The 48,679-nt window shown below is 65.4% G+C and carries 46 protein-coding genes (2 of these 46 only partly in view); 18 read left to right on the forward strand and 28 right to left on the reverse strand.

Features of this window, described 5'->3' with window-relative positions; genetic code table 11:
* Window positions 1-1,617: the 3' portion of a catalase HPII gene (gene katE, locus P0Y43_RS22785; protein WP_275639520.1), read on the forward strand. It extends 519 nt beyond the left edge of the window; only the last 1,617 of its 2,136 coding nucleotides appear in the window; its start codon lies off the left edge, out of view; its stop codon occupies window positions 1,615-1,617.
* A gap of 107 nt (window positions 1,618-1,724) precedes the next feature.
* On the opposite strand, the gene P0Y43_RS22790 is transcribed toward katE, so the two are convergent.
* The 4 genes from P0Y43_RS22790 to zur form a co-directional block, all read right to left on the reverse strand.
* The gene (locus P0Y43_RS22790) at window positions 1,725-2,432 is read right to left on the reverse strand and encodes a PA5502 family lipoprotein (RefSeq protein WP_275639521.1); all 708 of its coding nucleotides are present in this window, start codon (window positions 2,430-2,432) and stop codon (window positions 1,725-1,727) included.
* A gap of 128 nt (window positions 2,433-2,560) precedes the next feature.
* Window positions 2,561-3,343 (reverse strand): zinc ABC transporter permease subunit ZnuB, encoded by a 783-nt coding sequence (gene znuB, locus P0Y43_RS22795; RefSeq protein WP_275639522.1) that lies wholly within the window; start codon window positions 3,341-3,343, stop codon window positions 2,561-2,563.
* A complete protein-coding gene (gene znuC, locus P0Y43_RS22800; protein WP_275639523.1) occupies window positions 3,336-4,109 on the reverse strand; it encodes a zinc ABC transporter ATP-binding protein ZnuC in 774 nt (257 codons plus the stop codon). The genes znuB and znuC overlap by 8 nt, the downstream gene beginning before the upstream one ends.
* Window positions 4,106-4,591 (reverse strand): zinc uptake transcriptional repressor Zur, encoded by a 486-nt coding sequence (zur, locus tag P0Y43_RS22805; protein ID WP_275639524.1) that lies wholly within the window; start codon window positions 4,589-4,591, stop codon window positions 4,106-4,108. The genes znuC and zur overlap by 4 nt, the downstream gene beginning before the upstream one ends.
* Window positions 4,592-4,609: 18 nt before the next feature.
* On the opposite strand from zur, the gene P0Y43_RS22810 reads away from it, so the two are divergent.
* Window positions 4,610-5,563 carry a zinc ABC transporter substrate-binding protein gene (locus tag P0Y43_RS22810; protein ID WP_275639525.1) on the forward strand — a complete coding sequence of 318 codons (954 nt, stop codon included), beginning with the start codon at window positions 4,610-4,612 and terminating at the stop codon, window positions 5,561-5,563.
* Between the two features lie 51 nt (window positions 5,564-5,614).
* On the opposite strand, the gene P0Y43_RS22815 is transcribed toward P0Y43_RS22810, so the two are convergent.
* A complete protein-coding gene (locus tag P0Y43_RS22815; RefSeq protein ID WP_275639526.1) occupies window positions 5,615-6,565 on the reverse strand; it encodes a homoserine kinase in 951 nt (316 codons plus the stop codon).
* Window positions 6,566-6,636: 71 nt separating this feature from the next.
* Entirely contained in the window at window positions 6,637-6,924 is a 288-nt protein-coding gene (locus P0Y43_RS22820) for a DUF2782 domain-containing protein (protein WP_275639527.1), read from the reverse strand.
* A 75-nt stretch (window positions 6,925-6,999) separates the two neighbouring features.
* Here P0Y43_RS22820 and polA point away from each other — a divergent pair, with 75 nt between their 5' ends.
* The gene (gene polA / locus P0Y43_RS22825) at window positions 7,000-9,747 is read left to right on the forward strand and encodes a DNA polymerase I (protein WP_275639528.1); all 2,748 of its coding nucleotides are present in this window, start codon (window positions 7,000-7,002) and stop codon (window positions 9,745-9,747) included.
* A gap of 362 nt (window positions 9,748-10,109) precedes the next feature.
* Here polA and yihA read toward each other — a convergent pair whose 3' ends face one another.
* A complete protein-coding gene (yihA, locus tag P0Y43_RS22830) occupies window positions 10,110-10,739 on the reverse strand; it encodes a ribosome biogenesis GTP-binding protein YihA/YsxC (RefSeq protein WP_275639529.1) in 630 nt (209 codons plus the stop codon).
* Between the two features lie 115 nt (window positions 10,740-10,854).
* Here yihA and P0Y43_RS22835 point away from each other — a divergent pair, with 115 nt between their 5' ends.
* The 7 genes from P0Y43_RS22835 to P0Y43_RS22865 all read left to right on the forward strand — a co-directional run bounded on the left by P0Y43_RS22835 (window position 10,855) and on the right by P0Y43_RS22865 (window position 18,259).
* The gene (locus tag P0Y43_RS22835; RefSeq protein ID WP_275639530.1) at window positions 10,855-11,226 is read left to right on the forward strand and encodes a c-type cytochrome; all 372 of its coding nucleotides are present in this window, start codon (window positions 10,855-10,857) and stop codon (window positions 11,224-11,226) included.
* A gap of 31 nt (window positions 11,227-11,257) precedes the next feature.
* Complete coding sequence (locus P0Y43_RS22840; RefSeq protein WP_275639531.1) at window positions 11,258-11,875, forward strand: c-type cytochrome; 618 nt, start codon at window positions 11,258-11,260, stop codon at window positions 11,873-11,875.
* Window positions 11,876-12,071: 196 nt separating this feature from the next.
* Entirely contained in the window at window positions 12,072-12,704 is a 633-nt protein-coding gene (gene dsbA / locus P0Y43_RS22845; protein ID WP_275639532.1) for a thiol:disulfide interchange protein DsbA, read from the forward strand.
* 12 nt (window positions 12,705-12,716) lie between these two features.
* Window positions 12,717-13,571 carry an endonuclease/exonuclease/phosphatase family protein gene (locus P0Y43_RS22850; RefSeq protein ID WP_275639533.1) on the forward strand — a complete coding sequence of 285 codons (855 nt, stop codon included), beginning with the start codon at window positions 12,717-12,719 and terminating at the stop codon, window positions 13,569-13,571.
* Window positions 13,572-13,648: 77 nt separating this feature from the next.
* Entirely contained in the window at window positions 13,649-15,640 is a 1,992-nt protein-coding gene (locus tag P0Y43_RS22855; RefSeq protein ID WP_275639534.1) for a diguanylate cyclase, read from the forward strand.
* Window positions 15,641-15,736: 96 nt separating this feature from the next.
* Window positions 15,737-16,516: an N-acetylmuramoyl-L-alanine amidase gene (locus tag P0Y43_RS22860; protein WP_275639535.1), complete on the forward strand. Its 780-nt coding sequence runs from the start codon at window positions 15,737-15,739 to the stop codon at window positions 16,514-16,516.
* Between the two features lie 123 nt (window positions 16,517-16,639).
* Window positions 16,640-18,259, forward strand: coding sequence for an EAL domain-containing protein (locus P0Y43_RS22865; RefSeq protein ID WP_275639536.1), 1,620 nt, complete (start codon window positions 16,640-16,642; stop codon window positions 18,257-18,259).
* A 118-nt stretch (window positions 18,260-18,377) separates the two neighbouring features.
* On the opposite strand, the gene P0Y43_RS22870 is transcribed toward P0Y43_RS22865, so the two are convergent.
* Both P0Y43_RS22870 and algB read right to left on the reverse strand, forming a co-directional pair.
* On the reverse strand, window positions 18,378-20,159 hold the full coding sequence (locus P0Y43_RS22870; RefSeq protein ID WP_275639537.1) for a KinB sensor domain-containing domain: 1,782 nt from the start codon (window positions 20,157-20,159) through the stop codon (window positions 18,378-18,380).
* Entirely contained in the window at window positions 20,156-21,502 is a 1,347-nt protein-coding gene (gene algB / locus P0Y43_RS22875) for a sigma-54-dependent response regulator transcription factor AlgB (RefSeq protein ID WP_275639538.1), read from the reverse strand. Before algB ends, P0Y43_RS22870 begins: the two co-directional genes overlap by 4 nt.
* A gap of 212 nt (window positions 21,503-21,714) precedes the next feature.
* Between algB and P0Y43_RS22880 the strand changes: the two genes are divergently transcribed.
* From P0Y43_RS22880 to P0Y43_RS22905, 6 genes are all read left to right on the forward strand, one after another.
* Window positions 21,715-22,536 (forward strand): BON domain-containing protein, encoded by an 822-nt coding sequence (locus tag P0Y43_RS22880; RefSeq protein WP_275639539.1) that lies wholly within the window; start codon window positions 21,715-21,717, stop codon window positions 22,534-22,536.
* Window positions 22,537-22,711: 175 nt separating this feature from the next.
* The gene (locus tag P0Y43_RS22885; RefSeq protein WP_275639540.1) at window positions 22,712-22,996 is read left to right on the forward strand and encodes a hypothetical protein; all 285 of its coding nucleotides are present in this window, start codon (window positions 22,712-22,714) and stop codon (window positions 22,994-22,996) included.
* A gap of 57 nt (window positions 22,997-23,053) precedes the next feature.
* Window positions 23,054-23,215, forward strand: coding sequence for a DUF1328 domain-containing protein (locus tag P0Y43_RS22890; RefSeq protein ID WP_008092060.1), 162 nt, complete (start codon window positions 23,054-23,056; stop codon window positions 23,213-23,215).
* A gap of 2 nt (window positions 23,216-23,217) precedes the next feature.
* Window positions 23,218-23,688, forward strand: a complete 471-nt coding sequence (locus P0Y43_RS22895; RefSeq protein WP_275639541.1) for an inhibitor of vertebrate lysozyme family protein — start codon at window positions 23,218-23,220, stop codon at window positions 23,686-23,688.
* Window positions 23,689-24,418: 730 nt separating this feature from the next.
* Window positions 24,419-25,753, forward strand: coding sequence for a glutamate/aspartate:proton symporter GltP (gene gltP, locus P0Y43_RS22900; protein ID WP_275639542.1), 1,335 nt, complete (start codon window positions 24,419-24,421; stop codon window positions 25,751-25,753).
* Between the two features lie 149 nt (window positions 25,754-25,902).
* Window positions 25,903-27,132, forward strand: coding sequence for a nucleoside recognition domain-containing protein (locus P0Y43_RS22905; RefSeq protein ID WP_275639543.1), 1,230 nt, complete (start codon window positions 25,903-25,905; stop codon window positions 27,130-27,132).
* Here P0Y43_RS22905 and P0Y43_RS22910 read toward each other — a convergent pair.
* The 9 genes from P0Y43_RS22910 to P0Y43_RS22950 form a co-directional block, all read right to left on the reverse strand.
* The gene (locus P0Y43_RS22910; RefSeq protein ID WP_275639544.1) at window positions 27,114-27,731 is read right to left on the reverse strand and encodes an ABC-type transport auxiliary lipoprotein family protein; all 618 of its coding nucleotides are present in this window, start codon (window positions 27,729-27,731) and stop codon (window positions 27,114-27,116) included. The two genes, P0Y43_RS22905 and P0Y43_RS22910, sit on opposite strands and share 19 nt — an antisense overlap.
* Window positions 27,728-28,666: an MlaD family protein gene (locus tag P0Y43_RS22915; RefSeq protein ID WP_275639545.1), complete on the reverse strand. Its 939-nt coding sequence runs from the start codon at window positions 28,664-28,666 to the stop codon at window positions 27,728-27,730. Before P0Y43_RS22915 ends, P0Y43_RS22910 begins: the two co-directional genes overlap by 4 nt.
* A 2-nt stretch (window positions 28,667-28,668) precedes the next feature.
* Window positions 28,669-29,463, reverse strand: a complete 795-nt coding sequence (locus P0Y43_RS22920; RefSeq protein ID WP_275639546.1) for an ABC transporter ATP-binding protein — start codon at window positions 29,461-29,463, stop codon at window positions 28,669-28,671.
* Window positions 29,460-30,581, reverse strand: a complete 1,122-nt coding sequence (locus P0Y43_RS22925; protein WP_275639547.1) for an ABC transporter permease — start codon at window positions 30,579-30,581, stop codon at window positions 29,460-29,462. Before P0Y43_RS22925 ends, P0Y43_RS22920 begins: the two co-directional genes overlap by 4 nt.
* A gap of 107 nt (window positions 30,582-30,688) precedes the next feature.
* On the reverse strand, window positions 30,689-31,711 hold the full coding sequence (locus P0Y43_RS22930; RefSeq protein ID WP_275639548.1) for a DUF5924 family protein: 1,023 nt from the start codon (window positions 31,709-31,711) through the stop codon (window positions 30,689-30,691).
* Between the two features lie 71 nt (window positions 31,712-31,782).
* Complete coding sequence (locus P0Y43_RS22935; RefSeq protein WP_275639549.1) at window positions 31,783-33,174, reverse strand: M16 family metallopeptidase; 1,392 nt, start codon at window positions 33,172-33,174, stop codon at window positions 31,783-31,785.
* Window positions 33,175-33,209: 35 nt separating this feature from the next.
* Window positions 33,210-34,868, reverse strand: a complete 1,659-nt coding sequence (locus P0Y43_RS22940) for a Na/Pi cotransporter family protein (protein ID WP_275639550.1) — start codon at window positions 34,866-34,868, stop codon at window positions 33,210-33,212.
* Between the two features lie 258 nt (window positions 34,869-35,126).
* Window positions 35,127-35,897 (reverse strand): TerC family protein, encoded by a 771-nt coding sequence (locus tag P0Y43_RS22945; protein ID WP_275639551.1) that lies wholly within the window; start codon window positions 35,895-35,897, stop codon window positions 35,127-35,129.
* 69 nt (window positions 35,898-35,966) lie between these two features.
* Window positions 35,967-37,274: a CitMHS family transporter gene (locus tag P0Y43_RS22950; RefSeq protein WP_275639552.1), complete on the reverse strand. Its 1,308-nt coding sequence runs from the start codon at window positions 37,272-37,274 to the stop codon at window positions 35,967-35,969.
* A gap of 269 nt (window positions 37,275-37,543) precedes the next feature.
* Between P0Y43_RS22950 and P0Y43_RS22955 the strand changes: the two genes are divergently transcribed.
* Window positions 37,544-37,945 carry a GFA family protein gene (locus P0Y43_RS22955; protein WP_275639553.1) on the forward strand — a complete coding sequence of 134 codons (402 nt, stop codon included), beginning with the start codon at window positions 37,544-37,546 and terminating at the stop codon, window positions 37,943-37,945.
* 51 nt (window positions 37,946-37,996) lie between these two features.
* Here P0Y43_RS22955 and P0Y43_RS22960 read toward each other — a convergent pair whose 3' ends face one another.
* The 10 genes from P0Y43_RS22960 to P0Y43_RS23005 all read right to left on the reverse strand — a co-directional run bounded on the left by P0Y43_RS22960 (window position 37,997) and on the right by P0Y43_RS23005 (window position 47,840).
* Window positions 37,997-39,955, reverse strand: coding sequence for a DUF4105 domain-containing protein (locus tag P0Y43_RS22960; RefSeq protein ID WP_275639554.1), 1,959 nt, complete (start codon window positions 39,953-39,955; stop codon window positions 37,997-37,999).
* Window positions 39,952-40,272 carry a DUF2388 domain-containing protein gene (locus tag P0Y43_RS22965; protein ID WP_275639555.1) on the reverse strand — a complete coding sequence of 107 codons (321 nt, stop codon included), beginning with the start codon at window positions 40,270-40,272 and terminating at the stop codon, window positions 39,952-39,954. The genes P0Y43_RS22960 and P0Y43_RS22965 overlap by 4 nt, the downstream gene beginning before the upstream one ends.
* A 37-nt stretch (window positions 40,273-40,309) precedes the next feature.
* Window positions 40,310-40,603 (reverse strand): DUF2388 domain-containing protein, encoded by a 294-nt coding sequence (locus P0Y43_RS22970; RefSeq protein ID WP_275639556.1) that lies wholly within the window; start codon window positions 40,601-40,603, stop codon window positions 40,310-40,312.
* Between the two features lie 87 nt (window positions 40,604-40,690).
* Entirely contained in the window at window positions 40,691-41,008 is a 318-nt protein-coding gene (locus P0Y43_RS22975; RefSeq protein ID WP_275639557.1) for a DUF2388 domain-containing protein, read from the reverse strand.
* 288 nt (window positions 41,009-41,296) lie between these two features.
* A complete protein-coding gene (locus P0Y43_RS22980) occupies window positions 41,297-41,509 on the reverse strand; it encodes a DUF1127 domain-containing protein (RefSeq protein ID WP_275639558.1) in 213 nt (70 codons plus the stop codon).
* Between the two features lie 421 nt (window positions 41,510-41,930).
* Window positions 41,931-43,424, reverse strand: a complete 1,494-nt coding sequence (locus P0Y43_RS22985) for an acetyl-CoA hydrolase/transferase family protein (RefSeq protein WP_275639559.1) — start codon at window positions 43,422-43,424, stop codon at window positions 41,931-41,933.
* Between the two features lie 190 nt (window positions 43,425-43,614).
* Window positions 43,615-45,051 (reverse strand): NAD(P)(+) transhydrogenase (Re/Si-specific) subunit beta, encoded by a 1,437-nt coding sequence (locus tag P0Y43_RS22990; protein WP_275639560.1) that lies wholly within the window; start codon window positions 45,049-45,051, stop codon window positions 43,615-43,617.
* Between the two features lie 2 nt (window positions 45,052-45,053).
* Window positions 45,054-45,368: an NAD(P) transhydrogenase subunit alpha gene (locus tag P0Y43_RS22995; protein ID WP_275639561.1), complete on the reverse strand. Its 315-nt coding sequence runs from the start codon at window positions 45,366-45,368 to the stop codon at window positions 45,054-45,056.
* A 12-nt stretch (window positions 45,369-45,380) separates the two neighbouring features.
* Complete coding sequence (locus P0Y43_RS23000) at window positions 45,381-46,502, reverse strand: Re/Si-specific NAD(P)(+) transhydrogenase subunit alpha (RefSeq protein WP_275639562.1); 1,122 nt, start codon at window positions 46,500-46,502, stop codon at window positions 45,381-45,383.
* Window positions 46,503-46,940: 438 nt separating this feature from the next.
* The gene (locus P0Y43_RS23005) at window positions 46,941-47,840 is read right to left on the reverse strand and encodes a LysR family transcriptional regulator (RefSeq protein ID WP_275639563.1); all 900 of its coding nucleotides are present in this window, start codon (window positions 47,838-47,840) and stop codon (window positions 46,941-46,943) included.
* Window positions 47,841-47,999: 159 nt separating this feature from the next.
* On the opposite strand from P0Y43_RS23005, the gene P0Y43_RS23010 reads away from it, so the two are divergent.
* Window positions 48,000-48,679 carry the 5' portion of an acyl-CoA dehydrogenase gene (locus P0Y43_RS23010; protein ID WP_275639564.1) on the forward strand. 502 nt of this gene lie beyond the right edge of the window, so the window shows 680 of its 1,182 coding nt (coding positions 1-680); its start codon is at window positions 48,000-48,002; the stop codon falls past the right edge of the window.

Raw genomic sequence — 48,679 nt, forward strand, 5'->3', positions numbered from 1 at the left:
GATGCGATCAAGTTCCCCGACTTCGTCCACGCGGTGAAGCCCGAGCCGCACAACGAAATGCCCACCGGCGGCTCGGCCCATGACACCTTCTGGGACTTCGTCTCGCTGGTGCCGGAGTCGGCGCACATGGTCATGTGGGCGATGTCCGACCGCGCGATCCCGCGCAGCCTGCGGATGATGGAAGGCTTCGGCGTGCACACCTTCCGGCTGATCAATGCCCAAGGCGTGGCCAGCTTCGTCAAGTTCCACTGGAAGCCGCGCCAGGGCGTGCACTCGGTGCTGTGGGACGAGGCGCAGAAGCTCGCGGGCAAGGACACCGACTACCACCGCCGCGACCTGTGGGAAGCCATCGAGACCGGCGACTACCCGGAATGGGAGCTGGGTGTGCAGATCGTGCCCGAGGCCGACGAACACGCCTTCGACTTCGACCTGCTCGACCCGACCAAGATCATTCCCGAGGAACTGGTGCCGGTCACGCCGTTGGGCAAGATGGTACTCAACCGCAACCCCGACAACTTCTTCGCCGAGACCGAGCAGGTCGCCTTCTGCCCAGGGCATATCGTGCCCGGCATCGATTTCACCAACGACCCGCTGCTGCAGGGCCGGTTGTTCTCCTACACCGACACGCAGATCAGCCGCCTGGGCGGGCCGAACTTCCACGAGATCCCGATCAACCGGCCGCTCGCGCCGAACCACAACAGCCAGCGCGATGCCATGCACCGTATGACCCTCGACAAGGGGCGCGCCTCCTACGAGCCCAACTCCATCGATGGCGGTTGGCCGCAGGAAACCCCGCCGGCGGCCGAGGACGGTGGCTTCGAGAGTTACCAGGAGCGTATCGACGCGAACAAGATCCGCCAGCGCAGCCCGTCGTTCGCCGACCATTTCTCCCAGGCACGGCTGTTCTTCCAGAGCATGAGCGCCACCGAGCAGCAGCACATCGTCAAGGCCTACAGCTTCGAGTTGGGCAAGGTGGAGCGTGAGTACATCCGTGCGCGCGAGGTGAACGAGGTGCTGGCCAACATCGACCTGAAGCTGGCGGCGGCGGTGGCGGCCAACCTCGGGTTGCCGGCGCCGAAGGCCGGGACGGTCAAGGTCAAGGGCTCGAAGCCCGCGAAATCGGCGGCGCTGAGCCAGATGAACCTGCCCGGCAGTGTCGGCATCAAGGGGCGCAAGATTGCCTTGCTGGTGGCCGATGGCGTGGATGGCGCCAGTGTGGACCGGCTGGTCAAGGCCTTCGAGGCGCACAGCGCACGGGTGCTGCTGCTGGGGCCAACCAGCGCGCCGGTGCAGACCGCCGAGGGCAAGCCGTTGCCGGTGGATGCATCGATGGAGGGCATGCCGTCGGTGATGGTCGATGGGTTGTGGCTGCCAGCCGGCAAGATGGCGCTGGAAGGCAGCGGCCTGGCGCGGCATTACCTGCTGGAGGCCTACAAGCACCTCAAGCCTATGGGGGTGGCCAAGGAGGGCAAGGCGTTGTTGAGCGCGTTGGGCCTGAAGGAAGACAAGGGGATAGTGCTGGGGGATGACAAGCAGGCCGTGGAGGCCTTCGCCAAGGTGCTGGAGCGGCATCGGGTGTGGGAGCGGGAAGCGGCGGCGGAGGTGGTTCCGGCGTAGGGCTGCTGCGCAGCCCAATCGCGGGCAAGCCCGATCAGGTTCAGCGCAGTCCGTGAGAACGGCGCTGAACCTGGAGCGGGCTTGCACCGCGATGAGGCCCTTGAGCGCTACCGCTGATGCGGTACCAACACCACTTGCGCCGGTAACGAGCGCTGAATCTCATGCGTCTGTTTCAACTCGAACCCACTGTCGAGCTTGCGCACTCGTTTCTCCAGCAAGGCCTTGAGCCATGGCGCATCATCGGTGCGTGGCACCTGGAACACCACTTCGCAGCCATAACTCACCACATCGGCGGCGATGTCATCCAACTGCCGGCGCATGGCCCGGCTGTCGGTGGTCTTCAACGCGATCACGGTGCTCGGTGCGGTCGGGTCCAGCACGCGTGCCACTGGCTTGGATTCCGCGGCCTTCAGCGCCGCTTCGGCTTTTTCCAGTTCCGCCCGGCGTGCCTGGGCGACCGCATCGCCACCCACCAGCGCCGGCGCCTGCGGCATCAGGGCACGGGCGCGGGCCAGGGCGGTGGCGGCGGCGTTGACGTCACCCTTTTGCAAGGTGACCTGGCTGCGTTGCAAGTAGGCTTCGGCCAGTTGGCGTTGATACTGCTCCAAACGCCCGTCGCTGGGCGACTGGGCCTGCAGGCTGGCGAGCTGGTCCTCAGCGGTGGCCAGCTCGTTGCTGGCGATGCTTTGCTGCAACTGCTGCCAGGCATCGGGCTGGGCTGGCACGGCCGGCTGCTCCACCGGGGCGCTGGAACAAGCGGCCAGGATCAGGGAAAAAGCGGCAACAAGCAGATAACGGGAGGCGAACGGCTTCATTCCTGCGACTCTCTATTTGCGCAAAAAGCGAGCAAGTCTACACCCAGGTGCGCACGCTCGAAAACAAGTCTTACAGACCCTTTACGGGCGAAAAGGTTGCAAGATGCGCCAGCGCGCACCCTGCTATTTCAGCGTTTCGGCAGGGCCAGGCTCAGCAAGAATAGCACCGCCGCACAGACCACGATCGACGGGCCGGCCGGGGTGTCCTTGTACCAAGACATCGCCAGGCCGCCGCACACCGCCACCACCCCGACCAGGCTGGCGCCCACGGCCATCTGCTCCGGCGAGCGGGCATGGCGCTGCGCCGTGGCCGCCGGGATGATCAGCAGCGAGGTGATCAACAACACCCCGACGATCTTCATCGCCACGGCGATGACCACCGCGATCAACAGCATCAGCGCCAGGCGCAGGCCCGCCACCGGCAGGCCCTCGACCGTCGCCAGCTCCTCGTGCACGGTCACGGCGAGCAGTGGGCGCCATAGCGCGGCCAGCAACGCCACCACCAGCACGCTGCCGCCGAGAATCCACGTAAGGTCCGTCGGGCTGATCGCCAGCAGGTCGCCGAACAGGTAGGCCATCAGGTCGATGCGCACATCGCGCATGAAGCTCAGCACCACCAGGCCCAGCGACAAGGTGCTCGGCGCGAGGATACCGAGCAGGGTGTCGGAGGCCAGTGGCTGGCGCCGTTGCAGGGTCACCAGCAGGATCGCCAGCAGCAGGCAGCCGACGGTCACCGCCAGGGTCGGGCTGACGTCCAGCGCCAGGCCCAGGGCCACGCCGAGCAGGGCGGCGTGCGACAGCGTGTCGCCGAAATAGGCCATGCGCCGCCACACCACGAAGGACCCCAGGGGGCCGGCCACCAGCGCCAGGGAAAGACCGGCAAGCAGGGCGTAGAGAAGAAAATCAGCCATGCTTGCAGTGCTCTCCATGGACATGGGCGCCGGGGGCGATCACCGACCCGTGCAGGTCGTGGCTGTGATCGTGATGGTGGTGGTAGATGGCCAGGCTCGGGGCGTTCTGGCCGAACAGCTCGACGAAGGCTGGGTCGCCGCTGACCTGCTCGGGGTGGCCCGAGCAGCACACGTGGCGGTTCAGGCACACCACCTGGTCGGTGGTGCTCATCACCAGGTGCAGATCGTGGGAAACCATCAGCACGCCGCAGTTGTGGCGGTCGCGCAGGCGGGTGATCAGGCCGTACAGCTCGGCCTGGCCAGCCACGTCGACGCCCTGCACCGGCTCGTCCAGCACCAGCAGCTCAGGCTCGCGCAGCAGCGCCCTGGCCAGCAGCACGCGCTGCATCTCGCCCCCGGAAATGGTCTGGATGGGGCTGTCGATCACGTGTTCGGCGCCCACTTCGCCGAGCGCCGACAGCGCGGCGGCGCGGTCCACGCCCGGCACCAGGCGCAGGAAGCGCAGCACCGACAGCGGCAGGGTGGCGTCGACCTGGATCTTCTGCGGCATGTAGCCGATGCGCAGGCGCGGCTTGCGCCAGACCGTGCCGCGGTGCGGCTTGAGCAGGCCGAGCACGGCGCGCACCAGGGTGGTCTTGCCGGCGCCGTTGGGGCCGATCAGGGTGACGATCTGGCGCGGCGCCACTGCCAGGTCGATGCTGTCGAGCACCGCTTCGCCGGCGAAGGTGACGCCGACCTGCTCCAGGCGGATCAGCGCGTCGCTCATGCCGCGCTCCGGCAACTGGCGCACAGGCCGACCACTTCGACGGTCTGCGTTTCGACCTGGAAGCCCACGGCCTTGGCGCTGCTGACGATGGCGCCGCTGATGCTCTCTTGCTCCAGCTCGATGGCCACGTGGCACTGGCGGCAGATCAGGAACTGGCCCTGGTGCTTGTGCTCGGGGTGGCTGCAGCCGATGAAGGCGTTGAGCGAGGCGATGCGGTGCACCAGGCCGTTGTCGAGGAGGAAGTCCAGCGCGCGGTACACGGTGGGCGGCGCGGCGCGGCGGCCGTCCTGCTCGCTGAGCACGGCGAGGATGTCGTAGGCGCCCAGCGGCTTGTGGCTTTGCCACACCAGCTCCAGCACGCGGCGGCGCAGGGCGGTCAGGCGCAAGCCTTGGCGCGCGCACAGGGCATCGGCCTCGGCCAGGGCGCTGTGGACGCAATGGGAATGATCGTGGGGACGGTGGGCCAGCGGCGTGATGGACATGGGCGGCGACGGTTATCGATGGAGACGTTATTATGTTACCCGTTTCTGACAAGCCGAGTATTCACCGTGTCCCGATTCCTTGTCCTGTTTGTCGCTTTTATCACGTTCTCGGCCCAGGCCGAGGTGCGCGTGCTGACCAGCATCAAGCCGCTGCAACAGATTGCCGCCGCCGTCCAGGAAGGGGTCGGCAGCCCTGAAGTACTGCTGCCGCCGGGCGCTTCGCCGCACAACTACGCGCTGCGCCCTTCCGATGTGCGGCGGGTGGCCGACGCCGACCTGCTGTACTGGGTCGGGCCGGACATGGAAGGTTTCCTGCCGCGAGTGCTGGGTAGCCGCACCAAGCCGACGGTGGCCGTGCAGTCGCTGGCAGACATGAAGCTGCGCCGCTTCGGCGAAGACAGCCACTCCCATGAGGAAGACCACGACGACCATGATCACGACCACCGCCCGGGCACGCTCGATGCGCACCTGTGGCTGTCGTCGGTCAACGCCCGGGTGGTCGCGGCGAAGATGGCCAGCGACCTGGCGGCGGCCGACCCGGCCAATGCCGCGCGCTACCAGGCCAACCTCAAGGCCTTCGGCGAGCGCCTGGATGCCCTGGACCTGCGCATCAAGGCGCGCGTGGCGGGCATCGCCGGCAAGCCGTACTTCGTGTTCCACGAGGCGTTCGATTACTTCGAGGCCGAGTATGGTTTACGCCATACCGGGGTGTTCAGTGTCGCGTCGGAGGTGCAGCCGGGGGCGCAGCATGTCGCGGCGATGCGCAAGCGCTTGCAGGAGGTTGGCCCGACCTGCGTGTTCAGCGAACCGCCGCTGCGCCCGCGCCTGGCCGAGACGTTGACGGCGGGGCTGCCGGTGAAACTGGCGGAGCTGGATGCGCTGGGCGGGACGGACCCGGTGGATGGCAAAGGCTACGAGCGTTTGCTGGAGAAGCTGGGCAATGACCTGGTGGGTTGCCTGGAGCATCTCTAGCGCCTGACCCGGCCCTATCGCGGGGCGAGCCCCGCGATAGGGCCGCCGCGCTTACAGCGCGAACGGCAACTTCAACGCCACCTGCTGGCGCTGTGCCAAACGCAACTCGAACTCGCTCGGGTCATGGATCATCACATCCATCCCGGCGAACGCCTGGGCGGCGATCAAGCGCGACAGCCAGAAACGCACGCAACCCACCCGCAGCATCACCTGCCACAGCTCGGCCTCGGCGGCGGTGAACGGCCGCAGCGCGGCGTAGGCGCCCAACAGCGCCTGGGCGCGCGGCAGGTCGATGCCGCCCGCTTCGTTCAGGCACCAGTCGTTCACGGTGATGGCGATGTCGTACAGCATCGGCCCGGAACAGGCATTGTAGAAGTCGATCAACCCCGTCAGGTGAGTCCCTTCGAACATCACGTTGTCGCGGAACAGGTCGGCGTGCAGGTTGGCCCGTGGCAGGGCGAGGATCTGCGCCTTGTGCGCGGTGATCTCGTCCAGCGCCGGTTGCAGCAGCGCCACCTGGCGGGCGTCGAGCCCGGCCAGCAGCTCGGCGCCGGACGCCAGCATCCAGTCCAGGCCACGGTCGGTGCGGCGCTCGATGATGCGCTCGCGGGTGGCCAGGTGGATGTGCGCGAGCAACTCGCCGACCTGGGCGCAGTGCTGGTTGTTCGGTGCCTTGACGTGCTTGCCCGACAGCCGTGGCTGCAGCAGCGCCGGCTTGCCGCACAGTTCGCGCAGGCCATGGCCGTCGCGGTCGCGCACGGCGTAGGGCACGGGCATGTCGGCGTCGTGCAGCACGTCGAGCAGCTCGATGAAGAAGGGCATGTCTTCAACTGGCCCGCGCTCGATCAGCGTCAGGACGAACTCACCCTTTTCCAGGCTGACGAAGAAATTACTGTTTTCGGTACCGGCGGCGATGCCCTGGAAATCGAGCAGGCGGCCCAGCTCATACGGCGCCAGAAAGGTTTCCAGCTCAGGCCGGGTCACAGGGGTGAAGACTGACATGTTGAAAAGTTGCCCGTGCGGGCACTTCCACCCGGAAGTGCCGGTTGATAAGAACGATACGCGTTACTAGCTTACCATTCGAAAATCTTCCAGGACGGAATCAGCATGTCCGGCTGGTCGGATCGAATGAAATTGCCATCGGAGCCATCGGCGCGTACCAGGAAATACGGCTTGCCGTTCTTCGGCGTGATCTTGATCGCATACAGGAAACCGTTTTGACGGTACTCCTGGATGGTTCGGTCGCCTTCCGTGCGAATGGTTACCTCGGGATCGGCCGAGGGCGCGTCGTCCGCCGCCAGGGTGACGACCGGCATGGTTGCCAACAGGCCGAGCAGTAACAGGCGAATGGGTGTACGCATGATAACCTTGTCCCTTTGTCGTCAATGAGTCTGGCTATTCTAGCGCCGGACCCGCCGAAAAGGTTGATTCTCCTCATGAGCCAAGCGCCCCTCGTCCTGGTGGACGGTTCGTCCTACCTCTACCGCGCCTTCCACGCGCTGCCGCCGCTGACCACCTCCAAGGGCATGCCCACCGGTGCGGTCAAGGGCGTGCTGAACATGCTCAAGAGCCTGCGCAAGCAGTACCCGGACAGCCTCTTCGCGGTGGTCTTCGATGCCAAGGGCGGCACCTTCCGCGACGCCATGTTCGCCGAATACAAGGCCAACCGCCCAAGCATGCCGGATGACTTGCGCGTCCAGGTCGAGCCATTGCACGCCAGCGTCAAGGCCCTGGGCTACCCGCTGCTGTGCGTCGAAGGCGTCGAGGCCGACGACGTGATCGGCACCCTGGCACGCAGCAGCGCGGCCCTGGGGCGCCCGGTGATCATCTCGACCGGCGACAAGGACATGGCCCAGCTCGTGGACGGCCACATCACCCTGGTCAACACCATGACCGGCAGCGTGCTGGATATCGCCGGCGTGCACGAGAAGTTCGGCGTCGGCCCCGAGCACATCATCGATTTCCTCGCCCTGATGGGTGACAAGGTCGACAACATCCCTGGCGTACCGGGCGTCGGCGAGAAGACCGCGGTGGGCCTGCTGACCGGCATCGGCGGCGGCTTGCGCGAGCTGTACGAGAACCTCGACAAGGTCCCGGGCCTGGCCATCCGTGGCGCCAAGACCCTGCCGGCCAAGCTCGAGGAGCACCGCGACGCGGCGTTCCTGTCGTACGAGTTGGCGACCATCAAGGTCGATGTCGAGCTGGACATCACCGTCGATGCGCTGGTTTGCGGCGAACCCGACCGCGAGGCGCTGCTGGCGCTGTACACCGAGATGGAATTCAAGAGCTGGATCGCCGAGGTGCAGCGCGATGCCGCCAAGGCCGGTGATGCGTTTGAACCGACCGAGGCCCCGCAGGAGGCGGTCGAGGCGAAGTACGAAACCATCCTCGACCCGGTGCGCTTCGACGCCTGGCTGGCGAAACTGCGCCAGGCGCCGCTGTTCGCCTTCGACACCGAGACCACCAGCCTGGACGCCCAGCAGGCGCAACTGGTGGGCCTGTCGTTCGCCGTCGAACCCTTCGAGGCCGCCTACGTGCCACTGGCCCACGATTACGAAGGCGCGCCGGCGCAGCTTGACCGCGACACCGTGCTGCTGGCACTCAAGCCGCTGCTGGAGGACCCGGCCAAGGCCAAGGTTGGGCAGAACGCCAAGTACGACATCAACATCCTGGCCAATGGCACCCCGGCCATCCAGATGCGCGGCGTGGCCTACGACACCATGCTCGAATCCTACGTGCTGGATTCCACCGCCACCCGCCACGACATGGACAGCCTGGCGCAGAAGTACCTCGACCACACCACCATCGCCTTCGAGGACATCGCCGGCAAAGGCGCCAAGCAGCTGACCTTCAACCAGATCCACCTGGACAAGGCCGGCCCCTACGCCGCCGAGGACGCCGACATCACCCTGCGCCTGCACCATGCCTTGCAGGCGCGTTTGGCCAAGACGCCGAGCGTGCAGCCGGTGCTGATGGACATCGAGATGCCGCTGGTGCCGGTATTGGCGAAGATCGAGCGCCAGGGCGCCCTGGTCGATGCCGACCTGCTGAGGGTGCAGAGCGGTGAGCTGGGCGTGAAGATGGCCGAGCTCGAGCAGAAGGCCTTCGAGCTGGCCGGCGAGGTCTTCAACCTGGGCTCGCCCAAGCAGTTGGGCACGATTCTCTACGACAAGCTGGGCATGCCGGTGCTGAGCAAGACCGCCAAGGGCCAGGCCTCCACTGCCGAAGCGGTGCTCGCCGACCTCGCCGCCGAAGGCTACCCGCTGCCCACGGTGCTGATGGAATACCGCTCGCTGAGCAAGCTCAAGAGCACCTACACCGACAAGCTGCCGGAGCAGATCAACCCGCGCACCGGGCGCATCCACACCTCCTACCAGCAGGCCGTGGCCGCCACCGGGCGGTTGTCGTCCAGCGACCCGAACCTGCAGAACATCCCGATCCGCACCGCTGAGGGCCGGCGTATCCGCCAGGCCTTCGTCGCCAGTCCCGGCTATAAATTGCTGGCTGCCGACTATTCGCAGATCGAGCTGCGCATCATGGCCCACCTGGCCAAGGACGAAGGCTTGCTGCACGCCTTCCGTAACGACCTGGACGTGCACCGTGCCACCGCCGCCGAGGTGTTCGGCGTGGCCCTGGAGAACGTCACCCACGACCAGCGCCGCAGCGCCAAGGCCATCAACTTCGGCCTGATCTACGGCATGAGCGCGTTCGGCCTGGCCAAGCAGATCGGCGTCGACCGCAAGCAGTCGCAGGACTACATCGACCGCTACTTCGCCCGCTACCCTGGCGTGCTGGCCTACATGGAGCGCACCCGCGCCCAGGCCGCCGAGCAGGGCTTCGTCGAAACCCTGTTCGGCCGACGCCTGTACCTGCCGGACATCAACGCCAAGAACCCGGCCCTGCGCAAGGGCGCCGAGCGCACCGCGATCAACGCGCCGATGCAGGGCACCGCGGCCGACATCATCAAGCGCGCCATGGTAGCGGTGGACAACTGGCTCAGCGACAGCGGCCTGGATGCGCGGGTGATCTTGCAGGTGCACGACGAACTGGTGCTGGAAGTGCGCGAAGACCTGGTGGAGCAGGTCCAAGATGAAATTCGCCCTTACATGAGCAACGCTGCGCAGTTGGATGTGCCGCTGCTGGTGGAAGTGGGCATTGGTGCGAATTGGGACGAAGCTCACTGAATGAGCCGGGAAACAGGGGTAGGATCTGCGGCGTGGTGTCGCGGATCCGGGGCTGGCCCCCTGCCATTAGTTCCGGAGTTTCATGAAACTATCGCAAATAGTTTTCAGCGCCTCGGAACTAAACCGGTGAAGCGAAACTCAGAGTAACTGAATGGCTGGTGAAGCCTTTCGATGCTCCTATGTTGTGTTAAGTGTTGGCAGATATCTGGACCCCGCCCTAGCGGTCCGGACTTGGACCCCGAACTTCCCCCTCCCCATATGAAGTCCGGGGTTTTTTTTGCCCGCAATTCAAGGTCCGAACACGGGCTGCGCACCCCACGAGGGCGCGGCAAGCCCGCGCCCGCAGGGGAGATGCCGTTGCTTCAGGCCGGCTTGTCTTCCAGCTCCATCCACCCTGCCAGCACCTTGTACGCCTCCTCCAGCCCCAGGCGCTTGGGCGCCGAGAACAGCTGGATGGTCACGCCATCGCCCCAGCCTTTACGAATTTCCGACTGCACCTTGAGCAGGGTGTTCTTGCCCGCGCCGTGGGTCAGCTTGTCGGCCTTGGTCAGCAGGATGTGCATCGGCATGCCGGCGGCAGTGGACCAGTCGAGCATCATCTTGTCGAAATCGGTCATCGGGTGGCGCACGTCCATCAGCAGGATCACCCCGCGCAGGCACTCGCGGCCGCCGAGGTACGCTTCCAGGTGGTGCTGCCAGTGCTGCTTGAGCGGAATCGGCACTTTTGCATATCCGTACCCCGGCAGGTCGACCAAACGCCGTTCATCGTCCAGACTGAAGAAATTCAAAAGCTGGGTGCGGCCGGGTGTCTTGGAGGTGCGCGCCAGGCTGGCGTGGGTCAGGGTGTTGAGGGCGCTGGATTTACCAGCGTTGGAGCGGCCAGCGAAAGCCACCTCGTAACCCTGGTCTTCCGGGCATTGTTCGACCTTGGCGGCGCTAAGGGCGAATTTGGCTTTCTGGCAGAGGCCGAGGATGGGGTTCTTGACTTGCATGGGATATCCGATGTGGGTGTTGCCTGGTCCAGGCACCAACGTTTCCGTTTGGAGGGCGGAAGTATATAATGCCCCAGTTTTTGTGTGCGAATTCTCCCAGCGAAGGGGAAGTCGCATGGGGTGTCGAACAATAGCTCGCGCAACAGAACGCAGCGCGGCCCCCAACCCTGAAAGGTCGTTCCGCAAGGCGAAATGGCTGCTCGCTGTCGGTGTGTTCCTACCGTTTTTCAGCGCTCAGGCTACACAGGATCCCGAGGCGTTGTACAACCGCACGTGTGCGGCCTGTCACGCCGGGCAATTGCCGCAGGCCCCGAGGATGGGCGATGCGGCCGCATGGGAGCCACGGCTGGCGCAAGGTGTGGATGTACTGGTGGCGCATGTTACCCGGGGTTTCAAGGCTATGCCGCCGCGTGGATTGTGCATGGACTGCAGTACCGAGGACTACCGGTCGGTCATCCTCTGGATGAGCGGCAGTCCCGATACATAACATTTCACCCTTAGCCGTGTTGGATTAGCTGATGAACAAACTATTCGTGAGTCTGCTGTTGACCATGGGGGTTGCAGGTGCGGCGAGTGCTGCGCAGCCCATCGAAGGCGATGCCGCTGCCGGGCAGGCCAAGACCGCCGTCTGTGGCGCCTGCCACAACCCTGACGGCAACAGCCTGGCGCCGAACTTCCCGAAACTGGCCGGCCAGGGCCAGCGCTACCTTGAGAAACAACTGCACGACATCAAGTCCGGCAAGCGCACGGTGCTGGAGATGACCGGCATGCTGGCCAACTTCAGCGAGCAGGACCTGGCCGACATCGCCGCCTACTTCGCCAGCCAGAAAGGCAGCGTCGGCGCGGCCGATCCGAAGCTGGTCGAGCGGGGCCGGGCACTGTTCAACGGCGGTGACCTGGAGAAAGGCATGCCGGCCTGCACCGGTTGCCACTCACCCAATGGCGCGGGCATCGCCCTGGCCGGCTTCCCGCACCTGAGCGGGCAGCACGCGCAGTACGTCACCAAGCAGCTCACTGACTTCCGCGAAGGCAACCGTACCAACGACGGTGACGCCATGACCATGCGTTCGATCGCCGGCAAGCTGAGCAACAAGGATATCGAGGCGTTGGCCAGTTATATCCAGGGGTTGCATTAATACGGCGTGAGCCTATGCCGGCTCCATCGCGGGGCGTTAACACTCGGTTAATGCACCCGCGTTAAAGATGCAGCAACGGGCGGCCCGGGCCGCCCTTTTTTCTGCCCGTAGCCGTTACACTACAGAACTCAGCCCTTCCCGACCGGTCACAGCACAGGTCGCGCCGGGGCGACTCATGACTGCTCAGGAGTAAAGCATGCGTAAACTGATTCTCAGCGCCACGCTGGTCGCCGCCAGCGTATTCGGTATGGCTTCGGTGCAGGCCGCAGAGCCTGTCGCCGGCAAGGAATATATCGAGCTGAGCAACCCGGTGCCGGTCTCCCAGCCGGGCAAGATCGAAGTCGTCGAGCTGTTCTGGTACGGCTGCCCGCACTGCTACCACTTCGAGCCGACCATCAACCCCTGGATCGACAAGCTGCCGGCCGACGTCAACTTCAAGCGTATCCCCGCCATGTTCGGCGGCCCATGGGACGCCCACGGCCAGATGTTCCTGACCCTCGAAGCCATGGGCGTCGAGCACAAGGTGCATGCCGCGGTCTTCGACGCCATCCAGAACCAGCGCAAGCGCCTGACCGACCCGAACGACATGGCCGACTTCCTCGCCACCCAGGGTGTGGACAAGGACAAGTTCCTCGCTACCTTCAACTCCTTCGCCATCAAGGGCCAGGTCAACCAGGCCAAGGAACTGGCGAAGAAGTACGAGATCACCGGCGTTCCGAGCATGGTGGTCAACGGCAAGTACCGCTTCGACCTGGGTACCGCCGGTGGGCCGGAAGGCGTGCTGAACGTCGCCGACCAACTGATCGCCAAGGAGCGCGCCGCTAAGTAAGCGGCGATCGCCATGCGCCGCTTGCGACCCGTGCGTGGCGTTGGCCTGCACCAGCCGCAGGTCAACGAGCATCACCTGCGGGCCCCTGGCCTGCCGGAAGATGGTCGCCTGCGGCTGCTCAGCTTCAATATCCAGGTGGGCATCAGCACCGAGCGCTACCGCCATTACCTGACTCGCAGCTGGCAGCACCTGCTGCCGCACAATGGGCGGGCCGGCAACTTGCAGAAGATCGGCCAACTGCTCGGCGACTTCGACCTGGTGGCCTTGCAGGAAGCCGATGGCGGCAGCCTGCGCTCGGGCTACGTCAACCAGGTCGAGCACCTGGCCCACCTCGGTGCCTTCCCCTACTGGTACCAGCAGCTCAACCGCAACCTCGGGCGCTTCGCCCAGCACAGCAACGGCGTGCTCAGCCGCCTCAAGCCCCGCCACCTCGAAGACCACCCCCTGCCCGGCCCGGCCGGTCGCGGGGCGATCCTGGTGCAGTTCGGCGACGGCGACGATGCGCTGATCGTGGTGATGATGCACTTGGCCCTCGGCGCCAAGACCCGCGCCCTGCAACTGGCTTACATCCGCGAGCTGATCGGCGGCTACCGCCACCAGATACTCATGGGTGACATGAACACCCACGCCACCGACCTGCTCGACCACTCGCCCCTGCGCGACCTGGGCCTGATCGCGCCGCAGGTCGAGGCGACCTTCCCCAGCTGGCGCCCGCAGCGTTGCCTGGACCACATCCTGCTCAGCCCGAGCCTGACCCTAGAGCGGGTCGAAGTGCTGGCGCAGCCGATCTCCGATCACCTGCCGGTGGCGGTCGAGATCCGATTGCCGGATGCCCTGGCCCTGGATACCCTGCCCATCGTGAGCTAGATCTGCTCAAGACTTCGCGCTTCTCGCCGAAACCCAGTATTCACCGCCCATTAGCTGCCTCACCTGCGGGTCCACGCATGACCGACGAAGCCGAGCGCTGGAAAGAAAAATACCTAAAAAGCATCGAGCGGCAGGAAAAGCTCGAGCGGCGCTGGGAAGCGCGCCTCGACCTGCTGCGTCGCGGCCTGGTGCGCAGCACCCTGGCGGCCGAGGGCAGCGACAAGGTAGTCGACCAGTGCATGAAGGAAATGCGCGAGGTCATCCGCAGCGACAGCATGGACGCCGGCCTGGCCGGGCTGATCCCGCGCCTGGAAAAGGCCGTGCTGGATTCCGAGCAGCGCCGTGAAACCCGCATGAACCAGGTCAGTGACGCGCTGACTGCGCTGGTCAGCCAGTTGCAGGGCCTGCCGTTGCCGGGCGAGGTGGCGCGCCCGCTGAAGAAGTTGGCGAAGAAGCTCGACGGCGGCGTCAGCCAGTCGCGCGAGTTGCCGCCGCTGCTCGGCGAGCTCAGCGGTTTGCAGGGGCGGGCGCTGTCGTCGCTGCGCAGCCCGGAGGAAGAGAGCCGGCCAGGCCTGCTCCAGCGCCTGTTTGGCGGGCGCGAGGCCGACCCGCAGGCGTCGCTCGAGCCGGAGCCTGCGCGGGTGGTGCCAACGCAGGCCGTGGCCGAGCCCGTGGCAGAGCGGGTGATGGAGCGCGCACCGCCCCAGCCGGTCGCCGAGCCGATGCGGCCGGCTGCGCCGGCGCCGCAAGCCGCCGCGCCATGTGCCGATGTGGACGAGCTGCAGCCGCTGCCGCCAGCCGCACCGGTTGAAATCGTCGCCGTGGTTGAAGCGCCCTCGCCGGCCGAGCCCTCCGTACCTGCCCCGCAGGACAGCCCCGTGCCCGAAGTGCCCGATGCGCCTGCCCCGCCGGTCGAGGAGGCGCCCGCCGCCGAGGAGCCCGAAGCCGAGGCTAGCCCCGAGCTTGAAACCGAGCCGGTGGATGAAGACGGCCCCTATGCCCTGCCCGACGCCGCCGAGCCGCCCTACAGCACCGTCGCCGCACACATCGAGCAGACCCTGATCAGCCTGCTCGACGACCTCAGCCTGCCCGAGCGTCACAAGGCCCAGGCCTTGGAGATGCGCGAACGGGTGTCGCGTGGGCTGAACTGGTACGAGTTGATCCCCGTGCTCGACGACCTGGCCGTGCTCATGCTGGCGATCACTGACAGCGGCCAGCACGAGTTCGAGGTCTACCTGCAACAGCTCAACGAGCGTCTGGAAACCTTCCAGAGCCACTTGCAGGAAGCCAGCGCCGGCCATGCCGACAATACGTCCGCCGCCCGCGACCTGGACAACCAACTGCGCGAGCAGGTCGACGGCCTGCAGAGCAGCGTGCAGGGCGCCGCCGACCTCGACAGCCTCAAGCACATTCTGGAAAACCGCCTCGAAGGCCTGCTGGGCACCATGGACGAACACCAGCACGAGCGCGACCGCCGTGAGCAGGAGCTGGCGGGGCGCTTGCAGGGCTTGGCCGAGCGCGTGGCGAGCATGGAGCAGGAGGCTCTTGGCTACCGCGAACACCTGGAGGAGCAGCGCCAGAAGGCGCTGGTCGACCCGCTCACCGGCCTGCCCAACCGCGCGGCGTGGTCCGAGCGGGTGGAGCAGGAAGTGCTCGACTGGCAGGAAAACGGCGGCCACCTGGCGATGGCGATTCTCGACCTCGACCACTTCAAGCGCATCAACGACAGCTACGGCCACCTGGCCGGCGACAAGGTGCTGAAGATCGTCGCCGAGCAACTGCGCAAGCGCCTGCGTGGGCGTGACTTCATCGCCCGCTTCGGCGGCGAGGAGTTCGTCCTGCTGTTGCCGCAAACCTCGCCCCCTGCCGCCCTGCAGGTCGCCGAGGCCCTGCGCGCGGCGGTCGAGGCCTGCCCATTCCATTTCAAGGGCGAGCGGGTGGTGATCACCACGTCCATCGGCGTCAGCGCGTTCCGCACCGGTGAGCGCGGCGACCAGGTGCTCAAGCGCGCCGACGAAGCCCTGTACCGCGCCAAGGACCTGGGCCGCAACCGCGTCGAGCAGGGTTAGACGCTGTCGCCAGGCGGTAAGCTTTCGGCCTGCGCCTGGCCGGGTAGCACGTTATACTGTAGCGCTGTCATCGACCAGAATACGTGCCGCCCCTTGATGAAAACACTCTTTACCGCTCTCCTCCTGCTGGCCCTGGCCGGTTGTTCCAGCGGCCTGCGCATCGACCGCAGCCACACTTCGGCCAACCAGGACAGCCGCATCCAGTTCGTCGTCGTGCACTACACCAACGCCTCGCTGGAGCGCTCGCTGGCACTGCTGACCCATGGCGAGGTCAGTAGCCACTACCTGATCGGCGACGACCGCAACGCCACGGTCTACCAACTGGTGGACGAAAACCGTCGCTCATGGCACGCCGGCGAAAGCCAGTGGCAGGGGCGCACTTGGCTCAACTCCAGCTCCATCGGCATCGAGATCGTCAATCCGGGCTACACCGACACACCCAACGGCCGCCTCTGGCACCCCTACAGCGAGGCGCAGGTACAGGCGCTGATCGCCTTGCTGCGGGACATCGTCAAGCGCAACAACATCGAGCCGCGCCACATCATCGGGCACAGTGATATCGCGCCGCTGCGCAAGCTCGACCCGGGGCCGCTGTTCCCGTGGAAGCGGTTGGCCGACGCCGGGCTGGGTATCTGGCCGGACGCCGCCGCGGTGGCGCGCCAGCAGGTGTATTTCGGGGCCAACCCACCGGGCATCCTCTGGTACCAGCAGCAGTTGGCGCGGTTCGGCTATGCCATCGAGCAGAATGGCGAGCTGGATGTGGCCACGCGGCATGTGATCGCGGCGTTCCAGATGCGCTTCCGGCCGCAACGCTTCGATGGGCAGCCGGATGCGCAGACGGCTGCCCTGTTGCAGGTGCTTAACAGTCAGCGCTGAGGTGTTCAGCCGGGCCCCGTGATCGGGCCCGTAAGAACATCATAACCCTTCGACCCCCGCTCAACGGCCAAGCCGATCCGCCATCCAGTTGCTATACCTTTTATATTCAACTGGATGCCCTGCATGTCTGCCTTCATCGCCTCCGTGCGCCAATTATTCTACCGCCCCTGGACGCTGGCCTCGCTGGTGGCCCTGGCCAGCGCCGCGTTGCTGCTGGCCGCCAGCTTCGGCGTGACCCTGCAACAGATGAAGCAGAGCGAGAGCGCACAGATGAACGCCCGTGGCGAGCGCTTCCTGGAGCGCCTGGAGCAGGTGTTCGGCCAGTTGCGCGAAGGTGTCGACCAGTTGCAGGCACAACCCTTGCGCGGTTGCGATCCGGCGATGCTGGCCGCCTTGCAGCAGGTGAGCCTGAGCTACCGCTTCGTCTACGAGGCCGCCTACGTGGACGGCCCCGTGACGTGCTCCACGCGTGGTGGCGAACGGGTGATGGAGCCGCTGCGCGCCCCGGACATCCAGGGCCCCACCTATAGCTACTGGCTCAACACCACCACCGAACCCAACGAAAACCTCGCCGCACTGATGCTGGGCCGTGGCAAGTTCCTGGTCTCGACCTCGCGCGGGCACCTCACCGATGTGGTCGACCTGCCCCCCGGCGGCAGCCTGCTGGTCGTCCTCGACCACGGCACCCGCGCCATCCCGGTGCTCGGCCCCGCCCAGCCCTGGCCTCCGGTCGCCGACTGGCCGCCGCCGTCGCACAAGGCGCTGCTGGAGCTCAGCGACCGCCTCATCTACCGCATGCCGACCAAGTCGCCGGATTACCAACTGGTGCTGATCGCGCCCCGCGCGAGCCTGCCGCTGAAGATGAACGGCATGCTCTGGTTGCTGTTCCCCGGCAGCTTGCTGCTGGCCTGTTGTATCGGCTGGCTGGTGCTGCAATTGATCCTGCAGCGCCGCTCGATGAGCTCGGAGCTGCAGCAGGCGCTGCGCCGGGGCGAGTTGCAGGTGTTGTACCAGCCGATCTTCGAACTCGACAGCCGCCGCTGCGTCGGCGCCGAGGCCCTGGTGCGCTGGCGACGGCCAGACGGCACGCTGACCAGCCCCGAGCTGTTCATCCCGCTGGCCGAGAACACCGGGCAGATCCGCCAGATCACCGACTTCGTGCTGCAACGGGTGCTGGAGCAACTGGGCCAGCTGCTGAGGGCCAACCGTCACCTGTACATCTCGGTGAACCTCGCGGCCTGCGACGTCATGGTGCCGCGCATTGGCCGGGTCGCGGCGCGGCTGTTGGCCCACCACCGGGTCTCGGCGAGCCAGATCGCCTTCGAGGTCACCGAGCGCGGGCTGATCGACGTGGTGGTGGCGCGCGACAACCTGCAAGCCCTGCGCAACGTCGGGCACCAGGTGCTGATCGATGATTTCGGCACCGGTTATTGCAGCCTGGCCTACTTGCAGACGCTGCCGGTGGATTGCCTGAAGATCGACAAGGCGTTCATCGACGCGCTGGGCCATGACGCCGCCAGCAGTGGCGTGGCCCCGCACATCATTCGCATGGCCCACGACCTGCACCTGCGGGTGATCGCCGAAGGTATCGAGTGCGAGGACCAGGCGGTGCTGCTCAACAGTGAAGGGGTGAACTATGGGCAGGGCTGGTTGTTCGCCCACCCGTTGAACGCGCGGCAGTTCGCCGAGCTGATTACCCGGGGGCGGCGGATGGGCGCGCGGCGAATCGATGATGAGCCTTGAGGGTTGGTTGTGTCATTGCCGGCCCTCTCGCGGGTCAAGCCCCACAGGCATTCCGCTGAATTCGAGGCCAGCGGGGGACCTGCGGGGGCTTGCCCCGCGACAGCGCCGACACAGCCACCTAGACCGGCAAGGCCATGTAGAACTGCGTCCCCTGCCCCGGACGTGAAAACACCCCCATCCGCCCGCCGTGCAACTGCACGATCTCCTTGCACAGCGCCAACCCCAGCCCTGCGCCGCCTTTCTTGCGCCCCACCTGCACGAACGGTTCGAAGATGCGCCCCTGCTGCCCATAGGCGATCCCCTCGCCGTTGTCCTCGACGCTGACGATCACCCGCTCGGCGTGCCGCCGCGCCGACAGGCGAATGCGCCCACCGTTGGCGGTGTGACGGATGGCGTTGTGCAGCAGGTTGTCCAGCACCCGTTCAAGCTGGGCGAGGTCGGCCTGGATGTGCGGCAGGGGTGGCTCCAGTGCCTTGACCAGCTCGATCCGCTTTTCCGCCGCCGGCTCGGCGAACCGCGCCTGGGCGCGTTCCAGCAGCTCGTCGATGTTGCACGGCGCCAGCTCGAGCTTTTGCAGGCCGCTCTGGTAACGCGAGAAGTTCAGCAGGTCGTTGATCAATTGGGTCAGGCGCTGCATCTCCTCGCCGATGGTCTCCACCAGGTCGTTCTCACGCGCCTCGGGCGCAAACTTCACCCGCTCGCGCAGCAACCCGAAGGCCATGTGCATGCCGGTGATCGGCGTGCGCAGCTCATGGGAGGCACGCAGCACGAACTCACTGCGCACCCGCTCGAAGGCGCGCTGCTCGGTGACGTCGTGCAACACCATCACCGCCCCGAGGATCGGCCCTTGGGGGTGGCTGACCGGGGTCAGGCTGTAGGTCAGCAAGCGGGTTTCCTCGTCCACCTCGATGCTCAGGTCGTCCGGTGCGCGGTCCAGGCTGCCGCCGCGCAGGACCTGGCGCAACTGCTGTTCCAGCTCCGGGCGCTGCAACGCCTCGGCCAGGCCGCTGCCCACTCGGCTGGCGTCCCACCCCAGCTGGCGCTGGGCCACGGGGTTGAGGTGTTCCAGGTGGCCTTGGCGGTCGATGATCAGCAGGCCGTCGTCGATGCTGTCGAGTACCGCTTGCAAGCGCTGTTGGCCAGCCAGCAGTTCATCGACGTTGGTGGCCTGGTGCTTGCGCAGGGCATCGGCCATCAGGCCAAAGCGGCGGGTCAGCTGGTTCAGCTCGGTGGCCTGGGTCACCGGCAGGGTTACATCGAAATTGCCCTGCCCGACCTGATCGGCCGCCTTGGCCAGGGCTTCGATCGGCTGTCCGAAGCGGCGGGCGATGTTGTGTGCGGTGATGAAGCCCAGCACCAGCACCGCCAGGCCCATCAGGCCCAGGGCGCCGCTGATCAGCAGCGCCCGGTCGCGGGCGCGCACTTCGCTCTGGGTGATGTGCTCGAGGGCCTGCTTGTGCGAGTCGATCAGGTCAATGCGCACTTGGTTGAAGGCGGCGCCCAGCGGCTGCTCCAGGCCCATGCTGTGGGCGGGCGCCGGGCTTTCGCGGTAAGCCTGGAGAAACGCCGCGTAGTTGCTGCTGGCCTTGCTGAAGCCGGTGCGTTCACCACCTTGCTCCAGGCCATCGTTGAGCAGGTGCTGGAAGCTGTCCTGCAAGCTGACAAGGCTTTTGGGGTCGGTGTCCTCATCGAGCATCAAGTTCAACTGCTCGCCCAGGTTCTGCCGAAGCTTGAGCCCCACTTCCAGGGTGTGGGTGGTGTCGCGCACCAGTGCTTGCTGCATCGTGGCCATCTGCAACACGCTGAACAAGCCCAGCAGCAGCCCCAGCAGCGCCACGGTGACCAGCGCCGAAATGCTGAGGAACAACCGTGTGCGCAGCTTCATGGGCGGCCACCTCATAAGTTGTACTGCTTGCGCTTGCGGTACAGGGTGGAGGCATCGATGCCCAGGGTCTTGGCAGCCTGGTCGAGGGTGTCGCTGGCGGCCAGCACCGCGCCGATGTGCGCGCGTTCGAGCTCGTCCAGGCTCAGTGCGGCGCCGACCCGTGGCGCATTGCCCGCGGGTTGCTCGCCCATGCCCAGGTGGCTGATCTCCACACGCTCCTGCGGGCAGATGATGCTCGCGCGCTCGACCACGTTGCGCAGTTCGCGGATGTTGCCTGGCCAGCGGTAGTTGAGCAGCGCGGTGCGCGCCTCATCGCTGAACACCCGGGCCGGCCGCGCGTATTCCTTGACGAAGCGGGCGAGGAAGCGCTCGGCCAGGGTGAGGATGTCTTCGCTGCGTTCACGCAGGGGGGGCAGGTGCAGGGTGATGACGTTGAGGCGGTACAGCAGGTCTTCACGGAAGCGGCTTTCGCGCACCATCTCTTCGAGGTTGAGGTTGGTCGCCGCAAGGATGCGGACGTCGGCGCGGCGGGTGACTGGGTCGCCGACTCGCTCGTATTCCTTGTCCTGAATGAAGCGCAGCAATTTAGGCTGCAAAGTCAGTGGAAAATCGCCGATCTCGTCGAGAAACAGCGTGCCGCCGTCGGCCTGGCTGACGCGCCCCAGAGTGCTCTCGCTGGCCCCGGTGAAGGCGCCGCGGGTGTGGCCGAACAGCTCGCTTTCCATCAGTTCGGCGTTCAGCGACGGGCAATTGATGGTCACGCAGGCCTTGCGCGCGCGTTTGCTCCAGCCGTGGATGGCGCGGGCCAGCTCGCCCTTGCCGGTGCCGGATTCACCCAGGATGAGGATGTTGGCATCGGTGGTCGCCACCTGCCGCGCGGTTTCCAGCACTGCCATCATCGCCGGGCTGTGCGAGTCGAGGCCGTCCTTGGGTTTGCGCACCTCGCCTTCGAGGGCTTCCAGGCGCGCCGACAACTGGCGCACCTCCAGTTGCTTGGCAGTGGCCAGGCGCAGTTGGTCGGGGCTGCACGGCTTGACCAGGTAATCGGCAGCGCCGGCCTGGATGGCATCGACCGCCGTGTCGATCGCCGAGTGGGCGGTGACGATCACCACGCGCATCCACGGTGCCTGGATGCGCATCTGTGCCAGCACATCGAGGCCGTTGTCCTCACCCAGGCGCAGGTCGAGGAAGCACAGGTCGAACACCTGGCGTTGCAACAGCGCCTCGGCCTGGGCCGCGCTGTTGGCGGTGGCGACGCTGTAGCCTTCATCCTCGAGGCAGTAACGGAAGGTGCGCAGGATGGCGGACTCATCGTCCACCAGCAGAATGCGGCCTTGGTTGTCCTGGGCTGATTCCATTTTTCCTGCGCTCCTTTGGGAATGATCTCAATTAGTGTCGGAAAAATCGGGCAAGTTGCATGGTCGATTCTGAAGGATTCCGTCCTTTGCATGCTAGCTGCTGCGTCCGTTATTGGCTAACAGATTGAAATATAAGGAGTTAGTGAGAAATTTCAGGCTGGCACGCAGGTTGCGACGGTCTCTGGCTTTGTCAGTCAAAAGGAGAAGGCGCCATGCCTGTCATCCCGAAGGCCACGCTGTTGGCCGCCAGCCTGTGCGCGGTACTCACACCCGCGTTCGCCGATCCGCTGCAGGACGCCCGCCTCGAGGGCGCCTTGCAGACCGCACTGTCGCTCAACAAGGTGCTCAACCCGTTCCGCATCGAGGTCACGGTCGACGGTACGCGGGCGCGTCTTGGCGGCGAAGTGGAGAACGTGGTGGAGCGCGAGCTTGCCGAGCGCGTGGCGCTGGCCACCCGCGGTGTCGAGCAGGTGGACAACCAGCTACAGGTCAACGCCGAGCTGGTGGAGCAAGCCCTGGAACGGCGCGCCTATGCCCAGCGCCTGGAGGACGCCACCCTCACCGCGATCATCCGTGCTCGCCTGTTGTGGAGCCGGGTCACCGAGCGCTCGCCCATCGAGGTCGAGAGCCGCGAAGGCGTGGTAACCCTGCGTGGGCGGGTCGACAGCATCGAGGCCAAGGAACTGGCCGGGGTGTTGGCGCGCACCAGCGACGGGGTCTATCTGGTCAACAACCTCGTCAGCCTGGATTCCGCTGCGTTGGCCAAGGCCCGAGAGACGCCAGTCGACGCGTCCAGCGCTGCGCAGCCCAGCGACCGCTGGATCGTCGACAAGATCCAGGCCAGCTACCGCTACAGCCGCAACCTGGATGGCCTGAACATCAAGGTCGCCAGCGCCGAAGGCGTGGTGCGGCTGTCGGGCGAGGTGGTGAGCAGCGAGCAAAAGACCATTGCCCAGGAGATCGCCCGGCAGATCGTCGGTGTGCGGGGTGTGGACGCCGACATGTTGCGTGTAGCGATCAAGGTCGAGGGATGAATCGTGCAAAACGCACGAGGCGCCGAGGGCCATCGTGCAGGATACGTCCTCAAGGCGCTTCGGTATTTTTATTAAGTTATTGATTTTTAAATACTTTTTTGAAAGAAAAAGGCTGGCACGCAGGCTGCAATGATCCTCCCAGGTTTGGATAACAAGTACAGCAGGAGGAGCCGGCATGAACCGCCAATCCGTCAACCGCCCGCAGATCGCCGCACTGCCCGTTCACCAGTTCCTGTACCTGGGCATGGCGCTGCTGCTGACCCTGGCCGCTGGCCAGGCGTACCACAGCTGGCAGACCGCTCGCCTGGCCGACCAGGTGGCGGCGCAGACTGCATTGTTGACCCAGTTCCAGGCGACTCGTGCCAACACGCTGGTCAAGGCCACCCAGCCACTGCCGGTGGCCAAAACCGCGCCGGGCACGGTGGAAAGCATCGTTCCCCAGCAGCGCTGGGTGTTCTGAGCCCGGCGCTGATCCCTCGCTGAAACGCTCGATCCCAAAAAAGAAAGGAGAACCACCATGCTGAGTTGGGCAATCACATTCCTGATCATCGCCATCATCGCCGCTGTGTTGGGCTTCGGTGGTATCGCCGGCGCCGCTACCGGTATCGCGAAGATCCTGTTCATCGTCTTCCTGGTGCTGTTCGTGGCTTCCTTCTTCTTCGGACGCGGTAGAGGTTGACGATGAGCAGGATGCTTCGTACCGCCCTGGCCACCGCCCTGCTGTTGGGCGGTGGTTCGGTGGCGATGGCGGCCAATGATGGCCAGGTCCGGGCCAACCAGTTGTTGGGCTCGGACCCCGACTACCGGGAAACCTGGCAATCGACGATCAAAAAGGAAGAGCGCCTGCCGGAATGGGTGATCAACCTCAGTGGCAGTTCCCCACAGCAGATGTCGGCGGTCATGGAGGATGGCGACAAGTTCCTGGTCGGTCCGCTGTGTGAAGCGGACGACAAGTGCACCTACAAGCGGTTGATCGTGGCGTTCAGTTGGGACAAGGACAAAGCCTACGGGATGCTCGTGGAAGTGCCCGAAGGCCTGCCGTCGGACAAGTCGCCGACCCGCCACGCGGATTACCGCTGGCTGGGCAAGCCGGACGACGGCATGAAGACCCTGCTGCAAGAACAGTTGAAGCGCGACCCGAATTGGTACTGACCAACGGTGGCGCGCTGTCACGATATAGAAGCTGAACCTATCTATCGTTCAGGCTTCTATGATGCGCCGCCCCGAGGACGGGCGGCACATGACCAAGGGGCCGGGCTGTTCTGACTGTTGTAGGGTCGGAGTGGCCTAGGGGTACAGGGAGTACCTCCGCAATGGGCTGGGTCAGGTGAGATGGCATCGGAAGTTTCAGGTCAGTCGTGTCGGAAAGGCACCTAAAGCTGACCTGACTTCCGAAGCATCTATGTAAGGCGATTCGTCCTTCCTTGTAGCTTCTTTCCTTCGAGACACATTTTGACGTAACCGTACATCGAAATTTTTTCCCCTCCCGCAACACCTTCTCCAGGTGTCATTTCAGCCATTCGGATTGTCGAACACGCCATCCATACACCCGAGCGAATACCGTCGTTTCTGCCTAAATATGGCGCTTTGGTCTTGTTCGGAAATCCGAACAATGAAATCACGCGCCCTGGGGCGGTGCGTTTTTAACGGGTTGCATCATGCCGATTCGGCATGGGCTACTCGTTTACGGCATTAGACTGCCCCCCTCCACGTCGCAATAGTTGCCGCCTTTTTTCGCTGGCCGAGCGTTCGTTCGCTCGCTCGCGGTGACCTTCGAAGGGGTCGCCGGACGGAAGCCAAACGCTGCCCGTGACGTTGCCAAAGGCTCTGGGACGCGCTTTTCGGTCCGGTTCCCAATGACCACTACAACAAAGGTAATGACATGAAGAAGGCAAAACTTAGCCTCGCCTGGCAGATCGTCATCGGTCTGGTACTGGGTGTTGCGGTCGGCGCGCTGCTGAATCATTTCAGTGCGGAAAAGGCATGGTGGATCAGTAACGTCCTCCAGCCCGCTGGCGACATCTTCATTCGCCTGATCAAGATGATCGTTGTCCCGATCGTGATTTCGTCGCTGATCGTGGGTATCGCCGGGGTTGGCGACGCGAAGAAACTGGGCAGCATTGGCCTGAAGACCATCCTCTACTTCGAGGTGGTGACCACCCTCGCCATCGTTGTCGGCCTGGTGCTGGCCAACGTGTTCCACCCAGGCGCCGGCATCGACATGAGCACCCTGGGCACCGTCGATATCTCCAAGTACCAGGCCACCGCGGCTGAGGTGCAGCATGAGCATGCGTTCATCGAGACGCTGCTGAACCTGATCCCGTCGAACATCTTCGCGGCGCTGATGCGTGGCGAGATGCTGCCGATCATCTTCTTCTCGGTGATGTTCGGCATGGGCCTGTCGAGCCTCAACGCCGACCTGCGCGAGCCGCTGGTGCGGACCTTCCAGGGCGTGTCGGAGACCATGTTCAAGGTCACCCACATGATCATGAACTACGCCCCGATCGGCGTGTTCGCCCTGATCGCCGCGACCGTCGCCAACTTCGGCTTCGCCTCGCTGCTGCCGCTGGCCAAGCTGGTGCTGCTGGTGTACTTCGCCATCGCCTTCTTCGCCTTCATGGTGCTGGGCCTGGTGGCGCGCGTGTTCGGCTTCTCGATCATCAAGATCATGCGCATCATGAAGGACGAGCTGATCCTCGCGTACTCCACCTCCAGCTCCGAAACCGTGCTGCCGCGCGTGATCGAGAAGATGGAGAAATACGGTGCGCCGAAGTCGATCTGCTCGTTCGTGGTGCCGACCGGCTATTCGTTCAACCTCGACGGCTCGACCCTGTACCAGAGCATCGCGGCGATCTTCATCGCCCAGCTGTACGGCATCGACTTGTCGTGGAGCCAGCAACTGCTGCTGGTGCTGACCCTGATGGTCACCTCCAAGGGCATCGCCGGTGTGCCGGGCGTTTCCTTCGTGGTGCTGCTGGCCACCCTGGGCAGCGTGGGCATTCCGCTGGAAGGCCTGGCGTTCATCGCCGGTGTGGACCGCATCATGGACATGGCCCGTACCGCGCTGAACGTGGTGGGTAACGCCCTGGCGGCGGTGGTCATCGCCAAGTGGCAGGGGATGTACGACGCCGAGAAAGGCGAGGCGTACTACCGCTCGCTGGTGCTGGAAAAGAGCAACAAGGACGCTGTGGTGGTGGGCGAGGCCGCCAAGCAGTGAGCCGGATGCGCTGAAGCGAAAAGCCTCGATTCGTCGGGGCTTTTTGTTGCCTGCGAGGGCCCATCGCGGGGCGCAGCCCTCGCCCGCAATCTCCAGCCAGGCCCCGGATGCGCTATCATCCGGGGCATTTTTCATGGGGGAACACACGGATGCTAAACGGCCTATGGCTCGGTTTTTTCCTGGTGGCAGCCATCTCCGCCTTCGCCCAGTGGCTGGTCGGTGGCAATGCCGGCATCTTCGCCGCGATGGTCGAGAGCATCTTCGCCATGGCCAAGCTCTCGGTGGAGGTCATGGTCCTGCTGTTCGGCACCCTCACCCTCTGGCTGGGCTTCCTGAAAATCGCTGAACAGGCCGGCATCGTCGAATGGCTGGCCAAGGTGCTCGGCCCACTGTTCGCCCGCCTGATGCCCGAAGTGCCGCCCGGCCACCCGGCCCTGGGCCTGATCACCATGAACTTCGCCGCCAATGGCCTGGGCTTGGACAACGCCGCCACACCCATCGGCCTGAAGGCCATGCGCGCCCTGCAAGAGCTCAACCCCAGCAGCACCACCGCGAGCAACGCGCAAATCCTGTTCCTGGTCCTCAACGCCTCGTCGCTGACCCTGCTGCCGGTCACCATCTTCATGTACCGCGCCCAACAAGGCGCCACCGACCCGACCCTGGTGTTCCTGCCGATTCTCCTGGCCACCAGCGCCTCGACCCTGGTGGGCCTGCTGTCGGTCGCGGTGATGCAGCGCCTGCGCCTGTGGGACCCGGTGGTGCTCGCCTACCTGATCCCCGGCGCCCTGCTGCTGGGCGGCTTCATGGCGTTCCTCGGCACCCTCTCGGCGGCGGCGCTGGCCAGCCTGTCGTCGCTCCTCGGCAACCTCACCCTGTTCGGGGTGATCATGCTGTTCCTGGTGATCGGCGCGCTGCGCCGGGTGAAGGTGTACGAAGCCTTCGTCGAAGGCGCCAAGGAAGGCTTCGACGTGGCCAAGGGCTTGCTGCCGTACCTGGTCGCCATGCTCTGCGCGGTCGGCGTGCTGCGCGCTTCCGGGGCGCTGGAACTGGCACTGGACGGCATCCGTCACACGGTCGAATGGATGGGCATGGACACCCGCTTCGTCGAGGGCCTGCCCACCGCGCTGGTCAAGCCGTTCTCAGGCAGCGCGGCGCGGGCCATGCTGATCGAGACCATGCAAACCCACGGCGTCGACAGCTTCCCGGCGCTGGTGGCAGCGACCATCCAGGGCAGCACCGAAACCACCTTCTACGTGCTGGCGGTGTACTTCGGCGCGGTCGGCATCCAGCGTGTGCGCCACGCCGTGGGCTGCGCCCTGCTGGCGGAGCTTTGCGGGGTGATCGCGGCGATCTTCGTCTGCTACTGGTTCTTCGCCTGAGCCTGCGCGGCCTGGGCCACGGTCCAGTCCACCACCTGTGCCGCCAGTTGGTCGCTGGCCGCACCGAAGCCGCTGACCACCGCTGGCACCTGGGTACCGCCCAGGGGCCGGCGCACCTCGAAGCGCTGGCTGGCGAGGATGCGCTGGTTGCGCCCCTGCACCAGCCGAGCGTCATAGCGGATCACCACCTCGACGCCCCCCGCCCGGTACTCGCTCTGGAATGCCTGCAGCTCGCCGGCCAGCTCGTAGTCGGCTTGCAGGTTGCTGTCGTCGGCGCTCAGGCGCTGCACCCGGCCATCACGCTGGAAACCGTCGAGCAGGCGGTTGCGCAGCAACAGCGGCACCGGGTCGCTCCAGCGCGCGCCCTTGTAGCTGCTGAGCACGTCGCCCTGGGGGATCACGGCGATGCGCGGCCCGGCCAGGGCCTCGCTGGCCAGCGGCTTGTTCAGGCGCAGCGACCAGTCCAGCGGCGTGGCGCTGCGGCTGGCCTGGTTCACCGGCAGGCGGTAGATGTCCACCGGTTCGCTCTGCGGCAGGATCGAGCAGGCGCCGGCCAGGCTCAGCGCGGCGCCCAGGGCGAGAAGGCGAAGCGGCCTCATGGCTGGAACTCCTTGTTCGGGTCGCGGCCCAGCAGGTAGCCGCTGGGGTCGGCCTCCAGGCGTCGGGAGATGCCCTTGAGGGCGTTGAGGGTTTCGCGTAGTTCGCGGATCGCCGGGGCCAGCTGGTTCAGGCCCTGGGCGCCGTCGTCGAGGGCTTCGCGGTTGTGCTTGAGCAGGTCGTTGATGGTCGCGCTGCTGTCGGCCAGCGACCGCATGGCCTGCTCGGCGCTGCCGATCGCCTGCTTGCCTTCGCCGCCGAGCAGGTTGTTGGCGTTGCGCATCAGCGCCTGGGTTTCGGCCAGGGTGGCGTTGGCCTGCTTGCCGACCTGGGCCAGTTGCTCGATGGCCTGGGCGATACCGCCCTTCTGGCTGGCGAAGGCGCCGGTGGTCTGCTCCAGGTTCGCCAGGGTGTTGCTCAGGCGGGTGATGTTGCCCTCGGAGAACATCTGGTTGGCGTTGTGCAGCAGCAGGTTGATGTTGGTCACCAGGTCGCTGCTGTCGTTGAGCAGCCGCGAGATCGGCGACGGCGAGGCGACGATCACCGGCAGCTTGCCGTCCTTGCCCTTGAGCTCCGGGCTGTGCGGCGTGCCGCCGCTGAGTTGGATGAATGAGGTGCCGGTGACCCCGGCCAGGGTCAGCTTGGCCTGGGTGTCCTCCTTGACCGGCGTGTCGCCGCTCAGGCGGATGCGCGCCAGCACCCGGCGCGGGTCTTGCGGGTCGAGGCGCAAGGTGGTGACGTCGCCGACCTTGATGCCGTTGTATTGCACCGAGCTGCCCCGGGACAGCCCCGAGACCGCCTCGTTGAACACCACTTCGTAGTCCTTGAAGGCGTCGTCGACGCTGGATTTGGTCAGCCACAGGCCGAACAGCATGGCCGCGGCCACCACCAGGACGGTGACCAGGCCGATCAGCACGTGATGCGCTCGGGTTTCCATCGTTATCGCTCCTGCCCCGCCAGGCTGGCGGCATGTTCGGCGGCCCGCCCGCGCGGGCCGTGGAAGTAGTCGTGGATCCAGGGGTCGTCGGTGCGCTCGACCTCGGCCAGCGGCCCGGCCACCAGCACCTTCTTCTGCGACAGCACCGCCACCCGGTCGGTGATGGTGTAGAGGGTGTCCAGGTCGTGGGTGATGAGGAACACCGACAGGCCCAAGGCATCGCGCAGGGTGAGAATCAATTGGTCGAAGGCGGCGGCGCCGATGGGGTCGAGGCCGGCGGTGGGCTCGTCGAGGAACAGGATGTCCGGGTCCAGTGCCAGGGCGCGCGCCAGGGCGGCGCGCTTGATCATGCCGCCGGACAGCGACGCCGGGTACTTCTCGGCGGCGCTGATCGGCAAGCCGGCCAGGGCCAGCTTGACCCCGGCCAGGTGCTCGGCATCGGCGCGTGACAGCCCGGCGTGCTCGATCAACGGCAGGGCGACGTTCTCGGTGATGGTCAGCGACGAGAACAGCGCGCCCTTCTGGAACAGCACGCCGAAGCGCCGCTCCACCTGCGAGCGCTGCTCGTTGTCCAGGCGTGCCAGGTCCTCGCCGAATACCTTCACCTGCCCTTCGTTGGGCCGACGCAGGCCGACGATGCTGCGCAGCAGCACTGACTTGCCGCTGCCCGAGCCGCCGACCACGGCGAGGATCTCGCCCTTGTACAGGTCCAGGTCGAGGTGCTCGTGCACGCTCTGGCTGCCGAAGCGGTTGCAGACGCCCCGGGCCTCGATCACCGCCTCGGGTTGCCCGCTCACCAGCCCATCTCCATGAAGAACAGCGCGGCCACGGCATCCAGCACGATGACCACGAAGATCGACTGCACCACGCTGGAGGTGGTGTGCGCCCCCACCGACTCGGCGCTGCCGCTGACCTTGAAGCCTTCCAGGCAGCCGATGGCGGCGATCAGGAAAGCGAAGAACGGCGCCTTGGCCAGCCCTACCAGGAAGTGCTGCACACCGATGTCGCTCTGCAGCAGCGAGAGGAACATCGCCGGCGGGATGTCCAGCGACAGCGCGCACACCACCGCGCCGCCGACGATGCCGCAGAGCATCGCCACGAAGGTCAGCAGCGGCAGGGCGATCAGCAGCGCCAGCACGCGCGGCACCACCAGCAGTTCGATGGGGTTCAGGCCCAGGGTGCGGATGGCGTCGATCTCTTCGTTGGCCTTCATCGAGCCGATCTGCGCGGTGAAGGCGCTGGCGGTGCGGCCGGCCATGAGGATGGCGGTGAGCAGCACGGCGAACTCACGCAGGAAGGAAAACGCCACCAGGTCGACGGTGAAGATCGTCGCGCCGAAGTCGGCCAGCACCGTGGCGCCGAGAAAGGCCACCACCGCGCCGACCAGGAAGGTCAGCAGGGCGACGATAGGGGCGGCGTCCAGGCCGGTCTGCTCGATGTGCGCGACCACCGGGGTGACGCGCCAGCGCTGCGGTTGCAGGGCGCGGCGCGCCAAGGTGGCGATGATCAGGCCGACGAAGCCGAGCAGTTGCCGGGTGTCCTGCCAGAGGGTGTCGACGGCGCGGCCGATGCGTTCGAGCAGTTGCAGCAGCACCGGGCGCTCGGCTTCCTTGACCGGGATGCAGTAGTCCTGCAGCGAGCAGTACACGGTCTTGAGCAGGGCGCGGCTGGCGTCGGGAAGCTCGCCGGTGCAGTGCGACAGGCGCTCGGCGCCCAGCAGTTCGGCCAGCAGCGAGGCGCCGGCGGTGTCCAGGCGGCCTAGCTGGCTGAGGTCGGCGATGGCGTCGTCGCCGTACTGCGTGCGCAGGCGCTCGCTGTCGCGCTTGAGGCGGGTGTAGTGGGCCAGGGTCCAGTCGCCAGCGATGCGCAGGCAGGGCGGCTGCTGGCGGGTGTCGAGGGTGGCGCTGGGCTCCATGCTTCTGACTCGGCGCGGGGGCGGTGGGTCAGATCATAGCCTGTTGCGGCGGCGATGGCCTCAATCGCGGGGCAAGCCCGCGATGGCGGCGACGCGGCGCCGAACCCTCACCCCGCCGGCGCATCCTCCACCACCTTGAAGCGCAACACCCCGATCACCTGGCCGTCCTCGGTCAACACTCGCACCTGCCACTTGCCCACCGGGTTCGGCGGGAAGTTCTGCTTGTGGGTCCAGGCCCGGTAGCCTTCCTTGCGTCCGCCATGAATGTCCAGGGCGATGCGGTCGACCTCTTTGCCGTCCTGCTGCCACACGTGGTAGATGCGCTCGTTCAGGCCGCGTGGCGCGTTGATCGCGGTGTAGGCGTACAGGCCGCTGCTGCGGATGCGGCTGGCGGCGATCTCATCCAGCGACTCGCCCGGCTGGCGGTTCAGCACCTCGGTGCTCACCGCCACCTCGGTCATCCACAGGGTCGCGGGCGGTACCCACGAGCGCAGCAGCCAACCCCCGCCGCCGATCGCCAGGGTCACCAGCACCAGGGCCACGCCGCGGCGCCAGGTGTTGATCGGGAAGCTAGTGGCCAGGCTCGGGAACGACAGCAGCATGGCCGCGACCAGCGCCAGCTTGAAGCTTTGCGCGGTGGTCAGGTGCAGGATGATCGGCAGTGCGGTGAGCAGCGCGGCGAACAGGGTCAGGGTGTGCAGCGCCAGGAACAGCCAGCGCCGTGGGGCCAGCCACTTGTAGTACAGCGGGTCGACGATGGAGATCAGGCCGGCGGCGCCGAGCAGGCCGGTGAACACCAGTTGGCCGCTGTTCCAGGTGGTGGTGATGAAGAAGAACGGCAGGACGAAGAACAGGCTCTCCTGGTGGATCATCTGCGTCGCGTAGCGCAGCAGTGGCTGCGGGATCTCGCGCTTGAAGGTGCGCGCGAACAGGCCGGTGAGCGCGTTCTCGAACATCAGCCAGACCCAGCTGACCAGCATCAGGATGGCGATCCAGCTGGCCAGGCCCGCTTGGCGGTCGACCAGGATGAAGCTGCCGATGCCGGAAAGGAAACCGCAGAGGGCGATGACGCCGGGGTAGCGCTTGAGCAGTTCGATCACGCGCTGGACGATGTGGGGTATGGGGGGCATGGGTATACGACAGGGGGAGATGGGAGTGACGGTACTGCCCCGCGATAGGGCCCGCACAGGATACCGCCGAATCAGGCCTCGCGTGTAGCGCCGCTGGCGCGACGGCGGCGCAGCAGACCGACGGCGAGGCTCAGCCCGAGCACCAGGGCCACCAACCCGTACAGTTCGTCATAACCCAGCAGTGGCTGCTCGATGCGCAGGTAGCCCGGTTCCTTGAGCAGCGCGCGCAGGGCCTCGTTGGCCTGCTTCAGGCTGACCTGGCGCAGCTTGCGGATCGGGTCGGTGAAGGCGCCCTCGCTGTAGTCGTTCAACGCCCCCCAGTAGTAGTCGGCCAAGGCGCTGTTGCCCTGGGTGGTCCAGCTTTCCCGGGCGATGGCCGCCTCCTTCAGGCGGGCGAAGGTGTCCGGGTCCAGGCCGTGCTTCTTCAGGTGTTCGAACAGCTGCTGCAGCACCTTGACCGCCTCGTCCACGTCGCCACGCTCCAGGTCGGCGTTGAGGCTGAGCATGCCGCTGTCGCCGAAGCTTTCGCGCAGCGCCGAGGGGCCGTAGGACAAGCCGTGGCGCAGGCGCAGCTGGTCGTACAGCGCCCAGTCGAGGTAGCGCGACAGCAGCTCCAGGGTCTGGTCGTGGCCCTCCTCCAGCACCGGCTCGATGAACAGCCAGTGCAGCTTGACGTTGTCGCCCAGCCAGCCGCGGGTCAGGTCGCGGCGCTGTTCGGCCTGCTGGGTGATGCTTTCCAGGTTGCGCCGCTCGCCCGGCTCGGTGGCCGGCAGCTCGCCGTAGGTGCGTTCCAGGTACGCCGGCAGCAGGCGGTCGAGACCGCCGACGACGATCAGGCTCATGTTGTTGGCGGCATAGAAGTGCTCGCGCAGGGCCTTGACCTGGGCCAGGCTCATGTCGTCGATGTCCGAGCGTTCCGGGCACTTCAGGCCCAGCTCCACCGCCAGTTGGTCGCTGGCGCGGTGGCCGATGTCCTGGCGGTCGAGCCAGCGTTGCAGGTGGCCGTAGTGGCCGCCGTCCTCGCGTTCGATGATCTTCTTCGCGGTGGCCAGGGCCTTTTTGTCGATGCGCGTGTCGCGCACCGCGGCCAGCAGCAGGTCGAGGGCCTTGCGCTGGTTGCGTGCCGGGGCCTCGATGACGAAGGTGGTGTCGGCGCCGCTGGTGTAGGCGTTCCACTCCCCGCCCAGGGCTTGCATGCGCTCCTCCAGGCCGCCCTCGCCGGTGTCGTCGATGCCGCTGAACAGCAGGTGTTCGAGCAGGTGCGGCAGCTCGCGCTGGTCGCAGTCGAAGTCGTCCAGGCCTACGCCCACCACCAGGCGGATCGACACATGGTCACGCTCGTAGCCGGACTTGAGGATCACCTGCAAGCCATTGGGCAGCAGGTAGCCTTCGACCCGCGAGCGGTCGAGGGCCAGCGAAGGCAGGCTGCACAGCAGAAGGCAAATGAACGTCAGGCAACGCATGGGCGAGCTTCCGGGCGGTCTTGGGTGGTGGCGCGTCAGGGCAGGCGAGCTTCGTCCGGCACGCTGTCGAGCATCAGCCCACCGGTATCGGAGCCGCCCAGTACCACATAGGCACTGCTGCAGAACAAAGAGTTCAACCGCTTCATGTCGGCGATCAGCTCCAAGTGTAGCGAACTGGTTTCGATACTCTGCACCACTTTGCGTTGCAAACGGCTGACATGGGCGTGGGCCAGGCGCCGCTCCTGGGCGCGGAAGCGGCGCTTCTCGCGCAGCAGCAGGTGGGCGCTTTGCGGGTCGGCGCTGAGAAACACCGACAGGCCCAGGCGCAGGTTGGCCAGCAATTGCTCTTGCAGGCCGGTCAGCTCCTCGAGGCCGACCTGGGAGAACTCGCGGCGTTGCGAGGTCTTCTGTTGCTGCACCTTGCGCAGCATGCGTTCGATAAGGTCGCTGGCCAGCTTGAGGTTGATCGCCAGCTCGATGATTTCGGCCCAGCGGCGGTTTTCCGGGTCGCTGAGGTCTTCGCGCGACATCTGCGCCAGGTACAGCTTGATCGCGCTGTACAGCGCCTCGGCGTCTTCGCCCAGCGCCCGTACCTGCTGCGGCAGGGCGGTCTGGGTGCCGCGCAGGGCGCCGAGCATGGCTTCGAGCAGGCTGTCGACGATATCGCCCAGGCGCAGGGTTTCGCGCGCGGCGTTGGCCAGCGCCAGGCTCGGCGTGGCGAGGGCGGAAGGGTCCAGGTGGCGTGGCTTGACCTGGCCGTTGCCGTTCTCGCGCTCTGGCAGCAGGGTGTTGCAGACCCGCCCCATGAGCTTGACCGTGGGCAGCATCACCAGGCAACGCAGGGTGTTGTAGAGCAGGTGGAAGCCGATCACCAGCTCCTGCGGGCTGAAACTCAGCGCGTCCATCCACTCCACCAGCGGGTGCAGCACCGGGATGATCAACACCAGGCCGATCAGCTTGTACAGCAGGCTGCCGAGTGCCACGCGGCGGCCTGCGGCGTTCTGCATGCTGGTGCTGATGAACGCCAGCAGGCCGCTGCCGATGTTGGCGCCGACCACCAGGCCGATGGCCACCGGCAGGCTGATCACCTCGGCACCGGCCAGGGTGGCGGTGAGCAGCACGGCCGCGAGGCTGGAGTAGGAAATCATGGCGAACAGCGCGCCGACCAAGGCGTCGAGGAGGATGTCACCGGTCAACGAGGCGAACAGCACCTTCACGCCCTGGGCGTGGGTGATCGGCGCGGCGGCCTGCACGATCAGCTCCAGGGCCAGGATGATCAAGCCCAGGCCGATGGCCACGCGGCCCATCTGGCCAAGGCGGGTCTGCTTGCGCGAGAGGAAGAAGATCACCCCGATGAACACCAGCAGCGGTGACAGCCACGAAAGGTCGAAGGTCAGCACCCGGGCCATCAGCGCGGTGCCGACGTCGGCGCCGAGCATGATCGCCAGGGCCGGGGTCATGGCCATCAGGCCCTGGCCGACGAACGAGGTGACCAGCATGGCGGTGGCGTTGCTGCTTTGCACCATGGCCGTGACGAGAATGCCGGCGACGAACGCCAGTGGCCGGCGGTTCATGTTCTGGCTGAGTACCCGGCGCAGGTTCGAGCCATACACCCGCAGGATGCCGGTGCGCACGATGTGCGTGCCCCACACCAGCAACGCCACGGCGGAGAGCAGGTTGAGCAGGGTGAGCATGGTCGAGACCCCCTTGTTGCCGTGCCCCATGCGGGGCCAATGGGTGAAGCCGTGAGCCTGGCCCGGGGGTGGGCGGTTTTCTCAGTGCTCACTGAAGCTTTAGTTGGTTTGCGCGGTTGTCGCCAGCTTGGCATGGCGGGCATTTATTTGAAACATTTCTGTCATAAATGCCAGCGTTGTTCATTCGGGCCCTATCGCGGGGCCGTCACAGACAAACGAAAAAGGCCCCGAAGGGCCCTTTCCACACGCTACCTGGTCTTACTGACCCGGAATGTCCTTGCGCAGTTTCACCGGATCGTGCTCCTTGCCTTCCTTGCGCGCCAGCGCCGTGCGCATGCGGATGTTGATCGCCTCCACCGCCAGCGAGAACGCCATGGCGAAGTACACGTAGCCCTTCGGCACATGCACGTCGAACGCCTCGGCGATCAGCACGGTGCCGACCACGATCAGGAACGACAGCGCCAGCATCTTCAGCGACGGGTGCTTGTCGATGAAATCGCTGATGGTGCCCGCGCAGAGCATCATCACCAGCACCGCGACGATGATCGCCGCCACCATCACCGGCACATGGGAGACCATGCCCACCGCGGTGATCACCGAGTCCAGCGAGAACACGATGTCGATGATGGCGATCTGGATGATGGTGTAGAAGAACTTGCCACCCGCGCCCTTCGGCTCGTCCTGGCTTTCGTCCTCGCCTTCCAGGCCGTGGTAGATCTCTTGCGAGCTTTTCCACAGCAGGAACAGGCCGCCGAAGAACAGGATCAGGTCGCGCCCGGAGATGCCCTGGCCGAACACCACGAACAGGTCGGCGGTCAGGCGCATGACCCAGGTGATCGACAGCAACAGCAGGATGCGTGTGACCATCGCCAGCGCCAGGCCGAAGATCCGCGTGCGCGGTTGCAGGTGCTTGGGCATGCGGCTGACCAGGATCGAGATCATGATGATGTTGTCGATCCCGAGCACGATCTCAAGCGCGGTGAGGGTGAAAAAGGCAACCCAGATTTCCGGGCTGGTCAGCCATTCCATGTGTATTCCTTCGAACGATAAAGGCGATGCGCCCGGGCGAAGGGCGCATCGCGGTGGGATGCTCTGCTGTTACAGACTGCTGAACAACGGGAAAATACCCATCAGCAGCGCGGCGAGCATTATGCACAGGCACACCAGCACTGCCCACTTGAGGGTGAAGCGCTGGTGATCGCCAAATTCGATACCGGCCAGGGCCACCAGCAGGTAGGTGGAGGGTACCAGCGGGCTGAGCAGGTGTACCGGCTGCCCGACGATCGACGCACGGGCCATTTCCACCGGGCTGATGCCGTAGTGGCTAGCGGCTTCCGACAGCACCGGCAGCACGCCGTAGTAGAAAGCGTCGTTGGACATGAAGAAGGTGAACGGCATGCTGACGATCGCAGTGATGACCGCCAGGTACGGGCCGAGCGCCTCCGGGATCACCGCCAGCAGGCTCTTGGACATCGCCTCGACCATGCCGGTGCCCGACAGGATGCCGGTGAAGATGCCCGCGGCGAAGATCAGCCCGGTCACCGCCAGCACGCTGCCGGCGTGGGCGGCGATGCGGTCCTTCTGCTGTTGCAGGCAGGGGTAGTTGATGATCATGGCGATGCTGAAGGCGATCATGAACAGCACCGGCAGCGGCAGCGCACCGGCGATCAGCGCGGCCATCAGCGCGGCGGTCAGTGCGCCGTTGAACCAGATCAGCTTCGGCCGGCGCGCTTCGGGGAACTGCGACACGCTGATTTCACTGTGGTCGATGTCGTCGGTGGGCAGGTGCAGTTCGCCCAGGCGGGCACGTTCACGCTTGCCGTACACATAGGCGATGGCGAGGATCGCCAGCACGCCGAAGGCCATGGCCGGGATCATCGGCACGAAGATGTCCGACGGGTCCACGTGCAAAGCGCTGGCGGCGCGGGCGGTGGGGCCGCCCCAGGGGGTCATGTTCATCACGCCGCCGGCGAGGATGATCAGGCCGGCCATGATCCGCGGGCTCATGCCCAGGCGGCTGTACAGCGGCAGCATGGCGGCGCAGCAGATCATGTAGGTGGTGGCGCCGTCACCGTCGAGCGAGACCACCAGGGCCAGCACCGCGGTGCCGACCGACACCTTCAGCGGGTCGCCCTTGACCAGCTTGAGGATCTTGCGCACGGCCGGGTCGAACAGGCCGGAGTCGATCATCAGGGCGAAGTAGAGAATGGCGAACATCAGCATCACGCCGGTGGGCGCGAGCTTGCTGATGCCTTCGAGCATCATCGGGCCGATCTTGCTGTAGAAGCCCCCGAACAGGGCGAACAGGATCGGCACCAGAATCAGGGCGATCAAGGCCGAAAGGCGCTTGGTCATGATCAGGTACATGAACGAGATGACCATGGCAAAGCCAAGGAAAGTCAGCATGGCGGTACTCCAGGCGTGGCGCGGCGAAAGGACGGACGATTCGGGGCGGGTCAGCGCGTCAGGCGCTGCGCGTGGGGTAGCCGGAGGGGGACTGCGGGAAGGCGGGCACAGGAAAACATCGGTATCACCATTGTTGTTGTTGATTGGGCCGGGCGCGGAAGATTCCGCGTGCCCTGGCTGACCGGTCTGCTGCCGGTAGTGACGCTATCCTAGGTGGGCAAGCTTTCAGCCAGCTTTCGCCTCGATGAAGGCGACGGGAGGTAGCTCCGATGCTTGAGGTCCATGAAGGGGGGTGTCATTGCGGTGCACTGCGCTATCGCCTGGAGGGTGGGCTGGCGGATGTCGCCCATTGTCACTGCACGATATGCCGGCGGGTCAGTGGCGGTGTGGTGGTGACCTGGGTCACCCTGCCCCGCGAGGGTTTCCGCTGGTTGGCGGGCACGCCGCAGTGCTACGTGGCGCCGGCCAGTTGCAGCCGGTATTTCTGCGGACGCTGTGGGGCGCATGTGGCGCTGAGCACGTTGCACAGCCCGGACAGCATCGACGTGACGGTGGCGACGCTGGACCACCCGGAGCAGGTGCGGCCCAACCGGCATATCTGGGTGGGCAGCCGGTTGCCATGGCTGCACCTGGATGAAGATCTGCCTGGGGAGTTAGGGGAGCGTCTGTGATGCCCCTATCCTTGAGCGGGCTTGCCCCGCGATAGGGCTGGCACAGCCCCATCAGGGCAACTGCAACCCCCCGGCCGCCTTGTGCAACGCCCGCAGATGCTCGCCGATCTGCTTGACGTTCGCTTCGACCGCCGCAATCTCCTTGGCCCGCTTCGGCTCCAACAGCGCCCGCACTTCCTTGTCCAGGTCGGTGCTCAAGCGCAGCAACTGCGCCTGGCGCTCCTGGCTGACCTTCTCCAGGTGCACCCGCTCCTGCGGCTGCGGTAGCCCGTAGCCCTGGGCGTCGAGCAACTCCGCCGGCCGGCTGAGGAAGCCGCTGTTGGCGAGCATCTGCTGCAACGTCTCGTTGGCCTTGTCGACCGTGCCGTCCTTCAACGCCGTGGCATTCAGGTAGCGTTGCTTGACCTCGTCCTGGGCCAGCAGCAACTGGCGGCGCAGGCTGGCTTGCTCCAGCAGCAGCAAGGCGGCGCTGGTGCGCAGGTCGGCCTGGGGGAACCACGGACGGCGCTGCTCGGCGTCCAGGGCCAGCCAGTCCTCCACGGCGTTCTGCTTGATCGGCAGCTGCTTTTTCAGCACGTCGAACATCGCTTGGTAGCGGTCGCGGTAGGAGTCGAAGCGGTAGCCCAGGCGCAGGGCCTCGCGTGGGTCGTCGAGCACGCTGGTGTCGGCCAGGCCGCGACCCTTGAGCACTTCCAGCAAGCCGTTGGGCATGATGCTGTCCAGGTCGGCCAGACGCTGGTCAGCAGTGCCGCTGCGCATCAGCTTGAGGGTTTCCACCGCGCAGTTGTTGGACAGGAAGTAGTAGTTGCCGTCGTAGCTCCAGTGCATCTCGGCGGCCTGGCGCACCAAGTCCTCGATCTGTGCGCGGTCGAGCTTGAGCGGGATCGAGGCCAGGCTGCGCAGTTCGGTCTTGGTGTACTCGTCGATCACCTGGCCCAGCGGCAGTACGAACAGCCGCGACGGGTAGGCGCCGGTCAGCCCGTCCCAGCTGGACAGTTGCACGTCGTTGACGAAGGCGCGGTACGACAGCACCAGGTGCTGGTCGAGGTCCAGGCGGCAATCCGGGCCGCGTGGCCGGCCTGGGGCGCAGATCACCAGGCGCAGCATGCTGTGGCCCCAGCGGCTGACCCAGTTCTGGTTGGCCTCGGCCAGCAGGTAGTCCACCGCGTAGACCCGCTCCGGGTCGATCTCGCCCAGCGGTTGGCGGGCGAAGTCGTTGCCGGCGTTGAGGAACGGCAGGCCCTTGGCGCAGGCCTCCTGCTGCGGCGCCCAGCCGAAGTGCTCGCGCAGGTACTGGCTCAGCGCCGGTCGGCGGCAGGCGTAGCTGGGGTCGAGGAGAAAGTACTCCATGTTGACCGCGATGAATTCCTTGGGGCTGCTCAGCTCGTAGCTGTCAGGGCTGCGCACCAGTTGGCCGTTGCGTTGCTCGCGCTCGCCACGGCGGCCGACGTACTGCGGCCAGCCGGCCAGGTCGAGCAGGCGCGGGTCGTCGCTCAGGGTGAAACGGCGTTCGGTCTGGCCGCGGCACTGTGCCGGCAGGCCGACGTTGCCCAGGCTGCTGTCCTGGCGCTTGCAGCGGGCGATCAGCTGGCGCTCGGCGCCGGGCCACAGGCGGGCGCGGTCATAGATGTGGGTCAGTTCGTGCAGCACGGTGGCCAGCAACTCGTTGCGTACGGTGCCGTGGGGGCGCTGGGTCTGCTCGCGGGCGGCGCTACCGTCGACCAGGCCGGGCAGCAGGCGCCGGTTGAGCTCCAGGGTGGAGACCGGCGAGGCCTGGCCGTAGGCGTCGGCGGGCATGGCGTCGGTCCAGCTAACCTGCACGCGGCGGTCCAGGCGGGTTTTGAAGGCAGGAGGGAGTTTGGCCAGCGCCTCGTCGAGCAGCGCCTGGGTGGCCTGCTGCTGTTGCGGGTCAAGGCCGGCCGCCTGCAGTTCGAGCCGCAGGTCGGCCAGGGCGGGCGTGCCGAGTAGCGTCAGAGCGCAGCCGAGCAGCCAGGCACGCGCGCGCTTCACAGCGACAGGATGGCTTCGGCCAGCACCTGGTCGCTGGCATCGCGCGCCTCGGGCACGCGCTGGCGGATCGTGTCGAACGCGGCTTGCAGCTGGGCGCCGCGGATGTCGCCACGGCTGGCGACGAAGCTGGCGGCGTCGTCGCGGGCTTCCCGCACGACTTTGGAATCGCGGATGGAGGTGGTGGTGTCGGATGTGAAGTCGATCGAACGGCCGAAGGCGCGAACGATGATATTGCTGGTGGCCACCAGTGTCTGCGCGTGGGCCAGGTCGGCCAGCAGCAACATGCCGAGGGTAGCGGCGATCAGCGGTTTACGCATGGAGCATCTCCGAAGGGTGCAGGGAGTCGGGGTGTGATCATTGGACGAGAATTGCCTCTGCCAGTTCAAGGTCGCCGACTGATTGCCCGGGGCTGGCTTGGCGCAACGACAGCAGCGCCGCTTGCAGGCGCGCGCCGCGGATCTGGCCATCGCTGGCGATGAACGCAGCGGCATCGTCACGGGCTTGCACGATCAGCTTGCGGTCGAACGGCGCGACGGTCACCTGGCTGGTGACGTAGCCGCTGATGACCAGGCCTTGGGTGGTCGCGTCCATGGCATGGGCGTTTCCCGCAGCGGCTGCAACGAAGAAGAGTGGCAACAGATAACGCATGGGCTTTCGGTAGGTGACGTCTGGAGGGCGAAGGCTACTGCGGATGGGCTGGCCGAGGCCAGCTCATCTGTGCAGGGCGGGCGTGGTTCAAAGTGCCAGGATGGCCTGTGCCAGTTGCGCGTCGCTGGCCTGCAGGCTCGGGGCCTGCTGGCGGATGTGGATGAGCGCGCTTTCCAGCTTGGCGCCGCGAATCGCCCCCTGGCTGCCGACGAAGCTGGCGGCATCGTCCCGGGCGGCCTGGACGATCTTGTCGTCACGGAGCGAGGAGGACACGTCGGAGGTGGCGTCGGTGGAGGCGGCGACCGCGCCGACGACCGCATCGGTGGTGACGACGAAGCTGGTGGCGTGGGCGGTGCCGGCCAGGGCCAGCAGCATGGCGGCGCCAAACAGGTATTTACGGGACATGGTCGGGGGACTCCTGCGGGGGTGATTCTGGTTGTTCGGGCGCCCTTGCACGGTACGCCGGGGTTCTTTTTACAGGTTGTTGGATCAAGCGTATCACGCGGGTGTGTTTCCGCATGTGAAGGACGCCGGTCAGTATGAACTGTTATGGTCTTTAATTGAAAATACAAAACTGTACATGTTCATTCAGCAACGCCTCTACCGCGCGGCTTTGAAACAAAAAACCCATCGCAGTTCCCTGCGACGGGTTTTGAGAATTCGCGGTGCCGGCCGAAGCCGGCGAACCGGAGCTTAGCGCCAGAAAGGCTTGCTCAGCTCTTGGTAGCGCTGGGACTCGCTGATACCGGCGTCAGCCAGCAGGCGGCCATCCAGGCGAGCCAGTTGACGGCGGCTGGCGATGCGACGCTGCCACAGCAGCAGGGTCGACAGCGCGCGCAGCGGCAGCGAGGCGTTGGATTGGACGTTGCTTTCGAAAACCAGACCGGAACTGAGGGTACGTTCCATGATGTGTCATCCTTCCGCTTGTGGCGGGATTAGGTAGTGATTTAACTGATGCCAATGATCCTCCTCTGTCGTCCATAACAGTAGATACAGTTCAACAGTAATGCGATGGGCCAGTTAACTGTTTAAAGGGACTGTTGCACCTGAAATTGGCGTAACTGTACTGGTCTGCACTTGTATGGTGCGTTTTTGTCTGAATGGCGAGGATTCTACGAAGTCAGGCGGGGTTTTTAGCGGTACAGTAGAACAGTTTATGAGGTGTATGGGTGTGAAGTGTTTGGGTTAACGCCGATACAGTGTTGACACCAGCGCGGGGCAAGCCCGCTCCCACAGCGATCGGGCTGGTTTAGCAGCGAGCGTTGAGCCTGTAGGAGTGGGCTTGCCCCGCGATAGGACCAGGACAGTCACTACAAAACCAGAATCCTTACCCCACCAGCATGCGCCCGGTCTCTTCCAGGTTCTCATGCCAGCTCAGTGCTTCGCGCAGGATATGCGGGGTATGCCCGCCCCGCTGGCAGGCGCGCTCGAAGTAGTCGCTCAGCGCCGCGCGGTAATCCGGGTGCACGCAGTTGTCGATGATCACCCGCGCCCGCTCGCGTGGCGCCAGGCCACGCAGGTCGGCCAGGCCTTGCTCGGTGACGAGGATGTCCACGTCATGCTCGGTATGGTCGACGTGGCTGACCATCGGCACCACGCTGGAAATCGCACCACCCTTGGCGATCGACTTGGTGACGAACACCGCCAGGTGGGCGTTGCGGGCGAAGTCGCCGGAGCCACCGATGCCGTTCATCATCCGGGTGCCACACACGTGGGTGGAGTTGACGTTGCCATAAAGGTCGAACTCCAACGCCGTGTTGATACCGATGATCCCCAGGCGCCGCACCACTTCCGGGTGGTTGGAGATTTCCTGCGGGCGCAGCACCAGCTTGTCCTTGTAGCGCTCCAGGTTGCCGAACACCTCGGCGTTGCGACGCGCCGACAGGGTGATCGAGCTGCCCGAAGCGAAGCTCAGCTTGCCGGCGTCCATGAGGTCGAAGGCCGAGTCCTGCAGCACTTCGGAGTACATGGCCAGGTCCTCGAACGGCGAATCGATCAGGCCGCTCAGCACCGCGTTGGCGATGGTGCCGACACCGGCCTGCAGCGGGCCGAGCTTGTTGGTCATGCGCCCGGCAGCCACTTCGCTTCTGAAGAAGTTGATCAGGTGGTGGGCAATGGCCTGCGTTTCCTCGTCGGCGGGCAGTACGGTGGACGGCGAGTCCGGCTGGTCGCTGATGACGATGCCGACGATCTTCGCGGGGTCGATCGGGATCGCCGTGCTGCCGATGCGGTCATCGACCTTCACCAGCGGGATCGGCGTGCGGGTCGGGCGGTAGGTGGGGATATAGATGTCGTGCAGGCCTTCGAGGTTGGCGTTGTGCGACAGGTTGATCTCGACGATGACCTGCTTGGCGAAGATCGCGAAGCTGGCCGAGTTGCCCACCGAGGTGGTCGGCACGATGTGGCCTTGTTCGGTGATCGCCACCGCTTCGATTACCGCGATGTCCGGCAGCTTCAACTGCTGGTTGCGCAACTGCTCGACGGTTTCCGACAGGTGCTGGTCGATGAACATCACCTGGCCGTCGTTGATCGCCTTGCGCAGGGTGCTGTCGACCTGGAACGGCATGCGCCGCGCCAGCACGCCAGCCTCGGTGAGCTGCTTGTCCAGGTCGTTGCCCAGGCTCGCGCCGGTCATCAGGCTGATCTTCAGCGGCGACTGCTTGGCGCGTTCGGCCAGCGCGTGTGGCACGGCCTTGGCTTCGCCGGCGCGGGTGAAGCCGCTCATGCCGACGGTCATGCCGTCCTCGATCAGGCCAGCGGCGTCAGCCGCACTCATTACCTTGCTGTGCAGGGAGGACAAGCGGATACGATCACGGTACATGGAGTGTTATCTCGGGCTACAGAAGCGACTGGATGCGCAGTCTAGTGTTTTCGCTTCTGCGCCGTCCCGCGACCATGGTCGTAGGCGGAGCCCGGAAATAGAGCCGTTGATCTGGATCAGCAAAACGAGAAAGCCCCGGGAAAATCCTCCCAGGGCCTTCTTTATATCGCGGTGCTGGCTAGGAAAACGCCTACTCCACCGCCTTGACCATATCCTCGATGACCTTCTTGGCGTCACCGAACACCATCATGGTCTTGTCCAGGTAGAACAGTTCGTTATCCAGCCCCGCATAGCCGCTGGCCATGGAGCGCTTGTTGACGATGATGGTCTTGGCCTTGAACGCTTCCAGGATCGGCATCCCGGCGATCGGCGACTTGGGGTCGTTCTTCGCCGCCGGGTTGACCACGTCGTTGGCGCCCAGCACCAGCACCACGTCGGCCTGGCCGAACTCGGCGTTGATGTCTTCCATCTCGAACACTTGGTCGTAGGGCACCTCGGCCTCGGCCAGCAGCACGTTCATATGCCCCGGCATGCGCCCCGCCACCGGGTGGATGGCGTATTTCACGGTCACGCCGTTGTGCACCAGCTTCTCGGTCAGTTCCTTCAGCGCATGCTGCGCGCGGGCCACCGCCAGGCCGTAACCGGGCACGATGATCACGCTGTCGGCGTTGCTCAGCAGGAAGGTCGCGTCATCGGCCGAGCCGGATTTCACCGGGCGCTGCTCCTTGCTGCCCGTCGCGGCACCGGTATCGGCCTCGCCACCGAAGCCGCCGAGGATCACGTTGAAGAACGAGCGGTTCATCGCCTTGCACATGATGTACGAGAGGATCGCACCGCTCGAACCCACCAAGGAGCCGGCGATGATCAGCATCGAGTTGTTCAGCGAGAAACCGATGCCCGCCGCCGCCCAGCCCGAATAGCTGTTGAGCATTGACACCACCACCGGCATGTCGGCGCCGCCGATGGGGATGATGATCAGCACGCCCATGACGAAGGCCAGTGCCAGCATCAGGGTGAAGGCGCTGTAGTGGCCGGTGAAGGTGAACAGCAGGCCCAGGGCGATGGTGGTCAGGCCCAGGATCAGGTTCAGCTTGTGTTGACCGGCGAATTGTACCGGTGCGCCCTGGAACAGGCGGAACTTGTACTTGCCCGACAGCTTGCCGAAGGCGATGACCGAACCGGAGAAGGTGATGGCGCCGATGGCCGCGCCGAGGAACAGCTCCAGGCGGTTGCCGGTGGGGATCGGGTCGCTGATGCTGGCGACGATGCCCAGCGACTGCGGTTCGAGCACCGCAGCGATGGCGATGAACACCGCCGCCAGGCCGATCATGCTGTGCATGAAGGCGACCAGCTCGGGCATCTTGGTCATTTCCACGCGCTTGGCCATGATCGAGCCGGCGGTGCCGCCGACCAGCAGGCCGAGGATCACGTAGCCGATGCCGGCGGTCGCAAGCTCCGCGCCCAGCTTATAGATGAGGCCAACGGTGGTGAGCATGGCGATGGCCATGCCGACCATGCCGAACACGTTGCCCCGGCGCGAAGTGGTCGGGTGCGACAGCCCCTTGAGCGCCTGGATGAAGCAGACCGAGGCGACCAGGTAAAGAAGGGTTACCAGATTCATGCTCATGCTTACTTCTGCGCCTCGTTCTTGTTTTTCTTCTTGAACATCTCAAGCATGCGGCGGGTGACCAGGAAGCCCCCGAACACATTGACCGCCGCCAGGGCCACGGCCAGGGTGCCCATCAGCTTGCCTGCCGGGGTCACGGTGAGCGCGGCGGCCAGCATGGCGCCAACGATGACGATCGCCGAGATGGCATTGGTGACCGCCATCAGCGGCGTGTGCAGCGCCGGGGTGACGTTCCACACCACGTGGTAGCCGACGTAGATGGCCAGCACGAAGATGATCAGGTTGTAGATCCCGTGGGAAATCAGCAGGTCTTCCATTGTTCGTGCTCCTCAGCCGTTCTTGCGCACGACCTGGCCGTCGCGGCACATCAGGCACGCGGCGACGATGTCGTCTTCGAGGTTGATCACCAGCGCGCCGTCCTTGTCGAACAGCAGCTTCATGAAGTCCAGCAGGTTGCGGGCATACAGTGCCGAGGCATCCGCGCCGACCTGAGCCGGCAGGTTGGTGGGGCCCACGAGGGTCACGCCGTTGTGCGTGACCACCTGATCGGCGACCGTCAGCGGGCAGTTGCCGCCCTGCGCCGCGGCGAGGTCGATCACCACCGAACCGGGTTTCATCTGCGCGACGGTCTCGGCGCTGAGCAGCGTGGGGGCCTTGCGCCCGGGGATCAGCGCGGTGGTGATGACGATGTCGGCCTGTTTGGCGCGCTCGTGCACCGCCTGCGCCTGGCGTTGCATCCAGCTGGCCGGCATCGGGCGGGCGTAGCCGCCGACGCCCTCGGCGCACTCGCGCTCCTCGTCGGTTTCATAGGGCACGTCGATGAACTTGGCGCCGAGCGACTCGATCTGCTCCTTCACCGCTGGGCGCACGTCCGAGGCCTCGATCACCGCGCCCAGGCGCTTGGCCGTGGCGATGGCTTGCAGCCCGGCGACACCGGCGCCGAGGATCAGCACACGGGCAGCCTTCACCGTGCCTGCGGCGGTCATCAGCATGGGCATGAAGCGTGGGTAGTGATGGGCGGCCAGCAGCACGGCCTTATAGCCGGCGATGTTGGCCTGGGACGACAGCACGTCGAGGCTTTGGGCGCGCGAGGTGCGCGGCGCGGCTTCGAGGGCGAAGGCGGTGATGCCGCGCTCGGCCATCTTGGCGATCATTTCGTTGTTGAACGGGTTGAGCATGCCTACCAGGACGCTACCGGGGTTGATCCGAGCGAGTTCCTGGTCGTTGGGCGCGACCACCTTGAGCACCAGTTGGGCGCCCAGGGCATCGCCCGCGTCGCCAAGCGATGCACCCACGGCTTCATAGGCGCTGTCTGGAATGCTGGCCTTGACCCCGGCCCCGCGCTCCACGATGACCTGATGACCCTGGCCCACCAGCTTCTTGATGGTTTCCGGCGTTGCCGCAACCCTTGTTTCGCCCGCCTGCGTCTCGAGAGGAACACCAATATGCACGACTTTTCTCCTGCGGTGACCTTTTGTCTTTGTTGAAACCAGCGCACTTCGGGTGGTGCGGCTGGAGCGGCCGTTCAGCATGAACCCGCCCGTTACGGGGTGGGCGAGGCATTTTGCAGAGGAACCCAGGGTGCATCAACCAGTTCTGAAGTGAAACTAAGTTAAAACTACAAGTCACCCTGTGACCACTTGTCGCAAGCATCCGCTGCGAAGCCGTCAAGCACGCGCTATTGGGAGCTTAGGAGAAAAAATCAAAAATTTTTCGCTGTTTTCGCTGAAGACATTGGTGAATGTCGCAAAATAAGGCGTAAGCCCGCGTAGTTATTAGGGTTTATACGGTTTGTAGGGGTAATGGAGCAGATTACGGATTTGCGACAAATCCTTTCATCTGTAGTCGTTAGAAATAATTAACTACGGGGTCAGCTTCGCCGCCCTGCCCTATGCCCTGGCAGCGTAGTCCCGGGCCTGGGCCACCAACCAGTCGCGGAAGGCGCGCAGCGAGGCGGACTCCACCTTGCGCTCGGGGATCATCAGATAGTAGGCCTTGTCGCTGGTTAGCGCATGCCTGTTGGCGACAACCAGTCTGCCCTCCTCCAGCTCGCGCTGGATGAGGAATGGCGGAATCAGCGCCACTCCCATCTCGTGCATGGCGGCTTGGGCAAGCATGGAGAACAGTTCATAGCGCGGGCCGCCCATGTCGTGGGCAACGCTCATGCCCAGGCTGTTGAACCACTGCCGCCAGGCGTAGGGCCGGGTGGTCTGCTGCAGCAGCGGCAGCTCGGCGATGCGTCGCGCCTCCAGCGCGCCCTCCCCGGTCAATAACGCTGGGCTGCACACCGGCACGGGGTTCTCGCCCATCAGCCGGTGCGACTGGGTCCCGGACCAGTCGGCGTCGCCAAAGTAGATGGCCGCGTCGAAGGCGGTGTCGGCAAACAGGAACGGGCGCGTGCGGTTGGTCAGGTTGACGGTGACCTCCGGGTGGCGCTGCTGGAAATCCTTCAGACGCGGCAGCAGCCACTGGGTGCCGAAGGTCGGCACCACGGCCAGCTCGATTACGTTGGCGCCCTGCTGGCGCATCACCGACAAGGTGTCGCGCTCCACCGCATCCAGTTGCGCGGCCACTTGGCGGCTGTAGGACAGTCCCGCCTCGGTGAGCTTCACGCCCCGGCGCGAGCGGCGGAACAGCTCGACGTTGAGAAAGGCCTCGAGCCCACCGATCTGCCGACAGACGGCACCCTGGGTCAGCGCCAGTTCCTGCGCGGCCTTGGTAAAGCTCTCGTGGCGTGCGGCGGCCTCGAAGCAGACCAAGGCGGTGGTGCTGGGGATCTTGCGCCGCATGTACGTCAACCTCACTCATCAGTAGCTGAAAAGCCGTTTTGGTGAATCTCGAAGTGAGAAAATAGCACTTATACGTGCGCAATCCTCGTTTGTCCGCTGAGCGGATCGGGCCTAGGATCAATACACGAGTACCACTCACTCATTTCGAGGATTCCGCGCATGGCCGGTAAAGCAAGCTTCAACTGGATCGACCCGCTGCTGCTCGACCAGCAGCTCACTGAAGAAGAGCGCATGGTGCGAGACAGCGCTTATCAGTTCGCCCAGGACAAGTTGGCCCCGCGCGTGATCGAGGCCTTCCGCCACGAGCAGACGGACCCTGCGATTTTCCGCGAGATGGGCGAAGTCGGCTTGCTCGGCGCGACCATCCCGGCCGAGTACGGCGGCAGCGGCCTGAACTACGTGTGCTACGGCCTGATCGCCCGCGAGGTGGAGCGCATCGACTCCGGCTACCGCTCGATGATGAGCGTGCAGTCGTCGCTGGTGATGGTGCCGATCAATGAGTTCGGCAGCGAGGCGCAGAAGCAGAAGTACCTCCCCAAGCTCGCCAGCGGCGAATGGATTGGCTGCTTCGGCCTGACCGAGCCGAACCACGGTTCCGACCCGGGCGCGATGATCACCCGCGCACGCAAGGTCGACGGCGGCTACCGCCTGACTGGCAGCAAGATGTGGATCACCAACAGCCCGATCGCCGACGTGTTCGTGGTCTGGGCCAAGGACGATGCCGGCGACATCCGTGGCTTCATCCTCGAGAAAGGCTGGGAAGGTCTGAGCGCACCGGCGATCCACGGCAAGGTCGGCCTGCGGGCGTCGATCACCGGCGAGATCGTGATGGACAGCGT

Source organism: Pseudomonas entomophila (assembly GCF_029193575.1).
Lineage (GTDB): Bacteria > Pseudomonadota > Gammaproteobacteria > Pseudomonadales > Pseudomonadaceae > Aquipseudomonas > Aquipseudomonas entomophila_G.

Excerpts from the sequence above, each read along its gene's own strand:
- P0Y43_RS22790 (WP_275639521.1), bottom strand. The coding sequence starts at position 2,432 with ATGAAGCCGTTCGCCTCCCGTTATCTGCTTGTTGCCGCTTTTTCCCTG.
- znuB (WP_275639522.1), bottom strand. The coding sequence starts at position 3,343 with ATGGCTGATTTTCTTCTCTACGCCCTGCTTGCCGGTCTTTCCCTGGCG.
- znuC (WP_275639523.1), bottom strand. The coding sequence starts at position 4,109 with ATGAGCGACGCGCTGATCCGCCTGGAGCAGGTCGGCGTCACCTTCGCC.
- zur (WP_275639524.1), bottom strand. The coding sequence starts at position 4,591 with ATGTCCATCACGCCGCTGGCCCACCGTCCCCACGATCATTCCCATTGC.
- P0Y43_RS22810 (WP_275639525.1), top strand. The coding sequence starts at position 4,610 with ATGGAGACGTTATTATGTTACCCGTTTCTGACAAGCCGAGTATTCACC.
- P0Y43_RS22815 (WP_275639526.1), bottom strand. The coding sequence starts at position 6,565 with ATGTCAGTCTTCACCCCTGTGACCCGGCCTGAGCTGGAAACCTTTCTG.
- P0Y43_RS22820 (WP_275639527.1), bottom strand. The coding sequence starts at position 6,924 with ATGCGTACACCCATTCGCCTGTTACTGCTCGGCCTGTTGGCAACCATG.
- polA (WP_275639528.1), top strand. The coding sequence starts at position 7,000 with ATGAGCCAAGCGCCCCTCGTCCTGGTGGACGGTTCGTCCTACCTCTAC.
- yihA (WP_275639529.1), bottom strand. The coding sequence starts at position 10,739 with ATGCAAGTCAAGAACCCCATCCTCGGCCTCTGCCAGAAAGCCAAATTC.
- P0Y43_RS22835 (WP_275639530.1), top strand. The coding sequence starts at position 10,855 with ATGGGGTGTCGAACAATAGCTCGCGCAACAGAACGCAGCGCGGCCCCC.
- P0Y43_RS22840 (WP_275639531.1), top strand. The coding sequence starts at position 11,258 with ATGAACAAACTATTCGTGAGTCTGCTGTTGACCATGGGGGTTGCAGGT.
- dsbA (WP_275639532.1), top strand. The coding sequence starts at position 12,072 with ATGCGTAAACTGATTCTCAGCGCCACGCTGGTCGCCGCCAGCGTATTC.
- P0Y43_RS22850 (WP_275639533.1), top strand. The coding sequence starts at position 12,717 with ATGCGCCGCTTGCGACCCGTGCGTGGCGTTGGCCTGCACCAGCCGCAG.
- P0Y43_RS22855 (WP_275639534.1), top strand. The coding sequence starts at position 13,649 with ATGACCGACGAAGCCGAGCGCTGGAAAGAAAAATACCTAAAAAGCATC.
- P0Y43_RS22860 (WP_275639535.1), top strand. The coding sequence starts at position 15,737 with ATGAAAACACTCTTTACCGCTCTCCTCCTGCTGGCCCTGGCCGGTTGT.
- P0Y43_RS22865 (WP_275639536.1), top strand. The coding sequence starts at position 16,640 with ATGTCTGCCTTCATCGCCTCCGTGCGCCAATTATTCTACCGCCCCTGG.
- P0Y43_RS22870 (WP_275639537.1), bottom strand. The coding sequence starts at position 20,159 with ATGAGGTGGCCGCCCATGAAGCTGCGCACACGGTTGTTCCTCAGCATT.
- algB (WP_275639538.1), bottom strand. The coding sequence starts at position 21,502 with ATGGAATCAGCCCAGGACAACCAAGGCCGCATTCTGCTGGTGGACGAT.
- P0Y43_RS22880 (WP_275639539.1), top strand. The coding sequence starts at position 21,715 with ATGCCTGTCATCCCGAAGGCCACGCTGTTGGCCGCCAGCCTGTGCGCG.
- P0Y43_RS22885 (WP_275639540.1), top strand. The coding sequence starts at position 22,712 with ATGAACCGCCAATCCGTCAACCGCCCGCAGATCGCCGCACTGCCCGTT.
- P0Y43_RS22890 (WP_008092060.1), top strand. The coding sequence starts at position 23,054 with ATGCTGAGTTGGGCAATCACATTCCTGATCATCGCCATCATCGCCGCT.
- P0Y43_RS22895 (WP_275639541.1), top strand. The coding sequence starts at position 23,218 with ATGAGCAGGATGCTTCGTACCGCCCTGGCCACCGCCCTGCTGTTGGGC.
- gltP (WP_275639542.1), top strand. The coding sequence starts at position 24,419 with ATGAAGAAGGCAAAACTTAGCCTCGCCTGGCAGATCGTCATCGGTCTG.
- P0Y43_RS22905 (WP_275639543.1), top strand. The coding sequence starts at position 25,903 with ATGCTAAACGGCCTATGGCTCGGTTTTTTCCTGGTGGCAGCCATCTCC.
- P0Y43_RS22910 (WP_275639544.1), bottom strand. The coding sequence starts at position 27,731 with ATGAGGCCGCTTCGCCTTCTCGCCCTGGGCGCCGCGCTGAGCCTGGCC.
- P0Y43_RS22915 (WP_275639545.1), bottom strand. The coding sequence starts at position 28,666 with ATGGAAACCCGAGCGCATCACGTGCTGATCGGCCTGGTCACCGTCCTG.
- P0Y43_RS22925 (WP_275639547.1), bottom strand. The coding sequence starts at position 30,581 with ATGGAGCCCAGCGCCACCCTCGACACCCGCCAGCAGCCGCCCTGCCTG.
- P0Y43_RS22930 (WP_275639548.1), bottom strand. The coding sequence starts at position 31,711 with ATGCCCCCCATACCCCACATCGTCCAGCGCGTGATCGAACTGCTCAAG.
- P0Y43_RS22935 (WP_275639549.1), bottom strand. The coding sequence starts at position 33,174 with ATGCGTTGCCTGACGTTCATTTGCCTTCTGCTGTGCAGCCTGCCTTCG.
- P0Y43_RS22940 (WP_275639550.1), bottom strand. The coding sequence starts at position 34,868 with ATGCTCACCCTGCTCAACCTGCTCTCCGCCGTGGCGTTGCTGGTGTGG.
- P0Y43_RS22945 (WP_275639551.1), bottom strand. The coding sequence starts at position 35,897 with ATGGAATGGCTGACCAGCCCGGAAATCTGGGTTGCCTTTTTCACCCTC.
- P0Y43_RS22950 (WP_275639552.1), bottom strand. The coding sequence starts at position 37,274 with ATGCTGACTTTCCTTGGCTTTGCCATGGTCATCTCGTTCATGTACCTG.
- P0Y43_RS22955 (WP_275639553.1), top strand. The coding sequence starts at position 37,544 with ATGCTTGAGGTCCATGAAGGGGGGTGTCATTGCGGTGCACTGCGCTAT.
- P0Y43_RS22965 (WP_275639555.1), bottom strand. The coding sequence starts at position 40,272 with ATGCGTAAACCGCTGATCGCCGCTACCCTCGGCATGTTGCTGCTGGCC.
- P0Y43_RS22970 (WP_275639556.1), bottom strand. The coding sequence starts at position 40,603 with ATGCGTTATCTGTTGCCACTCTTCTTCGTTGCAGCCGCTGCGGGAAAC.
- P0Y43_RS22975 (WP_275639557.1), bottom strand. The coding sequence starts at position 41,008 with ATGTCCCGTAAATACCTGTTTGGCGCCGCCATGCTGCTGGCCCTGGCC.
- P0Y43_RS22980 (WP_275639558.1), bottom strand. The coding sequence starts at position 41,509 with ATGGAACGTACCCTCAGTTCCGGTCTGGTTTTCGAAAGCAACGTCCAA.
- P0Y43_RS22985 (WP_275639559.1), bottom strand. The coding sequence starts at position 43,424 with ATGTACCGTGATCGTATCCGCTTGTCCTCCCTGCACAGCAAGGTAATG.
- P0Y43_RS22990 (WP_275639560.1), bottom strand. The coding sequence starts at position 45,051 with ATGAGCATGAATCTGGTAACCCTTCTTTACCTGGTCGCCTCGGTCTGC.
- P0Y43_RS22995 (WP_275639561.1), bottom strand. The coding sequence starts at position 45,368 with ATGGAAGACCTGCTGATTTCCCACGGGATCTACAACCTGATCATCTTC.
- P0Y43_RS23005 (WP_275639563.1), bottom strand. The coding sequence starts at position 47,840 with ATGCGGCGCAAGATCCCCAGCACCACCGCCTTGGTCTGCTTCGAGGCC.